The following is a 55,572-nucleotide window of genomic DNA, read 5'->3' on the forward strand; positions in this document are numbered from 1 at the left end:
AATCATGTTCGGCAGGCTGAAGGACTGGCGGCGCGTCGCCACGCGCTATGATCGCTGCCCGACCGTCTTCCTCTCCGCCATAGCCCTCGCCGCAACCATCCTGTTCTGGCTATGAGTCCTGACCCTAAGCCGCCATCGGCGTAATCGACTCCAGCACATCGCCCATCTTACGACGCTGCTCCATCAAGTCGTAACTGATCTGAAGCCGCAGAAAGAACCCCTGGCTCAGCCCCCAGTAGCGGGTCAGGCGCAGGTCGGTGTCGGCGGTGATGGCGCGCTTGCCCAGGACGATCTCGTTAATCCGGCGCGGCGGCACGCCGATGGCCTTGGCCTGGGCCGTCTGGCTCATCCCGATAGGCTTCAGGAAATCCTCAAGCAGAATGTCGCCCGGCGTCGGGTTGCGGACCTGATGACCGCCTACTCTGGATTTCGACATGGTCTCCGCCTTCTCCACCGTGCACCCCGGCGAAGGCCGGGGTCCAGATGCGCACTCTGGTCTTCGCCACGCTCATATAACATTGATTGCTATTCTGAGTGCAATCGGGTGTTCTGGACCCCGGCCTTCGCCGGGGTGCTCGGGGAATGGGGCCAGGCCCGGCAAGGCAGGGGCAGGCGCGGGGTGTCAGGCAAATGGCGCGACAGGTCTATGCGGGCATGCGCCGGGATGGAGGGCCGGTCGGGTTCTGGGTCTACATCATGGCCAGTCGGCGCAACGGCACGATCTACGTCGGCCAGACGGACGACCTGGGCGCCCGGGTTCGTCAACATCGTGAGCGGGCGCGACCCGGCTTCACCCATGACTATGGATGCACTCTCCTTGTCTGGGCGGAATGGCATGAGACCCGCGCCGGCGCCTTCCAGCGTGAACGCCGGATCAAGGAATGGAAACGGGCCTGGAAACTGCGCCTGATCGAGGAGACAAATCCAACTTGGTCGGACAGGCTGGATCACTATCTGCGCGCTGAGACGCCTATCCGTACCGCAACCGGCCCAGCAGGTCGGTGAAGCGGCGCAGGGGGGCCTCGAAGTCCTTGCCGGCCTTCCACTTCTCGAACGACATGACGTTGTCGATGCGGCGGGCGACGAAGGCCTCGGCCGCGTCGCGGCCGTCGAACAGGCGCATCGTCAGGGCCGGGATCAGGATGCCCGACAGGATCGTGCGCTTGGAATAGTGGTTCCAGTCGGTCGCCGTATCGCCCGACCAGCGCCACAGCAGGTCCGCCGTCTCCCACGCCAGCGACAGGCCCAGGTCGGCGTTGGTCGGCAGGGCCAGGAAGCCCGCGCACCGTTTCGACGCCTCCTGGTCGCCCGCCGCCGCCTCCAGCCGGGCGGAAACCGACCGGGCGATGCGTTCGCGGATCTTGAGCGACGCCGCATCGACCTCGGCGAGGGCGTCCATCGCCTTCTGGTCATGCCGTCGCGACAGCAGCGCCGCCAGGTCCCGCGCGCCGTTGGGCAGCAGCAGCTCGACATCGCCCCGCGACAGGCCCGCCGCCGCCCCGGCGTCGCGGGCCAGGCCGTCGCTCCAGCCGATTCGCGGCGCCAGGCGGATCGCGTGATCCAGCACGGCCTGTTCGGTCTCGGTCGCCCAGTCTGTGGGGTGTGCGGTTTGGGTCATGTCGCCAGAATACGCCCGTATGGCGGGCGTTTCGAGCTTTCACATCTGTCTGTGACGATCTGGACAGCCGGGGGGTGTTCGTGTATCAGCCCGCCTTCATCCGAAGGCTCCGCCTCCCGGACGCCTGATTTCATTTGTCTGCCCGTCTCCCTCACAGGACGCGGCGGGCAGCCAAAGGAGAGTTTCACCTGGTTCAGATTTTCGTCCGCGACAACAACGTCGACCAAGCCCTGAAGGCGCTGAAGAAGAAGATGCAGCGCGAAGGCAGCTTCCGTGAGATGAAGCGCCACGTGCACTACGAAAAGCCGTCGGAAAAGCGCGCTCGCCAGAAGGCCGAAGCCGTTCGCCGCGCCCGCAAGCTGGCCCGCAAGCGCGCCCAGCGCGAAGGCCTGCTGCCCGCGCCGAAGCCCCGGGTTCCCGGCGGTCGGTAAGACCGGGCCGCAAGGCTGAAAGATCAAAGGCCGCCCCTCGGGGCGGCCTTTTTGTTTTGCGGTTTGCCGGTGCGGGTCGGCGCACACATCACCGTGCATCCCGGCGAAGGCCGAGGTCCGGATGGCGAGCCCGTCATTCGGCCGTGTCGGTCAGGCCGGAAGCCGAACCGACGAATTCAACCGCCCTTGCCCTTGATCTGCATCCCGGCCTTCGCCGGGATGCACGGAGGTGGGGCGACGGCAGCGGAGACGGGAGTTACCGCCCGCCGCCCCGGATGGCGGCGGCGAAGCTCTTCCAGCTCAGCTTCACATCCGACAGGGCCCCGGCGCGGAAGGCGCGGCCCGCCACCCAGACCATCAGGCCGGCGAAGACGAACATGGCGATCAGGGCGCCGATCGATTCGATCAGCGGCGGATCGCTGGGCATGCGCGCCATCATCAGGAAGGGCGTGAACAGCGGGATCCAGGACAGGATCTTCACCACCGGCGCGTCCGGCGTCTGAAGCGCCATCGACAGGGTCAGCATCGGCACGATCAGGATCATCATGATCGGCCCCATCAGGGTCTGGGCGTCACGCGGCGTCTCGCAGAAGGCGCCGATGGCCGCGAACAGCACGGCGTACATCAGATAGCCGCCGACCATGAAGGCCAGGAACCAGGCCAGCAGGCCGCCCGACCACAGGACGTTCAGGATGTCGGCCGCCTGATCCGGCGCGAACCGCGCCAGACCGCCGAAGCCCAGCACGCCCCAGACCGCCAGGACTGACAGGGTCAGCAGCGCCACGCCCAGCACCTTGCCGGTCAGGATCTCGGACGCCGAGGCCGAGGACAGCAGCACCTCGAGGATCTTGTTCGACTTCTCCTCCATCACGCTGTTCAGCAGGATCGAGGCGCCGGTCAGGATCAGCGACCACAGCATGAAGCCCGCGCCCAGGCCGATCAGGGACGGCAGACGGTCGCGGAACGACACCTCGCCGCCGTCGCGGGACCGGGGCGAGAACACGCTGACGTCCGGGCGGAAGGCCTCGGTGCGATCCACGATCGCCCGGTCGATGCCCGCCGCCGACAGGGTCTCGGTGCGGTTGATCGACTTCAGGGTGTCGCGAATGAAGTCCTCGACCGTGTCGTCGGTCGCCCGCGCGGTCCAGACGCGCGCCGCCGGCGCGTCGCCCTCGCGGGTCAGGAACACGACCGCGTCCAGCCGCTGGTCCGCCTCCTTCTCCAGATGGGCGCGCACCACGGCGGCCTGCGCCTCGCCCGGCGCCGCTGCGGCGATGTCGGCGGGGGTGTCGACGAACTTCAGCCGGGGATTGCCCAGGTTGGCCAGGGCCTGCTGGGCCGCCCCCGGGGGCGCGCCGGAGGCCTTCATCGCCTTCTCGACCTCGGCCTGCTGCCGGGCCGTGCGCCGGTCGGCGTCGTCCTGCATCACCTGGCGGACGGCGGCGGCCAGGCCCTGGGCCCTCACCCCCTCCTCGATCAGGGCGACCTCGCGCACAGGCTCGGACGAGCGGATCAGAACGGGAATGGCGCCGCCCAGCACCGCAAACAGCGGAAAGGCCAGCAACGACAGCCAGAAGCCGACGGTCTTGGCGTAGGCGGCGTATTCGCGCCGCGCGATCAGCAGAATCCGGCTCATTGGGCGATCTCCGATCCGGCCGCGCGCACGGACTGATCCTCGTCGGGTCGGTCGCCCGTCAGATGGATGAAGGCGTCATGCAGGGTGGGTTCGCGCATCTCGAAGCGACGCACGTCCAGTCCGCCGATGAAGGCCGCCTTCAGCGCCGCCTGACCGCCCTGCCCTTTCTGCAAGGCGGCGCGCAGCACCCGCGCCTCGCCGTCGTCGGACAGGATCTCGACCTTTTCGACGCCGGGCAGGGCCGACACGGCCTCCGGCGCGATGGCGCCCTCCAGCTCCAGGAACTGGGATGTCGTCGCCTTGGCCTCGTCCACCGTGCCCTCGAAGGCCTTGCGCCCCCGCGCCAGCAGCACGACCTTGTCGCACAGGCGTTCGGCGTGCTGCATCACATGGGTGGAGAACAGGACCGTCGACCCCTCGGCCGCCAGACCCCGGATCATGGCCTCCAGCCCCTGTTGATTGACGGGATCCAGGCCGCTGAACGGCTCGTCCAGGATCACGAACTCCGGCCGATGCACGACCGAGGCGATCAACTGGACCTTCTGGGCCATCCCCTTGGACAGCTCCTTCATCTTCTTGTTGCGCGACGCGCCCAGGCCCTGCTGCTCCAGCATGTCGCGGGCGCGCTTCTTGCCCTCGGACTGCGGCAAACCCTTCAGGGCGCCGAAGAAGGCGATGGCGTCCACCGGCGTCATCTTCTTGTAGAGGCCGCGCTCCTCGGGAAGGAAGCCGATCCGGTCGCGCACCTTGCGCCCGTCGTCGGCGCCCAGGATGTCGATCGCGCCGCTGGTCGCCGGCTGCAGGCCGAGGATCATCCGCAAGGTCGAGGTCTTGCCCGCGCCGTTCGGGCCCAGGAAGCCGCAGATCGCCCCCTTCTCGACCTGAAAGCTGAGGTCCTTGACCGCCTGGAACGATCCGTAGCGTTTGTTCACGCTCTCCAGCGTCAAGGCCGCCATCGTCACTCTCCGTCCTGCCATCGGCGACGAGAGTCGTAGCAGGGGATTCGCCTCGATGGCCAGCGAAGCGGGCTATTCGAGCGGCGCCGTCGCCTTGACCTGGAAGCTGCGCCCGATGACGCGCTGGGGGTTCAATTGCACGCCGTTGCGCCGGATCTCGAAATGCAGGTGCGGGCCCGTGGAATAGCCGGTCGACCCGACGAGACCGACGCGGAACCCCGCCGGAACCACATCCCCGCTGGCCACGTCGATGCGGCTGAGGTGGGCATAGAAGCTGGTCATGCCGTTGGGGTGGCCCAATTCGACGAAGTTGCCGTAGCCGGCTGGATCGCGACCGATCCTCACCACCCGCGCCTCTGCAGACGCGACCACCGGCGTGCCGGTCGGCGCGGCGATGTCCACGCCCTTGTGCATCCGCGCGCCCGGTTCGCCGCCCAGCCGCCGCATCCCGAACAGGGAGTTGATGGCCCGGCCGGGCACCGGCTCGGCGAAGGTCATGGCGCGCATGATGGGCCCCGCCGGCTCGGCCTCGGCCAGCACCGGCGGCGCCGCCGGCGCCACGGCGGCGGGAACATCCTCGGGGGCGGGCCGTTCTTTCGGAGCAGCGGCCAGGGTCACAGCGCCCAAGGCTGCGATCACGAGCGCGCCGGTGCGACCGGAGCCTAAAATGAGTGTCTGCACGGCAGGCGGCAGTCGGCGCATGGCGTCGTCGGCTCCGTCGTCGCTTTGAAAGCGGAAAAATCGAATGCGGCCGTGCAAAAGCGAACGGCCGCCGTTGCGGGCGGCCGTCCTTGTGACTCGCCGGGAAGGCGAGAACGGGGGCGGTTCGGGGCGCCAATGCGGCGCCCCGTGCGGCAGGCGGTCGCGCCTACTGGATCGGCAGCGTCAGGGTGATGCCGCCCATATGGCTGTCCGCATGGTCGCCGAAGCGACCGCGATAGCCGATCTCGACCTTCAGCGGACCATAGTCGCCCGAGAGGCCCGCGGAGGCCAGGATCTGGCCGCCGAACGGCTCTTCGACATGACGACCCAGACCCTTCGCCGTGTTGGCGACGATCGAGGTCACCACCGCGTCGGAACTGTCGTCCAGGGCGTCACGATAACCGCCCTCGGCGAACAGGGCGAAGCCGCCCATATTGGCCTCGGCCCGCAGGGTCGCCTCGGCCGACAGCACGGTGACGTCGCGATCGGCGTAGCGATACTGGGCCGCGGGGCCCTGTTCTTCGAAACCCTCGACGCCGCTGTTGACCCAGGTCAGGGCGACGCGCGGCGAAATGGCCAGCCCTTCGCCGCCGAACCACATGCCGCCCTGAACCCGCGCGCCGAAGCTGGCGGCCGTGGTCGATCCGGTCATGACGATCGGGTCGAGGGCCGACATCCGGCTGACGTCGATGTTGTCATGGCTGGCGCCGGCGGCGGCGTTCATGAACAGGCCGCCCGACCGCCACCCGGCGTAGACGTCCAGAGACAGGGTCTCCACATCCGCGATGACACGGCCCGAGGTCACATCGGTGGTGCGATAGCCGCCGGCCAGTCCGACCTTCCACGTATCGGCCCATCCATGCTCGATGCCCATGCGCGCGCCTCGCGTCTCGGACTCGAACGCGCCGATGACGCCGCGAGCGTCTGTGTCGGTGGTGTCATAGGTCACGCCGCCGAAGATGGCCGTCCCCTCGCCCCAGGCCTCGTGCGACGACAGTCGTTCTGAGCCGAAGTCGAGATCGGTCTCGCGATGACGGAAGGCGGTCTCGCCCAGGACCGCCGTCTCCGAGCCTCGATCGCCGTAGTAGAGATAGTCGTTGGCCAGCTTGGCGATCAGGCGATGTCCCAGGGCGGTCGGATGCACCCCGTCCAGATAGAAATAGCCGCTGGAGTCGCTGCACAGGGTCACGCCGTTGAAGCAGGCCTGGGTGACGTTGGTGATGCCGAAGCGATCCGGGCTGCCGGCGATCACGTCGCCGATCTTGAACAGATCCATATAGATGATGTTGGTGTTCGGCTGAGCCGCCGCCGTGGCCGTCAGGCCGTTGAACAGGGCGGTGTTGAAGGTCGTCACGGCGAAGTCCGCCAGCGGCGCCGCCGCCGTTCCCCGGAACTGGGGCGTCAGGCTGAGCTTGGGCAGGTTGGTGACCAGCACGGTCCCGGCCCCCGCCGAGGCCACGCTGTTGACCAGGAAGTTGACATCGGTCGCCGCGCCCGTGGCCACCGGGGTGATCGCGCCCGTCGGATTGGCGCTGGCGCCGGCCGCCGGCAGGCCCTGGAAGATGTTGTTGGCGCCGCCCAGAATGCTGACCAGATCGCCCGAACCGAACCGCCCGCCCGCGCCGAGGTAGGCCGCGAGCTGAAGCCGCATGCCGGGAGGCGAAGCCGCGCTGTCCGTGCGCGCGCCGCCGAAGGCGTAGTTGATGCTGCCGTTCACGGGCGCCCCGGCGGCGTAGCGGCCGAGGTTGAAGCCCAGCAATTCCACGAAGGTCGGCCCGGTCGAGAACCGACCCTGCCAGTAGACCGGCGCCGGCGGCTGGGTTCCGCCTGTGACGGCGAACAGATTGCCGTTGTCGCTCAGGCTGTCGCCGAACACGACCAGGCGGTTGTAGGTCTGGGCCGAGGCCGCTCCGGCGCAGGCGACGGCGGCGACGGTCAGCGCGGCCAGCGCCGCGCCCCGATGAAATCTAGACATGGATCCTCCCATCGGCCGTCATGATGCGGCCGTTGGGGGCACTGTGCGCCGCTCCGCGCCGAGTTCAAGTCGCCGTTAGGGAAGGTTCGGACGAAATTTCACGCGCCGATCCAAACGCGCATCAGTGCAGAAGGCGGAACTTCAGCGTGCCCGAGACCCCGCGCAGCGCCGTCAGCGCCTCGGGATCATAGTCGCGATCCACGTCGGTGATGACGTAGCCGATGTCCTCGTCGGTCTTCAGATACTGGCCGAGGATGTTCAGACCGGCGGACGCCAGTTCGCGATTAAGCTCGAACATGACGCCGAGCTGGTTCTTGTGGATGTGCAGGATGCGGTGACCGCCCGAGACCTCCGGAAGCTGCACGTTCGGCAGGTTGACGCAGAAGGTGGTGTCGCCGCGGTTCATGAAGTTCAGCAGACGCTCGGCCGCGAACTCGGCGATGGCCTCCTGCGCCTCTTCGGTCGATCCGCCGATGTGGGGCGTCAGGATCACATTCTTCAGGCCACGCAATGGACTGTCGAAGGGATCGGCGTTGGTGCGCGGCTCCTCCGGAAAGACATCCAGCGCCGCCCCCGCCACCCGGCCGGACCCCAGGGCCTGGGCCAGGGCGCCGATGTCCACCACATGGCCGCGGGACAGGTTCAGGAACAGGGCGCCCGGCTTCATCCGCGAGAACTGGGACGCGCCGATCAGGGCCGTGTTCTCCCGACGCCCGTCGACGTGCAGGGTCACCACGTCCGCCTCGGCCAGCAGCTCGTCGAGCTGACGCACACGGCGCGCGTTGCCCAGGGCCAGCCGTTCCGACAGGTCGTGGAAAATCACCCGCATGCCCAGGGCCTCGGCGATCACCGACAACTGCGATCCGATGGCGCCGTAGCCCACAATTCCCAGGGTCTTGCCGCGCAACTCCTTCGAGCCGTCCGCCGACTTGTTCCACTGGCCCTGGTGCATGGCGGCGGACTTGTCGGCCACGTCACGCATCAGGGCGATGGTCAGCCCGACGGCCAGCTCGACCACTGAACGCGTGTTCGAATAGGGCGCGTTGAACACCGCGACGCCGTGATCGGCGGCCGCCTTCAGGTCGATCTGATTGGTGCCGATGCAGAAGGCGCCGATGGCCAGCAGGCGGTCCGCAGCCGCCAGCACGCGGGGCGTGACCATCGTCTTGGACCGGATGCCCAGAACATGCACCCCCTTGATCCGCTCGATCAGGTCGTCCTCATCCAGGGCCCCCTTCATCGTCTCGACCGAATATCCCTCGTCGGTCAGTCGCTCGACCGCCGCCGGATGGATGTTCTCGAGCAGAAGCATCCGGATCCGCGAGCGCGGGTAGGACCAGCGCCCCATGAACCCCTCGGCGAACAGCAGCTCGTCCATCGAGGCCGCCTCCGCATCGGCGGCGGCCACGACCGGTTCGCGGCGGGCGATCTCGGTGAAGGCGTAGAAGCGGTCGGCGGCCCCGGCCAGCTTGACCTCGGCGTCGTTCCAACCGTCTCCCACCATCACCACAGGACCTTTGAGGCCCAGGGCCTTGATGACCTTCGGCTTGCCGTCGGCGTGGGACAGTGGATTCGCGTCGTCCACACCGACCACCCGGCCGTCTGCATCATAGACCAGGTCGTTGCAGAGCACCCTTTCCGGCGACACCTGCAATCGCTCGGCGATCGGGGCGATGATCTCGCGAAAGCCGCCGGACAGAATGTAGATGGTCTCCGCATTCTCGTTGAAGAAACGAAGATTGCGCCGAACGGACGGCGTACCCTCGTCGAGAACGCGCGCCGCCAGGGCCTGCACATGCTCCCGGCGCAGCGGCAGCAGCGCCAGTCGCCGCCTCAGGGCGTCACCGAACCCGATTTCTCCGTTCATGGCCTGATCGGTCAGGGCCGCGATCCGGCCGCGCACCTCGGCGGCGTCGGGACGTCCGTCCAGACAGACGTCAGCCAGGGCCTCGAGCGTTTCAACCCGCACAAGGGTCGAATCGAAGTCGAAAATCAGCGTCGGCTTGATCTGAGTCGAGGGGGAGGCGCTCATGCGCGGCTGTTTCGCCGAAACGGCCTCCCCGCGCAACGATTATGCGCGCGATCCTCAGAATTTGGCGATGCGGCGCACGCGGCTGTCCGGACGACGGCTTTCGAGCGCAGCCGCGCCGATCGCGGCGGCGATGGTCGCGACAGCCAGAAGGGCACCGCCCTCCTTCGCATGATCACGCGCATAGCGACCCGCGCCGTCGGCGTACATCCGGGCCTTCTCACCCGCGTCATGGGCGTAGCCGCGCGCCGCCTGGGCGTAGCGCCGACGCTTGGCGGGCGACATGGCCTTCCTGCCGCGCTTCAGCCATTTGCGGGCGCCGTGACGCGCGTCGTCTCCGGCCTCTTCGGCGCGTTCACCCAGGGTTTCGACCCCTTCGGCCACGCCGCGCGAAATGTCGTCGAAACGACGACGCAGGGCCTCGGCGTCGATCCAGCCTCGCGGATCCAGACGTTCCAGCAGTTCTTCATATCGACGCGGCCCGGTGCGCTGGCTCAGCAGCAGGGTTCCGATGGCCACGCCGGCCACGACCGCCAGGGCGCCGGCGACGATCCCGGGATGGCGCCGGACCTCTTCGGCGATGTCAAAATCCTCGAGCATGATCGTCCTCACGAGCCAGGGTTGAGTTAGCTTGGGTTGAGCTAGACCATAACAGCGAACCGGGCGCGGATCGGTTCCCCCGGCGCGCCCGGGATATGCGCCCCTTACCATATGGTCGCCGCCTTCCTATCTTACCGCGCTTCCGTTCCCTGAGCCGCCTTCGGACCTGCCCGTGACCCAAGCCGCCCCCTCCCCGACCGACGACCTCGCCGCCGCCTTCCAGATCGAGGGCTGGCCTGTGCGCGGCCGGCTGGTGCGGCTGGGCGCGGCGATCGACTCCATCCTGTCGGCCCACGCCTATCCGGAGCCCGTGGCCGCCCTGCTGGGCGAGGCCTGCGCCCTGGCGGCGCTGATCGGGTCCAGCCTGAAGTTCGAGGGTCGTCTGATCGTTCAGGCCCAGGGCGACGGGCCGGTGCGCTATGTCGTGGCCGACTACGACACGGCAGGCACGCTGCGGGGGTACTGCCGCTTCGACGAGGCCGAGGTGGCCGCGGCGTCGACCGGCTTCGCCCGGCCGGGCGCCAGATCGCTTCTGGGCCAGGGCGTCTTCGTCATGACCCTGGATCAGGGACCGGACTTCGATCGTCACCAGGGCATCACCCCGATCGAGGGCGAGAGCCTGTCCCTGTGCGCCGAACACTATTTCGCCCAGTCGGAACAGGTGCCGACCAAGGTGCGGCTGGCGGTCGGCCGGGTGACGGGCGCGGACGGGGTCGAAACCTGGCGGTCGGGCGGCGCCATGATCCAGATGGTCGCCGGCGACGCGTCGCGCGGCGACACCGAAGAGGTCTGGGACCGCAGTCGCGCCCTGTTCGCCACCCTCGGCGATGACGAACTGATCGACCCGACCATCACGCCGGACGTGCTGTTGTTCCGTCTGTTCCACGAGGACGGCGTGCGACTGGAGGACGCGCGCGCGCTGTCGGCCGTGTGCCGCTGCTCGCGCGACCGCATCGCGTCCGTGCTCGGCTCCTTCTCACCGGCGGAGCGCGACGGCATGATCGAGGATGACGGCAAGATCCGGGTCACCTGCGAATACTGCGCCTCGGTCTACGAGCTCGATCCGGAGGAGGCGACGGCGAGCTGAGGCAGGTCGAACTTCCGCCCTCGACCTGTCGGCGATGTCAGTTGAACCGTCGTCGCCCGACGATCATTGAAGCCGAATGATCACCGCCTTCGTCGCCGCCCTGGCGCTCACGTCCGCGCCACCGCCATGCCGCTTCGAGGGTGAGCCCCGCACCTGGACCCGTCAGGCCCTGACGGCCTGGGACCGGCTGGACGCCCAGCGCCTGCATATCGCCCGACCGACGACGCCGACGATCACCCTGTTCGATCAGACCTGCGTCTATCGGCTGGTCCCTGACCGGCGAGGCGGTTTCCAGGTCGGGGGGCGGCGGTATCGCCCAGAAGCCTCGCCTCACGCCGGCCAGATCGCCCTGCCCGACGGATCGACCGTGCCCGCGCGCCGGCTGGCCTTTGCCTCGCCGATGACATCGACGACAGGCGAGGACGGCATGTTCTTCATCATGGCCCTGCCGTCGCTGTGGCGCGCCGACCCGGCCGAGGCCCGGGATCCCGCGCGACTGGCCATGGTCGTCTTCATGCATGAGTTCGCCCACAGCCAGCAGGCCGAGGGCCTGGGCGAGCGCGTCGACGACATGCTGAGCGGCGGCCTGCCCGAGGACGCTGACGATGACATCGTCCAGGACCGGTTCGCCGCCCTGCCCGGCTACGCCGCCGCCTATGCCCGCGAACGCGATCTCTTCTATCAGGCCGCTTCGGCGCCGGATTCAGTGACGGCCCGTCTGCGCCTCGTCGAGGCGGCCCGCGCCATGAAGGCCCGCCGCGACCGCTGGTTCCGGGACGACGACGCGCTCTACGCCCAGGCGGACGATGTCTTTCTGACCCTCGAGGGCACGGGCAATTGGGCCGCTTTCGCCTGGCTGACCGACGCGCGCGGCGGCGGCATGAACCGGGCCGACGCCCTGAGCTTCATTCGGGGCGCGGGGACGCACTGGAGCCAGGATCAGGGTCTGGCGGTCATCCTGGCGGTGGATCGGCTGATCCCCGACTGGCCCCGCCTGGCCTTCGGTCCGGACGGCGTCACCGCCGACATGCTGATCGCCTGGGCGACGCTCGACAGATCGGCGCCGGACGGGAACTGACCGTCCGTCAGTGCTCCAGGTCGAGCGAATAGCCGGCCGAGCGCACGGTGCGGATCGGGTTGGCGCTGCCGCCGACGTCCAGCGCCTTGCGCAGGCGACCGACATGGACGTCCACCGTCCGCGCCTCGACATAGACGTCCGAACCCCAGACCGCGTCCAGAAGCTGCTCGCGGCTGAACACCCGGCCCGGATGACGCATGAAGTGATCCAGCAGGCGGAACTCGGTCGGCCCCAGATGAACCTCGGTGCCCGCCCGCCGGACCCGATGGGCGACGCGGTCGATGACGATGTCGCCGTGGCCGACCCGATCGTCAGCCAGGCCCGGCCGAATGCGGCGCAGAACCGCGCGGATGCGCGCCACCAGCTCGACCATCGAGAACGGCTTGGTCAGATAGTCGTCCGCGCCGGTGTCCAGACCGCGGACCCGGTCCGACTCCTCGCCCCGCGCCGTCAGCATGATGATCGGCAGGTTGCGGGTTTCCGGACGGCCGCGCAGGCGGCGGCAGACCTCGATCCCGGACACCTTCGGAAGCATCCAGTCCAGCAGGATGATGTCCGGCATGCGCTCATCGACCTGCATCAGGCCTTCCTCGCCGTCGGCGGCGACGGCGACGTCATAGCCTTCCTTCTCCAGATTGTACTGAAGCAGGGTGGAAAGCGCGTCCTCGTCTTCCATCACCAGGATGTAGGGCTGCACGATCGTCGTCTCCGGTCGGTCGAACTTCAGGCTTCGGGGAGGGTGTGGGTCTGGCCGACGCCGCTGTCGGCCTGGTTGGGCGTCCAGCGCGGCCGCTCGCCGGCCATCTCGTCGCCGGTGATCTCATAGTGGATGGTCTCGGCGATATTGGTCGCGTGGTCGCCGATCCGTTCCAGGTTCTTGGCCATGAACAACAGATGGGTGCAGGCCGTGATCGTGCGCGGATCGCCCATCATGTAGGTCAGCAGTTCGCGGAACAGCGCATTGTAGTGCTCGTCCACCTCGTCGTCGGTGTTCCACACCGCCAGGGCGCCGTCGATTTCACCCGAGGTATAGGCGTCCAGCACGTCGCGCAGGCGCACCGACACCAGCCGCCCCATGCGCTCGATCGAACGGGTCAGGGGCTGCATCGGCGCGGTCTCGGCCACGGCCAGGGCGCGCTTGGCGATGTTCTTGGCCAGGTCGCCGGTGCGTTCCAGATCCGAGGCCAGCTTCATCGCCGACAGGGTCTTGCGCAGGTCGGACGCCACCGGCTGGCGCAAGGCGATCAGGCGGATGGCCTTGCGCTCGATGTCGCGCTGCATGACGTCCAGCTTGACGTCGCGTTCCACGACCGCCCGCGCCAGGGCGATGTCGCGCCGGGCCACGCTATCGACGGAATCGGCGACCTGGGCCTCGGCCAGGCCGCCCATTCGGGCGACCTCGGCCGTCAGCTGGTTCAGCTCGTCGCCGTAAGCCTTGACGGTGTGCTGGTTCATCCGAACCGTCCGGTGATGTAGTCGAGCGTGCGCCGCTCGCGCGGGTTGGTGAAGATTTCCTCGGTGTCGCCCGTCTCGACCAGACGGCCCATGTGGAAGAAGGCCGTGCGCTGCGAGACGCGCGCCGCCTGCGCCATCGAGTGGGTGACGATGACGATGCAGTAGCGTTCGCGCAGCTCGTCGATCAGCTCCTCGATCTTGGCCGTCGCAATGGGGTCCAGGGCCGAGCAGGGCTCATCCATCAGGATGACTTCGGGCTCGACCGCGATCGCGCGGGCGATGACCAGACGCTGCTGCTGTCCGCCCGACAGGCCCGAGCCCGACGAGTGCAGCCGGTCAGCAACCTCATCCCACAGTCCGGCGCGCTTCAGCGACGCCTCGACCACGCCGTCCAGCTCCGACTTCGACGACGTCAGGCCGTGGATGCGCGGACCATAGGCCACGTTCTCGTAGATCGACTTGGGGAAGGGGTTCGGCTTCTGGAACACCATCCCGACCTGGGCGCGCAGCAGCACCGGGTCGATCTTGCGGTCGTTGATGTCGCCGTCGTCCATGCGGATGCTGCCGGTGACGCGGCAGCCCGGAATGGTGTCGTTCATGCGGTTCATCGTCCGCAGGAAGGTCGACTTGCCGCAGCCCGACGGGCCGATGAAGGCGGTGACGGTCTTGTCCGGAATGTCGAGGCTGACGTCGAAGAGCGCCTGCTTTTCGCCATAGAAGACTGAGACGTCGCGCGCCGCGATCTTGACCGGATGTTCCGCCCCTGCTGACGCCGCCACGGCCGGCGCGCGCACGCCGCCGGGTCCCGGCGCGACGTCCGACAGATCGGTCGGCGCTGTCGCGGCGGTCGGCACAGGCGTCGGCGTCGGCTCGGCGGCGGCCGAAGCCCCGCCGTTGCGATCGTCAGGCGCGCGGAAGAAGGAGGACTTCATAGACATCACCAGCGGCGTTCGAAGCGCCGACGCAGCACGATGGCGGCGGCGTTCATAAGGATCATGAAGGCGAGCAGGACCATGATGGCGGCGGCCGTCCGCTCATGGAACGCGCGCTCGGACGCGTTTTCCCAGATATAGACCAGCGACGGCAGGGCGCCCGCAGCGGCGTCGATCATGTGCGGCACGCCGGGCACGAAGCTGACCATGCCGATCAGCAGCAGCGGGGCGGTCTCGCCCAGGGCGTGGGCCATCGAGATGATCGAACCGGTCATCACGCCCGGCATGGCCAGGGGCAACACATGCTGGAACACGGTCTGGGTGCGGCTGGCCCCCATGGCCAGGGCGGCCTCACGGATCGACGGCGGCACCGCCTTCAGCGACGACCGGGTGGCGATGATGATGGTCGGCAGGGCCATCAGGGCCAGCACCAGCCCGCCCACCAGCGGCGACGAACGCGGCAGATGCATCCAGTTGATGAACAGGGCCACGCCCAGCAGGCCGTAGACGATCGACGGCACGGCCGCGAGGTTGTTGATGTTGACCTCGATCAGGTCGGTCAGCCGGTTCCGGGGCGCGAATTCCTCCAGATAGACCGCCGCGCCGATGCCGATCGGAATGGCCAGAAGCGCCGTCACCAGCAGCATCAGCGCCGATCCGACCAGACCGCCCAAAACCCCGGCCAGTTCCGGCTCGGTGGAGTCGCCGTTGGTGAACAGCGCCGTATTGAAGTGGGCGCGCACCGCCCCCTTCGCCTTCAGCTGATCCAGCCAGCCGATCTGCTCATCGGTCAGCCGGCGCTGGTCGGCCGGGGTGTCGCGCGAAATCTCGCCCTTGTAGTAGAGGTCGGCGTCATCCGACGTCGGCGCCGGAACAGCCACGGTCTGGCCGATCAGGTTGGGGTTCTCGCGGACCATGTCGCCGGCGCGGAATTTCAGCTCCGACGAAAACAACGAACGCATGGCCAGGGCCTTCGACCCGCGCTCGTCGTCGGTCACGCCCAGGCGGCGCAGTTCCTGCTCGGCCGCCATCAGCTGGTAGTTGGCGCCCTGCGGATAGGCCCGGTCGATGCGCGCCGGATCCATATAGATCGGCACCGTGATCTCGTGGGCGTAGAAGGCGGTGTACCCCTGCCCCACCACCCGCGCGAGCAGCAGCAGCAGGAAGCCGATCGCCAGGGCGATGGCCAGAACGCCGTACAGCCGGAAACGGCGTTCACGGGCATAGCGGACCTTCACGCCGGCTTGGAGCTTTTCCAGACGCGCGCGCGAACGGGCGTCGCCGGCGTCCGCCAGGATCGTGGGCGTCGCGGTGTCGGGGGTCGCGTCAGTCATACTGTTCCCGATAGGTCTGGACGATCCGCTGGGCGACGATGTTCAGCGCCAGGGTCACCAGGAAGAGGGTCAGACCCAGGCCGAACGCCGCCAGGGTCTTGGCGCTGTCGAACTCCTGGTCGCCGGTCAGCAGGGTGACGATCTGCACCGTGACGGTCGTCACCGTGTCGAGCGGATTGAGGGTCAGGTTTGCGGCCAGGCCCGCCGCCATGGTCACGATCATGGTCTCGCCGATCGCCCGCGACACGGCCAGCAGCAGGGCGCCGGCCACGCCCGGCAGGGCGGCGGGCATCAGCACCTTCTTGACCGTCTCGGACTTGGTGGCGCCCATGGCGTAGGAGCCGTCGCGCAGGCTCTGTGGCACTGCGTTCAGGATGTCGTCCGACAGCGACGACACGAAGGGGATCAGCATGATGCCCATCACGGCGCCTGCCACCAGGGCCATCTGGTTCTGGACCAGCAGCAGATACTGGCCGACGCCGTCCAGCGGCCCGCCCGCCAGCCAGCCGCCGATGGTGTTGAAGAACACCCGGAACGCCGGCCCCACCGTCAGGGCGGCGAAGAAACCGTAGACCACCGTCGGGATCCCCGCGAGAATCTCCAGCACCGGCTTGACCACGGCGCGCGTCGTGCGGCTGGCGTATTCCGACAGATAGATGGCCGAGAACAGGCCCACCGGCGCCGCCACGGCCATGGCGATCAGCATGATCAGGAAGGTGCCGGCGAACAGCGGCACCGCCCCGAACGCCCCGGTCGATCCGACCTGGTCCGCACGAATGGCGATCTGGGGCGACCATTTGGTCCCGAACAGGAACTCAGTGACCGGCACCTGCTCAAAGAACCGGAGCGCGTCCCACAGCAGGGACGCGACGATGCCCAGGGTCGTCAACACCGCGACAGCGGAACAGGCGAAGAGAACGACGGCGATCCAGGCCTCGACGGCGTTGCGTGCGCGCAGCTCGGGCCGGATCCGCAGGAACACCCACAGCCCGCCCAGGATCGCCAGGATCACGGCGCCCACGCCGGCGCCCAGCGCCAGAATGCGGTCGATCTGGACAGCCCGGCGCGCCTCGCGGGGCAGTTGTTCAGACAGCGGGGCTTCCCAGATCTGCAGCGGCGCGGCGCCGCGTCCGATCCGGCGGGCGTCGTCGAAGAAGGCGCCCCTCTGCATGGGCTCCAGCGCATTGACCTCGGCGGGAGCGCCCGAGGCCAGCAGGCCGTCGGAGATCGGGCCGGACAGCACGCCGCCCAGGATCAGCACCAGCAGCGCCGGCGCCAGGATCCAGACCAGGGCGTAGTAGCCGTGCTGGTTCGGGCGCGAATGTCCACGTCCACCGGCGGCGGCCACCCGACGTCGCGCCAGGGCGCGCGCGCCGACGAACCCCAGCGCCGAAAGCGCGATCAGGATCAGCAGGAAAATCCAGAACATCGGGTCTTGGCGTCGCCGAATCTGAAGCGTGGGAGAGCCCGGCTTCTTGCGCGGCGGAAACTGCCTTCAGTTGGCGAGCGGATTAAGACGGCCCGATGACAGTTCTGTTACGGCGTCGGTCCGGCGGTATCCGTGCTGGACTCCGGCCGAGCCGCCAGGGGGAAATAGGCGCAGAAACTTGCACCGTCCCCCAACGCGCTTTCCACCGCCAGTCCGCCACGGTGGCGGTTGACGATGTGTTTGACGATGGCCAGCCCCAGGCCCGTGCCCGGCCGGTCGCCGCCGCTCTTCTGGCCTTCGACGCGATAGAACCGCTCGGTGAGGCGCGGCAGGTGCTCCCGGGCCATGCCCGGCCCATGATCGCGCACGCGAACGGCGGCGTACCGGACCCCCGCCTCGCGATCCGGCGTCACGAGCGAGAGACGCGTGGCCCCCTCGCGGCGTGGCCCCTGGGCCGTGTCCAGCGCGAGATCGGTCTCGATCACGATCTCCACGGTCTGGCCTGGGCCGGAGTATTTGATCGCATTGTCGGTCAGGTTCTGGATCACCTGAACGATCTCGTCCCGATCGCCGTCCACGGTGGCGCGTTCGGCCGGCGCTTCCAGCCTGACGGTCACGCCCTTTTCGCGGGACAGGACGCTGACGGCGTCGACCACGTCCGCGGCGGCGCGCCCCAGATCCACGCGGCCGGACGGCGGAATATGTTCATTCAGTTCGATGCGGCTGAGCGACAGCAGGTCCGCCACCAGCCGGCTCATCCGGTCCGCCTGGGCCGACATGATGTCGAGGAAGCGATCGCGCGCGACCGGATCCTCCTTGGCGTGTCCCTTCAGAGTCTCGATGAAGCCGGACAGGGAGGCGAGCGGCGTCCGCAGCTCGTGGCTGGCGTTGGCCAGAAAATCGACCCGCATCAGCTCCATCCGACGCACGTCGGTCTCGTCCCGCAACCCCAGGATGGCCAGAGGTCGCGCCGGATCCAGTTTCAGCGGCTGGACCCAGGCGCGCCAGTGCCGCTCGCGCGCGCCGCTGGCGGAATAGTCGGTCGCCGAGGCGACGCCGCCGAACAGGGCTTCGTCAACAGCCTCCAGCACGCCCGGATCGCGGACAAAGCTGACCAGCAGACCGCCCTCGCGCGGCACCTTCAACAGATCACGCGCCGCCGCATTGGCCAGGACGATGCGACGCCCGGCCAGATCGTCGGCCTCGCCTCCCGCCACGATCAGGATCGGATCGTTCAGCGCCTCGAACACGCTGTCCAGCAGGGCGGCGTCCAGACTGCGAGGCGGTGACCCGACGGGCGCCGCTTCGCCAGCCAGGTTTGACGACGCGAACGCCGGATTCACGGACCCGGTTTTGTGCTGCATCCCGGCCCAGGCGGCCGCACCGACCACCGCCGCCCCCCCCAGCAACCACAGCGCCATATCGGGCCGCACCGCCGCGAGGATCAGCATGATGACGACAGCCAGAATCGCCGCCGCCCCGCTGGTCCACAGGGGAGAGGACTCCGTCGGCGCCACCGGCGAAGGGGAATGGTCCAGCGGCATGGGCGGGCGCGGATCCTCCATCACGACGCAGGAGGCGCCGATTCGGTCCGTCTAGCACCGCCTCCGACACGGGATCATGACGACGGTCCTCATTCGTAGCCGTGGGCCGCTTCATTGATGACCTGGGACGGCATGGTCGAGAAGTCGACGGCGATCGGGCGCGGCGCCTTGGCCTGCAAGGTCTTGATCACATGTTCCAGCCGACGACGAACCTCACCCTCGGCCTCGCCGCCGGGCGTCAGGTTCAGGGGGGCCAGGCAGAAATCGATGATCGCCTGCGGTCGGGTCAGGGGCTCCATGGCCGGTCTCCTTGCAATCGTCCCGCCGACACGGCGAGGACACGCCGAGGAAAACACGCCACAGTCACATTTTGTACTGCTTATCGAGCGCAATTGAAGTCATTTTGTCACTGTATGACTTTCCGATGAAGTCATTTCATGACATCCTGCGATCATGGACGCCTCACAGGATCGCAAGCTCTTCCTCGGCGGTCGGCTGAAGCGGCTGCGTCGCGACCTGGGCCTGACCCAGACGGCGATGGCCGCCGATCTGGGCGTCTCGCCCAGCTATCTGAACCATATCGAGCGTAACCAGCGGCCCGTCTCGGCCCAGCTTCTGCTGCGTCTGGCAGAGACCTACGACGTCGATCTGCGCGCCCTGGCCCGCACCGCCGGACCTGATCCCAAACAGCTGGGCGAACTGTTCGCCGATCCGGTGTTCGCCGGATTGGCCGTGCCGCGTCACGAGGCGCAGCATCTCGCCGAGGAGGCGCCCGCCGCGGCCGAGGCCCTGGTCCGCCTCTATCGCGCCTTCGCTGACCGGCGCGACCGGGCGCGCGCCGAGGCGGATCGCGCCGGCGCCGCTCTGGAGGCCACGCCCGCCGATCATGTGCGAGACTACATCCAGTCCCACGACAACCATTTCCCCGAGCTTGACGCTCTCGGCGAGGCGCTGAACGCCGAACTGAACGCCGCGGCGCCGGGCCTGTCGGGCGAGGCCCTGGACGTCCGCATCCGCGCCCGCCTGCTGGCGCGGCACGGCCTGTCGGTCCGGATCATGCCGATCGAGGTCATGGTGGAATGGACGCGGCGCTATGACCCGCATCGTGGACGCCTGTTGCTGTCCGAGGCGCTGGGCCCCTCCTCCCGCGCCTTCGCCTGCGCCTATCAGCTGGTCCTGATCGAACACGGCGCCCGGCTCGACGCCCTGGCCGACGCCGCCGCCATGCCCGATGCGGCGGCGCGCGACCTGCTGAAGGTCTCCCTGACCAACTATCTGGCCGCCGCCCTGCTGATGCCCTACGCCGCCTTCCAGCGCGCGGCGGAAGAGACCGGCTATGACCTGAGCCGCCTCATGGCCCGGTTCGGAGTGGGCTTCGAACAGGCGGCCCATCGCCTGACCACCCTGTCGCGTCCGACCGCGCGGGGCGTGCCCTTCTTCCTGATGCGGACGGATCAGGCCGGGAACGTGTCCAAGCGCCACGCCGCCGGTGACTTTCCGTTCGCCCGCTTCGGCGGCGCCTGCCCGCGCTGGAAGTTGTATGCGGCCTTTCGCACGCCAGGGCGGGTCGTGACCCAGATCATCGAGACCCCGGACGGCGGCCGTTGGTTCACCCTGGCGCGGACCGTCACGCGTCACGGCGGCCAGGCCTGGAGCGGCGAACCCTCGACCGAAGGTCACGATCTGGCCATCGGCCTGGGCTGCGAACTGCGGCACGCGCACCGGCTGATCTATGCGCGCGGCCTGGACCTGACCTCGCCGTCCGTGACGCCCATCGGACCGGCCTGCCGCCTGTGCCATCGCCACCCCTGCGCCGAGCGCGCCGCACCGCCGGTCGATCGCCCGCTGACCGTCGACGACTGGTCCAAGTCGGTCAGCGCCCACCCCTTCGCCGGGGCCTGAGCCGACCGCCGCGGTTGACGGGGCGACGGCTTCATGCGCCAAGGCCGCCGATGAAGACGGCCGATTTCGATTTCCATCTGCCCGAGGACCGCATCGCCCTGCGCCCGGCCCAGCCCCGCGACGCCGCGCGCCTGCTGGTCGTGCACGACGGCGGTGTCGAAGATCGCATCATCCGCGACCTGCCCGACCTGCTTCAGCCGGGCGACGCCCTGGTGTTCAACGACACCCGCGTCATCCCGGCGCGGATGTCCGGTCTGCGTCATCGTCAGGGCCCCGACGGCCAGACCCTGACGGTCGAGGTCGAGGCCACCCTGCACCACCGCGACGCGCCTGATGTCTGGTCGGCCTTCATGAAGCCGGGCAAGCGGATCAAGGTCGGCGACCGGATCACATTTACGTCCCTTCTCCCCTCGGGGGAGAAGGTGGCTCGCGAAGCGAGACGGTTGAGGGGGCTCCCGGAAACGGACGAGACCCTCACCGACGGCGTCGCGGACACGCCCCCCTCATCCGAGCCCTCCGGGCCCACCTTCTCCCCCGAGGGGAGAAGGACATTGTCAGCGACAGTTTTCGCCAAATCCGACGACGGTTTGGTCACTCTGCGTTTCGACCTGGCGGGTCCGGCGCTGGACGACGCCGTCCGCGATGTCGGCGTCATGCCCCTGCCGCCCTATATCGCCGCGAAGCGCCCCGAGGACGATCAGGATCGGGCTGACTATCAGACCGTCTTCGCCGAACACGACGGTTCCGTGGCGGCCCCCACCGCGGGCCTGCACTTCACCCCCGGCCTGCTGGACGCCCTGGCCGCTCGCGGCGTCTCGACCCACGCCGTCACCCTGCACGTCGGCGCCGGGACCTTCCTGCCGGTCAAGGCGGAGGACCTGGCCGAACACCGGATGCACAGCGAATGGGGCGAGGTCTCCGCCGCCTCGGCCGATGCGCTGAACGCCGTGCGCGCCGCCGGCGGCCGGATCGTCTGCATCGGCACCACCTCCCTGCGCCTGCTCGAATCGGCGACCGGCGAGGACGGCGTGGTCCGGCCCTTCCACGGCGACACCGCCATCTTCATCACGCCCGGCTACCGGTTTCGGGCCGCCGACGTGCTGATGACCAACTTCCACCTCCCGAAATCGACCCTGTTCATGCTGGTGTCCGCCTTCGCCGGGCTTGAGGTCATGAAGGCGGCCTACACCCACGCCATCGACAGCGGTTACCGCTTCTATTCCTACGGCGACGGCTCCCTCCTGTTCCGGGCCTGACTCGCCGGCCGGGCGCCGCGACGCATCGCCGCCGCCTGGCCGGTGAAGCTCAAACCGACGCAAAAACATGGACTTAAGTCCACTGTAACACACCTTGACCTGTGAAGGCCCCGCCTATAGGTTCCGCGCCGAATTCAGACCCCGTTCCGGCCCGCCGGGACGCTGAGCGAACACAACCCATGTCCACTCCAACGGAATCGCGCGAAGAGGCGATCAAACGCCTCAACGAACGCGCATCTGACCTGGAGGCGGCGACGGCTCCGAAGACGTCCGAGCACCTGGCGGCTCAGGCGGTGACGAGCCAGGCCTACAAGATCATTGCCGAGCTGATCGGCGGGGTGCTTGTCGGACTGGGACTGGGCTTCATCGTGGACCGGTTCGCCGGAACCACGCCGTGGGGCATTATCGGCGGAACCCTGCTGGGTTTCGCCCTGTCGATTTACATGGCGCGCCGCACGGCCAACCGGCTGATGGCGCAGGCGAAGGCGAGCGGGGTCGAACCGAAATCGATCCCCTTCGACGACGAGGAAGACGAGGAGCGATAGGCCTTGGCTGGTCCGATCGAACAATTTGAAATCCACAAGGTCGTCGATCTTCCCGACGTCGTGCTGCCCGTTTTCGGCCAGACCGACCTGGCGATCACGAACTCGCACATCGCCATGACCATCGCCTTCGGCCTGGTGGTTCTGTTCCTCACGCTGGTGACGTCGAACGCCAAGGTCGTTCCAGGCCGGCTCCAGGCCGCCGGCGAGACGCTGTTCGGCATGATCGACGGGGTGACGGATTCGATCATCGGTCACGACGGCCGGAAGTATTTCCCGTTCGTCTTCACCCTGTTCCTGCTGGTGCTCGGCATGAACCTGCTCGGCATGTTCCTGACCTTCACCGCCACGTCGCAGCTGGCGGTCACGGGCACACTGGCGCTTCTCACCATCCTGCTCGTTATCGGCGTCGGCTTCGCCAAGAACGGCCTGGGCTTCTTCCTGCTGTTCTGGCCGACCAGCGCGCCGCTGCTGATCCGTCCGGTCGTCGGGCTGATCGAATTCCTGTCCTTCCTGCTTCGCCCGATCACCCTCGCGCTTCGTCTGTTCGGCAACATGCTGGGCGGCCATATCGCGCTCAAGATTTTCGCCGGTTTCGTGGTGTCGATGGGCGCCCTGGCTGCGGGCGGCGGGCTGGGCCTGCTGGGTCTGCCGGTGGCCGCCCTGTCGATGGGCATGGTGGTCGGCCTGACCGCCCTCGAATTCCTCGTCGCCTTCCTGCAGGCGTTCGTCTTCGCCGTTCTGGCCAGCATCTATCTCAACGATGTGGTCAACCTGGGTCACGGCCACTAAGGCTGCGAAACAGTTCGAACTCCCCACCTTCCAACCCTGACTGAATAGGAAACTCAACATGGAAGCCGAATCCTTCAAGTACTTCGGTATCGGCCTGGCCACCCTGGGCATGCTCGGCGCCGGCATCGGCGTGGGCAACATCTTCGGCAACTTCCTGGCGGGCGCCCTGCGCAACCCGTCGGCCGCCGCTTCGCAAGTCGGCAACCTGTTCGTCGGCGCCGCCCTGGTCGAGGCCCTGGGCATCCTGGCCTTCGTGCTGGGCATCCTGGCCTGGCTGGGCTGATACCGAACTGACTTCCGGCAGGCGGCGGCGCGTGTTCGATCGCGCCGCCGCCGCCTCAATTTTCAAAGACAGGCTGACGGATCATGGCTGATCCCCACATGCAGACGGACGGCGCCCACGCCGCGACCACCGAGGCCGAGGGCCATGGCGGTGGACTGCCCCAATTCGAGGCCCAGCACTGGGCCGGGCAGATGGGCTATCTGCTGGTCCTGTTCTTCCTGCTCTATATTCTGATCGCCAAGGTCTTCGCGCCGCGCCTGCGTCGTGTGATGGACGAGCGTCGCGACACCATCTCCGGCGCTGTCGAAACGGCTCGCAAGGTCCAGGCCGAGGCCGCCGAACAGGCCGCCGCCGCTAAGGCCGAGGTGGAACAGGCGCGCGCGGAGTCCCGCCGGGTCGCCGCCGAGGCCAAGGCCCGAGTGACCGCCGAAGCCGCCGAACGCGCCGCCGTCCAGGAAGCTGAAGTGAACGCCCGCATCGAGACCGCCGAGGCCGCCATCGCCAAGACCCGCGATGCAGCGATGGCCAACGTCGCAACGATTGCTTCCGATACCGCCGCCGCCATCGTCGAACGCCTGACCGGCAAGGCCGCGACGGCCGCCGAGCTGAAGGGATCCGTCTGATGCCGCATTTCCTCGACCCCCACATGTACAGCCTCGACAATCCCGAGCTGTGGGTCGGCATCGGCCTGCTGATCTTTTTCGGCATCCTGATCTTCGCCGGCGTGCCCAAGCTGGTGGGCGGCCAACTGGACGCCAAGGCCGCCAAGATTCAGGCTGACCTGGACGAGGCCGCCCGTCTGCGCGCCGAGGCCGAGGCCCTGTTGGCCCAGATCCGCGCCGAAAAGGCCGAGGCCGAGGCCCAGGCCGCCGATATGCTGAAGGCCGCCGAGGCTGACGCCCGGACGCTGGAAGCCGAGGCCAAGGCCAAACTGGAAGAAACCCTCGCCCGTCGTCAGGCCCTGGCTGAGCGCCGCATCGCCCAGGCCGAAGCCCAAGCCGCCGCCGAGGTGAAGGCCTCCGCCGCCGACCTGGCCGTGCAACAGGCCGAAGCCATCCTGACCGCCCGTGCGGCGACCCAGAAGGCCGACCCTCTGCTCGACGCCGCCATCAGCCAGATCGGCCAGCGTCTGAACTGACGACCGGCGACCTGAACTGACGACCGGCGACGATCGCGACATCATGCGAGGCCCCGCGGTTCCGCCGCGGGGCCTTTTCGTTGGTCAGTGGGCGGGAATGCCGCCGGCCGCCATCTCGCGGGCCAGCCGCTTCTCGCGCTGGACCAGCCGGCCGTAGACCATGCCCATGACGATGCCGAACACCACATTGGTGATCAGCAGCCACGCCACGACGCCGAATCCGCCGTCACCGGCGAAGGTGGCCCGATCGCCCAGCAGGAAGATCCCCGTCATCATCACCACGAAGGCGCCGACCGCGAAGACGATCCCCTTTGTGGCGAAGGTGTCGGTGGGCAGCCGTGGGCACAGATAGCCGAACAGCGAGCCGAGGATCACCACGCCGGTGATGATGTGGGCGACCCAGCCGACAATGGGCTGGCCGTCCATGCCGATCATGTGGGCGACGAGGTTTGGAAAGGGGGTGAACCAGGGTCCGCCCAGGGTGTTGACCAACTCCAGCACCACGACCACAGCCGTGGCGGCCGCGCCGGCCATCATGCCCATTTTTACGCGTGACATCATAACGAGAGCGCCTCCCAACGCTTCTGTTCGTTCCGATAACGCAGGGGGAGGTTACGCCTGTCTGGTCGAGGCGGTTAGGAACAGGATTTCACAAAACCGTGCTTCGCGAATGCGAAGTCGCAGCGCGAAAGGCTTAGCCGAAGGCGCGGCGCCACATGCGGCGCATCTTTTTCCTGAGCCGGATCAGGCGTCTGTAGCGGCGACGCAGCACCACCTTCTCGACCATCTTTTCGGCCCGCAGCGCCTGTTGCCAGAAGACCGGCCCGAACTCCGGGTTGCGGCGCAGCAGACGACGGAAGGGATAGACCCAGCGCGGCCGGGCGTGCTGGGCGCGGATGAAGTAGCGTTTGGCCCGGTACGAGCTGCGCAGAATCAGGATCAGCCCCAGGGCGATGACCGGCACGCCGCCGGGACCGGGCAGCGGGGCGATCAATATGCCCAGAAGCACGACAACCAGACCCAGCATCAGCATCGAGCTGCGCTTCAGCCAGCGGAAGACGCCGCCGGAAGGGCGTGGGCGAAGTCCAGGCAGGGCGGGCGCGGCGAAGGTCACGATGACCACCAGTTGGGAGTTGCAGGTCCTTGAGACAACGTCCCCGGTCCTCACCGGGTCCACGCAGCGGACGAAAAGCCCCCTACGTGGCGACACTGCCACAATAGGATTTACAATCCGCTTCGGTGTCTGAACCGAGGCTGAACGGTGAAGGTTTGGTCATGATCCGAAGGCCGCCCAAGGCCGTGGCCGAAATGGCGCAGTGAAAAGGGCCGCCCCTTCGGACGGCCCCTTCCCTCTCGGATGCTGCGACAGGCGTCAGGCCGCCTGATTGGACCCCTCAGGCGCGACCCAGCGCAGGCGCGGGGAACGGGCCGCGCGCGTTTCATCCAGCCGCTTCATCGGCGCATGGAAGGGCGCGCCCTTGAACCGGTCCGTATCGCCCGCCTTGGCCGCCTCGGCCAGAAGGCGCATAGCGTGGATGAAGCGGTCCAACTCGGCCTTGGATTCCGTTTCAGTCGGCTCGATCAGCATGGCCCCGTGGACGACCAGCGGGAAATACATGGTCATCGGGTGGAAGCCCTCGTCGATCATCGCCTTGGCGAAGTCGAGCGTGGTGATGTCCGTGCCCTTCAGCCATTCGTCGTCGAACAGGGCCTCGTGCATGCAGGGCCCGTCGGGGAAGGCCGGAGACATCAGGTCCTGCAGGCGGGCCTTGATGTAGTTGGCGTTCAGGACGGCGTCCTCGGCGACCTGACGCAGGCCGTCGGAGCCGTGGCTCATCATGTAAGACAGGGCGCGGACATACATGCCCATCTGACCCTGGAAGGCGCACAGGCGGCCGAAGGCTTGCGCCGCCTCGTCTTCCTCACGCTCGACCAGCTTGAAGCCGTCGCCGGCATTCACGACCCAGGGGGCCGGGGCGAAAGCCGCCAGGGCTTCCGACAGCACCACCGGACCCGCGCCCGGACCACCGCCGCCGTGGGGCGTGGAGAAGGTCTTGTGCAGGTTGATGTGCATGGCGTCGACGCCCAGGTCGCCCGGGCGCACCCGACCGACGATGGCGTTGAAGTTGGCCCCGTCGCAGTAGAAATAGGCCCCCGCCTCGTGCGTCAGGCGGCTGATCTCGAGGATGTCGCGCTCGAACAGGCCGCAGGTGTTGGGGTTGGTCACCATGATGGCGGCGACGTCCGGGCCAAGCTTGGCGGCCAGATCAGCCACGTCCACGCGGCCGTCGTCGGTCTGGGCCACCTCGACCACCGAATAACCGACGAAGGCGGCGGTGGCGGGGTTGGTGCCGTGAGCCGAGGTCGGGACCAGCACCTTGCGGCGCTGCTCATGCTCGCCCTTGGCTTCGTGGGCGGCGCGGATGGCCATCAGGCCGCACAGTTCGCCGTGGGCGCCGGCCTTGGGCGACAGGGCCACGGCGGGCATGCCGGTCAGGGTCGTCAGCCAGTGGGCCAGGGTGTCCATCAGCTCCAGCGCACCCTGGACCGTCGACTGCGGCTGCAACGGGTGGATGTCCGAGAAGCCCGGCAGGCGCGCCATCTTCTCGTTCAGGCGCGGGTTGTGCTTCATCGTGCACGAGCCCAGCGGATAGATGGCCAGGTCGATGGCGTGGTTCTTCTGGCTCAGGCGCACATAGTGGCGCATCGCCTCGGGCTCGCTCAGGCCCGGCAGGCCGATCGGGTCCTTGCGGACCAGATCGCCGAGGTCGGCGCCGGTCGTGGCGGGCTCCGGCAGGTCGACGCCGGTCTTGCCCCAGCCCTCGCCCTCGAAGATCAGGGCCTCGTCCTGCAACAGGCCCCGCGCCCCGGTCAGGGTGGCGGGTTTGGATTCCACGGCGTTGGGGGTGGTCGGACGGCCGACGGTGTTCATGGTGCTCATGGTCAGGCTCCCAGGACCTTGGTCAGCGATTTGGCGAGGATCTGGATGTCCGCATCCAGCGTCGTCTCGGTCGCGGCGACCAGCAGGACGTCATCCATGCCCGCGCCAGGGTTCAGGCGGCTGTAGGGCACGCCGGCCAGAACATGGTGATCTGCCAGGGTCTGGACCACCTCGGCAGCGCTCTTCGGCAGGCGCACCGCGAACTCGTTGAAGAAGCGCGGGGTCAGGACTTCCACGCCCGGAATGGCCGCCAGCGCATCACGGGTCGCCACCGCCTTCTCGTGGTTCAGCAGGGCCATTTTCCGCAGTCCCGTCTCGCCCAGCAGGCTCATGTGGATGGTGAAGGCCAGGGTGCAGAGGCCCGAGTTCGTACAGATATTCGACGTCGCCTTGTCACGACGGATGTGCTGTTCGCGCGTCGACAGGGTCAAGACGAAGCCGCGACGGCCATCCGCATCCACCGTCTCGCCGCAGTAGCGGCCGGGCGTCTGGCGCAGCAGCTTCTCGCGCGTGGCGAACAGGCCGACATAAGGTCCGCCGAAGTTCAGGGCGTTACCGATCGACTGGCCCTCGGCCGCGACGATGTCGGCGCCCATCTCGCCGGGCGATTTCAGCAGGCCCATGGAGACGGCCTCGGTGACCACGACGATCAGCAGGGCGCCGGCGGCGTGGGCGGCCTCGGCGATCTTGGTCACATCGGTGGCCGTGCCGAAGACGTTCGGGGTCTGGACGACGACGCAGGCCGTGTCGTTGTCGATGGCGGCGATGACGGCGTCCTCGGCGTCCACGGCGGCGGCCAGGGCCTCGGTCTCCACGCCCACCGCGTGAACCACGGTCTCGGTCGCCCGGACATAGTGGGGGTGCACTCCGCCAGAGATGACGGCCTTGTTCCGGCGCGTCACCCGCGTCGCCATCAGCACACCCTCGGCCATCGCGGTCGAGCCGTCGTAGAGGGAGGCGTTGGCCACATCCATGCCGGTCAGGTTCGCAACCTGGGTCTGGAACTCATACAGATACTGCAGCGTCCCTTGGGCGATCTCCGGCTGGTAGGGGGTGTAGGAGGTCAGGAACTCCGACCGCTGGATGATGTGATCCACCGTCGCCGGCACATGGTGACGATAGGCCCCCGCCCCGCAGAAGAACGGGACCGATCCCGCCGCCGCATTCCTGGCCGCCATGCGCGACAGGGTCCGCTCCACCTCCAGCTCACCCGCCACGCGCGGCAGGTCGACGAAGCCGTCGCGCCGGGCGGCCTCGGGCACGTCCACGAACAGGTCATCGACGGATTTCGCCCCGATGGCGGCGAGCATCGCCGTGCGGTCGTCGGGCGTCAGGGGGAGATAACGCATGTTCGGTTCACATTCCGCTTGTCATCCCGGCCGAAGCGAAGCGGAGAGCCGGGACAGGAGGGGCCTTTGATATTTCCGTCCCGGTCGGCCCGCAGGGCTGAACCGGGACAAGGGAAGGATGATCGATGCGTGCCCCGGATGAGCTTCGCTCTCCGGGACCGCGAAGGCGGGAGCCTCGTGCGTCCCGGCTCTGCGCTTCGCTTCGGCCGGGATGACAAGCGCTCCCTGAGAAATCAGAGGGTCGCGAGGAAGGCGTCGTAGGCGGCATGATCCATCAGGGCGTCCAGCTCCGAGGCGTCCGACACCTTGATCTTCGCGAACCAGCCGTCGCCCTGCGGCGCGCCGTTGACGGTTTCCGGGGCGGTCGACAGGGCGTCATTGGCCTCGACCACCTCGCCGGAGACGGGGGCGTAGACGTCCGACGCCGCCTTGACGCTCTCGACCACGGCGAAGCTGTCGCCCTTGGAAACCGTCTTGCCGACTTCCGGCACCTCGACAAACACCACGTCGCCCAGGGCGTCGGCGGCGTGCTGCGAGATGCCGACGGTCGCGATGTCGCCGTCCAGGCTGACCCACTCGTGATCCTTGGTGAACTTCATGGCTGTGTCCTCAGACGGTCTTGGGTTTGCGATAGTAGCGTTGCGGCACGAACGGCGTGTCGATCACCTCGGCGGCGGCGGGCTTGCCGCGCACGATGACCTTCAGCTCCGTGCCCAGGGCCGCGAAGGCCGGCGGGACATAACCCATGGCGATGTTCTTGCCGAGCGACGGCGACGGTCCGCCGGAGGTCACCTTGCCGATCAGGTTTCCATCCGCATCCGCGATCTCGGCGCCTTCGCGGGCCGGGGCGCCCTCCTTGACGACCAGGCCGACCCGCACGCGCGACGGCGCGTCAGCCAGGCCTTTCAGGATGCGGTCGGCGCCGGGGAAGTCCGCGCGCTCCTTGCGCGACTTGGACAGGGCGAAGGTCAGGGCCGCCTCGACCGGGTCGGTCGTCGGGTCGATGTCGTGGCCATGCAGCGGCAGGCCGGCCTCCAGACGCAAACTGTCGCGTGCGCCCAGGCCGATCGGCTTCACACGCGCGTCGCTCAGCAGCAGGGTCCAGATGCGCTCGGAGTCGCTGTTCGGCACGGAGATCTCATAGCCGTCCTCGCCCGTGTAGCCAGAACGCGAGATATAGGCGTCGACCCCGAACAAGGTCATCCGCGCCGAATCCATGAAGCCCATTTCGGCCAGGGCCGGCTCGTGGGCGGCCATGACGGCGGCCGCTTCCGGCCCCTGAATGGCGATCAGGGCGCGATCGGCCAGGATCTCCAGCTTAGCATCGCCCGACAGGTTGGCGTTCCAGAACGCGAAGTCCTCATCCTTGTTGCCCGCGTTGACGACGACGAACAGGCCGTCTTCGTCGGGTTTGCCCGCCATCAGGTCGTCGATGATCCCGCCTTCGGCGTTCAGCAGCAGTGAATATTTCTGCTTGCCCGGCTTCAGGATCGCATAGTCGCCGGGGACGAAGCGCTCGAACTGGGCGATGGCGTCGGCGCCGGTGATGCGGCACTGGCCCATGTGCGACACGTCGAACAGGCCCGCATGCTCGCGGGTCCAGCGATGCTCGGCCAGCACGCCTTCATACTGGACCGGCATGTCATAGCCGCCGAAGCCGACCATGCGCGCGCCCAACGCCCGGTGCGCGGCGTTCAGGGCCGTGGTCTTGAGGGGGGTGTCGCTCATGTCAGGCTCCGGAGTCGCGTCGTGAAGCGGTTTCCCGCCGTCCTCGCGCCCCCGCTGTCCTGAAGCCTGAGAGATTCCGCTCCGGACCTGATCCGGGGCTTGCTCCGTCGGCGCGCCCTATTCCGGCGGACCGGGGGCGACTTTCCAGCGTCTAACGTGCTTCGCGGTCCGTTTGCCTGAGCGTTTCCGGGGCGGTTGCGCCTTCGGCGTCAAAGCCCGGCGCACCGGACCTGATCTCTCCCGCGAGAGCGAACGACCTAAGGCCCCGACTCCGTCTCCAAGTCAAGCGCCGCCGGACCGCAATCAAGGCCTTGTCACGCCTCCGGGGCGCGGCCAGAAGGAGCGATCGCCGGATCTCCGCAAGGAAGCGACATGACCGACCGCCCCAGCTTCGACGCCCACCTCGCCGCCGTTCAGGCGCCGGACGGCCTGAAGACCGTGCTGGAGGTCCTGGCGCAGACCTGCGCCGAGATCAGCGATCTGGTCGCCGGCGGTGCGCTGTCGGGCGTTCTGGGCGCTTCTGGCGCGGTCAATGTGCAGGACGAGGAGCAGAAGAAGCTCGACGTCATCGCCAACGACATCCTGACCGACGCCCTCCTGGCCAGTCCCGTCGTCGCCGGCGTCGGCTCTGAGGAAATGGACGTCACCCAGCCCGCCGCCCACGCCACGGGCGAGTATCTGGTGATGTTCGATCCGCTGGACGGATCGTCGAACATCGACATCAACGCCCCGGTCGGGACGATCTTCTCGGTGCTGAAGGGCTTCTCCCCCACCCCCACTGAGGCCGACTTCCTGCAACCCGGCCGCCGCCAGGTCGCGGCCGGCTACGCCCTCTACGGCGCCCAGACCATGCTGGTGCTGACGACGGGCGCGGGTGTGACGGGTTTCACCCTGGCGGCCGACGGAAGCTGGGTTCTCACTCATCCCGACATCCGCATCCCGGCCGACACGAAAGAGTTCGCCATCAACATGTCCAACCAGCGCCACTGGGCCGGGGGCGTGCAACGCTACATCGCCGCCTGCCTGGAAGGCGCCGACGGCCCGCGCGGGAAGAATTTCAACATGCGCTGGGTCGCCGCCATGGTGGCCGACGTGCACCGCATCCTGATGCGCGGCGGCGTCTTTCTCTATCCGTGGGACCGGCGCGAACCTGAAAAGGCCGGCAAGCTGCGTCTGATGTACGAGGGCAACCCCATGGCCTTCCTGGTCGAACAGGCAGGCGGCAAGGCGACCCTGGACGGCGTGGCGTCGATCCTGGACGTCGTGCCCGAACGCCTGCACCAGCGCATTCCGGTGGCCCTCGGTTCGGCCAATGAGGTCGATCAGATCGCGGCGGCGTAGCAACTTTCTCTGGTGTTGGCGGTCTGCAATCTCCGCCTCCGTGCATCCCGGCGAAGGCCGGGATCCAGACCGCGGACCGCGACGGCCGGCCTTTCGGACCATGGCGGCGGCCCAGGCGACTGCATCTTCCATCTGGACCCCGGCCTTCGCCGGGGTGCGCGGAGGAGAAGAGCCGCCGCCACTCGACCCGACTAAGGCCCAGGTTGGTTTCCAGGCCTTACGCCGTCATCCCTCCAAGGGGCGAAGGCCCGAAACCTCGACTATTGGGCCGCGTAGGCCCTGACCTCGGCGATCCGGGCGGCCTTGTCGGCGTCCGACAGGAAGCTGCCCTCGAAGCTGTTGATGGCCATCTGCGTCAGCTGATCACGCGTCAGCCCCGTCGCCTTGGCCAGTTCAGCGTAGTTGGCGTTCACATAGCCGCCGAAATAGGCCGGATCGTCCGAGTTCAGCGTCACATGCAGGCCGCGCCGCAGCATCTCGGGCACGGGATGGTCCTTCAGGTCGTGGACCACGCAGAGCTTCAGGTTCGACAGCGGACAGACGGTCAGGGTCATCTGCTCGGCCGCCAGTCGCTCGATCAGGCCCTCATCCTCCATCGAGCGGTTGCCGTGGTCCATGCGGTCGATGTGCAGCAGGTCCAGCGCCTCATGCACATAGGCGGGCGGCCCCTCCTCCCCGGCATGGGCGACGAGTTTCAGACCCAGTTCGCGGGCGCGCGCGAACACCCGTTCAAACTTCGACGGCGGATGACCCACCTCTGACGAATCGAGACCCACCCCCTCGATCCGGTCCAGCCATGGCGCCGCCGCCGTCAGGGTCACGAACGCCGCCTCCTCGTCCAGATGACGCAGGAAACAGAGGATCAGCTTCGAGGTCACGCCGAGTTCTGCCTCGGCACGCTCCATGCCTCGCAGCAACCCCTCCATGACCGCCGCCATGGACACGCCCCGGTCCGTGTGGGTCTGGGGATCGAAGAAGATTTCGGCGTGGCGAACATTGTCCGCCGCCGCCCGCTGGAAATAGGCGAAGGCCAGGTCCTCGAAGTCCCGCTCGGTCAGCAGGACATTGGCCCCGGCGTAATAGATGTCGAGGAAGTCCTGCAGGTTCGAGAAATCATAGGCGGCGCGCACGGCCTCGACGCTGTCGAACGGGATCGACACCCCGTTCCTTTGCGCCAGCTCGAACATCAGTTCGGGCTCGAGGCTGCCCTCGATGTGCAGATGCAGTTCCGCCTTGGGCAGGCCGGCGATGAAGGCGTCGAGGTCGGTCATAGTCCGATTTCCTTCGCGAATTCAGGGAGACTCAGCATCTCCACATTCACAGCTTTCGACTGTCTGACCTTGTTGATCAGCTTGCTGTCGGCCGTCAGCATGAGAGCCTGCAGATCTTCCGCATGGGCCAGATAGAAGCAGGCATAGGCCGAATGATCCAGCGCGCGCGATAGGCCGGACGCGCGACGAATGAGCCGCCGAGAAGGCTCCGTATACATGTTCAGCGCCTCGATCAGCTGGACAGCTTCATCGGCCTGATGCGCGTCGATCTCGCCCAGCCGATGCCGCTTCCAGATGATGTTCGCGCACTCGGGAAAGATCAGATCCGGCGCCGACCAGGTGCGAGCGCGTAGCGCGGCCATTGCGATGGCGCTGCCCGGCTCGTCCAGGACGACCTGCACCGCCACGCTCGCATCTACGACAATCATCGACTGTCGCGGTCCTCGCGGATCAGGATTTCGGACGGGATGGTCAGCCGCCCCTTGGTCGCTTCGCGCAGAGCCGCCGCGCGCCGCTCCCATTCCGAGTCGATCCGAGGCGCCAGGGCGCGCCGAAGGATTTCGCGATGCTCGGCCTCTGCCGACTGACCATTGGCTTGCGCGCGCTTCTTCAACGCCAGGGCGATATCATCATCGACATTTCGAACATGCAGATTCACGGGCATCGCCACACTCCTCTGCTAGCAGATATAGCACACCGAAGATCTGCCGCCTACATCCGCTCCGGCGTCTCGATGCCCAGCAGGTTCAGGGCGATGACCAGTTGGTCCAGCGCCGCCTTCGACAGGGCCAGGCGCGAGGCCTTGATCGCCTCGTCCGGCGCGATGAGCACCGGGCAGGCCGCATAGAATTTCGAGAACGACTGGGCCAGCCGATAGGCGTGTTCCGCGATCAGGTGCGGCATCCGCTTGTCATAGGCGTCCGAGACCGCCTGATCGAAGGCGTCCAGCGTCAGGGCCAGGTCGCGCTCGGCCGGTTCGGCGATGACGATCGCGCCCGGCGTCAGGCCCTGGTCGGCCGCCTTGCGCAGCAAGGATTTGATCCGCACCGACTGGTACAGAAGGTAGGGCCCGGTCTTGCCCTCGAAGCTCATGAAGCGGTCGAGGTCGAAGACGTAACTTGTCGTCCGGGCGTTCGAAAGGTCGGCGAACTTCAGCGCCGCGATGGCCACCTTGTGGGCCGTGGCCTCGAACTCCTCCGGCGACAGGTCCTCGCCCAGATGGGCCTCGTTGAGCCGCTCGCGCGCCTTGTCGGTGGCCTGGGTGATCAGGTCGTGCAGTTTCAGCACCCCGCCCGCGCGGGTCTTGAAGGGCTTTCCGTCCGTGCCGTTCATGGTGCCGAAGCCGAGATGCTCCAGCGCGCCTTCGCCCGCGTATCCGGCCAGGCGGGCGGCGCGGAACACCTGCTCGAAATGCTCGGCCTGACGCTCGTCGACGACATAAAGGATCAGATCGGGGTCGATCGACTTGCGGCGGTCCAGAATGGTCGCCAGGTCGGTCGTGCCATACATGGCCGAACCTTCGGACGAGATGACCAGCAACGGCGGCGGGCTGGGCGCCTCGATCACCGAGCCGTCGGCCAGCTTCTTCTTGCGCGTCTCTCCCGGCCCGGCGACATGGACGACGCGCGCCCCGCCATCCTCGACCAGCAGGCCGGTCGCCTCCAGATGAGCGATCATCTCGGGCATCAGCGGATCAGCGTCGGATTCGCCGTTCCACAGGTCGAAGGTGACCGACAGGGCAGAAAACTCGCGCTCCAGCGCCGTGCGGCTGACGGCGACGAAATGCTTCCACAGGGCGCGATAGCCGGGCCGCCCGGCCTGCAGTTCCGCCGTCGCCTTGCGGGCGCGGTCGCGATAGTCGGCGTCTTCCTTGGCGCGGCCGGCGGCCAGAGGATACAGCCGCTCCAGATCTTCCAGCGACACCGGGCTTTCGGCCGGGAACGGTCCGTCGCCCTCGACCAGGAAGGCGTCCGCCCTCCCCTCGTCGCCCGTGGCGACGATCAGCAGCCCCATCTGGAAACCCCAGTCGCCGAAATGGGCGTCGCCCCAGACCGTGTCGCCCCGGAAGCGGAACAGCCGCTTCAGGCTCTCGCCGATGATGGACGAGCGCAGGTGGCCGACGTGCATCGGCTTGGCCACGTTTGGCCCGGCGTAGTCGATCACGACCTTGCGCGGCGCAGCGACCAGAGAGGCGCCTGCATGGTCGGCGTCGGCGGCGACATCCGCCGCGCGCTTCGCCAGGGCTGCGTCCGCCAGCTTGAAGTTGATGAAGCCCGGTCCCGCCACCTCGACAGAGGTCAGGCGCGGATCGCCGGACAGACGCTCGGCCACACGTCCCGCCAGATCGCGCGGATTGGCCTTCAGCGCCTTGGCGGCGGCCAGGGCGCCGTTGGACTGGAAGTCGGCCAGATCCGGCCGGTCCGACGTGGTCACGCGCGCGACGGCCGCGTCCACGCCTTCGGCGGCGAAGGCGGCCGCGACCGCTTCGCCCAGCTCCGTCTTGAGGTCGGTCATTGTCCGGCGGGCGCCGCGCTGCCGGCGGTGACGCGGAAACGGCTGCCGCTGCGGTTGAACTCCGCCATCTCCGGCGTCACGTCAAAGCCGATCAGCACCTCGAAATTGCCCCCGCTCACCGTGGTCGAGGCGCGAGGAATGACGACGGTGCGTTCGATCTCGGCGCTGGCGGTCTGGCCGCCTTTGAAGTCGACGGGGATGTCGAAATATTCCTTGGCCAGGACGGCGGTGTTCCGCTCGGTCACCGCCACCCAGTAACGATAGGTGCGCTGATCCCCGGTCGCCTGGGCGCCGCGCCCGAAATAGGCCAGAGCGTTGATCTCGACGGTGATCGGTTCATCGCCGCGATAGCTGCAACCGGACCGCACGCCCTGAAGCTCGCCGGTGTAGCCGATGTTGGCCAGGGCGGGCTGGTTGTTGGCGATCTCCACATAGCGGGCGGCGTCGTAGAGGATTTTGACATACGGGCACGGACCGGCGTTGGCGCGCTGGCGCAGCACGCCCAGCCGGGCGGGGCGCCGCTCCTGTTCTTCCTCCTGGGCGCCCTGTCCGCCCTGCGGACGCTGGCGCTGGCCGGTCTGGGCTTCGGCGGAGGTCAGGGCGCCGAATGACAGAGCCGAAACGGCGGTCATGAGCGCGAGGGAGGAGGCGAGGACGCGACGCATCAGGGACGGTATCCGACAGGCGAATGGAAGACGCGGCCGTGGCCCGATCCGCGAGCCCGCCACGCTGGGTGCTGATAGCGGCTAAACCGAGGCGCGGCAAACGGCGGGGCGGTCTGGCGCGCGGTTTCCATGGCGGCGACCGGCCCGAACGACTAGATTGGCGGCATGGACGCCCCTGCCTTCCTCAACCCTTCGCCGACCAAACCCCCGCTGAACGTACGCCTCGCCACGCCACGCGGCTTCTGCGCCGGGGTGGATCGCGCCATCCAGATCGTCGAGCGCGCCATCGAGCGGTTCGGCGCGCCGGTCTATGTCCGCCACGAGATCGTGCACAACAAACATGTGGTGGAACGGCTGAAGGCGCTGGGCGCCGTCTTCGTGCGTGAACTGGACGAGTGTCCGGATGATCGTCCCGTCGTGTTCTCCGCCCACGGCGTGCCCAAGGCCGTGCCTGCCGCGGCGCGCAAGCGGGAGATGCTGTTTCTCGACGCCACCTGCCCCCTGGTGTCCAAGGTCCACGTCGAGGCGGAGCGTCACCATGCGGCCGGCCGTCGCATCCTGCTGATCGGCCACGCCGGCCATCCCGAGGTCATCGGCACGATGGGCCAGTTGCCGGACGGCGCCATCACCCTGATCGAGACCGTCGAGGACGCGCTGGCCTTCGCGCCCGACGACGACCGGCCCCTGGCCTATGTCACCCAGACCACCCTGTCGCTGGACGACACGGCCGAGATCGTGCGGGTTCTGAAGCAGCGGTTCCCCGACCTGCCCGACCCGCACAAGGAAGACATCTGCTACGCCACCACCAATCGTCAGGAGGCGGTGAAGCAGTTGGCCGACGGCTCGGACCTCGTCTTGGTGGTGGGATCGCCCAACAGCTCCAACTCGGTCCGGTTGGTCGAGGTGGCGCGTCGCGCCGGCGCCACCCAGGCCAAGCTGGTCGACGACGCCTCCCAGGTCGACTGGCGGTGGTTCGACGGCGTCCGCACCGTCGGCATCACCGCCGGCGCCTCGGCGCCCGAGCCCCTGATCCAGGCCCTGATCGCCGCCATCCAGGAACGGTTCGACGTCACCCTGTCCGACGACCCCGGTCAGCGGGAAACCGTCACCTTCAAACTGCCGCGGGCGCTGACGGCTTAGCCGCCCACGAAATCCTGGGCGAACTCGGGCGCATCGCCGTCCTCGATCGGGTCTTCGTCATCGCCGCCCAGCGCCCGCGACGGATCCGGCGTCTCGAAACCGGCGGGCAGCGACAGGTCCAGCAGACCGGCCGCCTTCATCTCCGCCACCCCGGGCAGATCATCCAGCCGCGCCAGGCCGAAATGCTCGAGGAACCGGTCCGCCGTCGCATAGGTGACAGGCCGCCCCGGAGTGCGTCGACGCCCTCGCAGGCGCACGAATCCCATCTCCAGCAACAGGTCCAGGGTCCCCTTGGAGATGGAGACGCCCCGCACGCTCTCGATCTCCGCCCGGGTGACCGGCTGGTGATAGGCGATGATGGCCAGGGTCTCGAGCGCGGCCTTGGACAGACGGCGCGGCTCCTCGCGCTCCTCGGTCATCAGGAAACCCAGATCCTCGGCCGTCTGGAACCGCCACCGTTCAGCCACCTCGACCAGTTCGACACCCCGGCCGAGGTAACGGGTTCGCAGCGCAGCCAGGGCGCCGCCGACATCAGCCCCTTCGGGCAGGCGACGCGCGATTTCTGCGACCGACAGCGGACCGGCGGCGGCGAACAGCAGCGCCTCCACGCGCCGTTCGATCTCGGCCAGGTCCGGAGTGAAATCGAGGGTCATGGCGTCAGTTCCAGGGGCAGACCCTGCCCCCGACGTTTCAGCCAGACGTCCCCGAACGCCGCCTCCTGGCGCACGTCCATCGCCCCCTCCTTCACCAGTTCCAGACTGGCCGACAGGGTCGAGGCGACATAGCTGGCCTGACTGGGCCCTTCACCGCCGTCCCGTTCCGGCGCGATGGCCGACAGGGTGGTCCAGGCCTCCAGCCGGGGCATGACCTCGCGCAGCCAGTCGCGCGCCGCCTCCAGCGGAAAGGCCTCGACGCGACGACCGGGGTTGTACTGGCGCGCCTGCTCCCGGCGCCGCTGGGCCACATAGGCGGCCATCAGCTCATACAGACTGGCGTCGACACGGTCGGACGGCACGATCACCGTCGCCTGCGGGTCGCCGCGCGTGAACACGTCGCGCTTGAGTTGCGGCCGCTCCAGCAGGGCGTCCGACGCCTTGCGCATGGCCTCCAGCTTCTGAAGCCGGAAGGCCAGCTGCGCGGCCATCTGCTCGGCCGGCGGCTCATCGCCCTTGGCCTTCTCCGTGCGCGGCAGCAGCAGCCGCGACTTGAGGTAGGCCAGCCAGGACGCCATCACCAGATAGTCGGCCGCCAGAGCGAAGTTGCGCCGCCGCGCCTCGTGCACGAACGCCAGATATTGCTCGGCCAGTTTCGTGATCGACAGCTTCAGCAGATCGACCTTCTGCGTCCGCGCCAACGCCAGCAGGACGTGGAGCGGCCCCTCATACCCGTCCAGATCCACCACGAAGGCCTCGCGGTCTTCGGCCGCCTCCACGGCGGTGAAATCCAGATTGGGCTGGAAGGCCTCGGTCATGAGGGCGCCTGCGCCTCCCCGACATCGGGCCCCTTGGCGGCGTTCAGACGTCCCGCCAGCATGGCGTCGAAGCGCGCCCGCGCCTCCCGCTCGTCCAGCGGTTCGGGATCGCGAACGATCCGCGCCAGGGCCGCCTCCGCCCGCCGCGCCGCGCCGCCCTTCAGCTTGCCGACCCCTTCGGCCACCTGACGCATCTGGTCCAGATCGCCGTTCCAGTGGATCACCAGATCGCAGCCGGCCTTCAGCGACTTTTCCGCCCGCTCGGTCAGCGAGCCGCTCAGCGCGTTCATCACCAGGTCGTCAGACAGCAGCAGACCGCCGAACCCCAGCTCTTCCCGGATCAGCCGGATCGCCCGTTTCGACTGGGTGGCGGGGCGCTTCCTGTCGATGGCGGTGAACACGATGTGCGCCGTCATTCCGATCGGCATGTCCGACAGCGCCCGGAACGGGACGAAGTCCCAGGCGGACAGGTGCTCCAGGTCGGCGTGAACCGTCGGCAGTTCCTTGTGGGTGTCGGCGAAGGCGCGGCCGTGGCCGGGCATGTGCTTGATCACCGGCAGCACGCCGCCCGCCATCAACCCCTCGGCCACGGCGCGGCCGATCTGGATCACGCTCGCCGGGTCGGGGCCGTAGGCCCGGTCGCCGATGATGTCGTGGGCGCCCGCTACCGGCACGTCCAGCACGGGGGCGCAATCGATGTTGATCCCGACCGCCCGCAGGTCGTGCGCCATCAGCCGTCCGCCCAGCCGCGCCAGTTCGCGTGCCGTCAGCGGATCATTGGTCGCCTTCAGAAGGGCTTCGCCCGGCGGGTATTTCGGCCAGTGCGGCGGGCCCAGCCGCTGCACCCGACCGCCCTCCTGATCGACCAGGATCGGCGCGTCCCGGCCGACGCTGTCGCGCAGGGAGTCCGTCAGGCGACGCACCTGGTCCGGGCTTTCCACATTGCGGCGGAACAGGATGAAGCCCCACGGCTTCTGCTCGGCGAAGAACGCCCGCTCCTCGTCGCCGAGAACCGTCCCGTGACAGCCGTAGATGGCGGCCGTGGTCACCGGGTCAGCGCACCAGGCAATCGCCGCCGCCGGCCTTGATGGCGGCGCAGAAGGCCTGGGCCCGCTCGCGGCTGAGGCCGTAGAAGGTGGTGCGATAGACCGTCGATCCGTTGGCCGCCGTCACCTCCTGCACGCGCTTCTGCGCGCCGCGCGCGAACTGCGGGAAACGCCCCGCGACGGACGCATACTCGCGGTCAGCGATCGCGGTCGATGAAAACGCGCCGATCTGCACCGCCGAGGTTCCGGTCGCCGCGGCGGGCGGCGTCGGCGCGGAGGTGGTCGGCCGTTCGACGCGCGCCGGGCCGGCCGTATCCTGTTTCTCGACGGCCTTGGGCGCGGGCGGCAGCTGGGTTTCGACCGGCGGAAGGGCCTTGGGCGCCGGGCGCGGCTGGACCTCTTCGGGCGGCGGCGCGAACTGGGGCGTCTCCGTGGCCGGGTCGGCGCTGCCGCGATAGACCTGAACATCGGCGTTCGGATCGACCGGCTGAGCCTCCTCGGGGGCCTGGACCTTCAGTTCACCGACCGGGGTCCCCACGGCCGGCGGCACGTCCTGCGACGCCCGCAGCCCGGACCGATAGAACAGCACCACCGCGATGATCAGCACCAGCAGCACGGCCGCGCTGACGATCAAGGTCACCGGCGGCGCCTTGGACGGCGGCGTGCGGCGCGCGTCGAACCCGCCGCGGTTGAACGGGAGATCATCGGTCGGCGGCGTATAGGCGCCCCGATCCCGGTCGTCCTGCGGTCTGTGGTCGTCGTGGGACATGGCGGCGGCTCCGGCGGTCGTCGATCCGCGCGAATCGATGCGCGGCCTCGCAGTCTAGCGCGCACGACGACCCGGGCGAATCACAGAACGCCCGATTTCACAGGTCCAGCGCGGAATCCAGGTTGAACAGCCGGCGATGCTCCTCGATCGCGAACCGGTCGGTCATCCCGGCGATATAGTCGCAGACGGCCCGGGCGCGGCGCACCGGATCGTCCGTCATCGCTCGCGCCGACCATTCCGGCGGCAGGATCTCCGGCTCGGCCACGAACAGATCGAACATCTCCGCCAGGATGCGGCGCGCCTGGCTGCGGATGCGATTGACGCGATAGTGGCGATACATGCGCTCATACAGGAATCGACGCAGGCCGCCGAGTTCCGCCAGCATGCCGGCGGAAAAGGCCACCATCGTCCGGCGGGCGCCCCGCACATCGTCCAGGCTGGTCACGCCGTCTTCGGCCAGCCGCCGCTCCGTCTCGGCCAGAACGTCCTCGACCATGACCCCGATCATGCGCCGCACGGCCTCCAGCCGCGCCATGCGCGCATCCAGCCCCGGCCAGTCGCGCCACACGCCCGCCAGCACGGGCCCGATCAAGGGAACCGCGGCCAGTTCGTCCAGGCTCAGCAGCCCGGACTGAACCCCGTCGTCCACATCATGATTGTTGTAGGCGATGTCGTCGGCGATGGCGGCGACCTGGGCCTCCAGCGAGGCGAAGCCACCCAGATCCAGATCCAGCTCCGGCCGCCCGGAGGCATAGTCGGCGATGGCCCGCCACGCCGGTTCGTCCAGACGCTGCGACACCGGCCCGTTGTGCTTGACCACCCCCTCCAGCGTCTCCCACGTCAGATTCAGCCCGTCGAAGGCCGGATAGCGGGCCTCCAGCCGCGTGACGACGCGAAAGGTCTGGACGTTGTGGTCGAACCCGCCCCAGCCGGCCATGCGCGCCTGAAGCTCGTCCTCGCCGGCATGGCCGAACGGCGGGTGGCCCAGGTCGTGGGCCAAGGCGATGGCCTCGGCCAGATCCTGATCCAGCCCCAGGGCATGGGCCAGGGACCGGGCGATCTGGGCCACCTCCAGGCTGTGGGTCAGGCGGGTGCGGTAATGGTCGCCTTCATGGGCGACGAAGACCTGGGTCTTGCCCTTCAGGCGGCGAAAGGCGGTGCAGTGGATGATGCGGTCGCGATCGCGGGCGAAGACGCTGCGGGTGCGGCTGGCGGGTTCGGGGCTGAACCGCCCGCGCGTGGCTTCCGGCCGCGCCGCGAACGGCGCCCGTGATCCCGACGGAAACGCGATCTGATCCAAATGTCGACGTCCAAGACCCGGCGGCCTTTGCGAACCGCCCTTCCCGCCTCATATAGGCAGGCGTGAGCACCGTCCAATCGCCCCCCCTGTTCGAACTGTCCCTCGGCCGCGCCGCGCCCGAAGGCATCGTGCTGGCCGCCAGCGCGGCGAAGCGGCTGGCGCACCTGTCGGCGGCCGAGGGCAAGGCCCTGATGCTGCGCGTCGCTGTCGAGGGCGGCGGCTGCTCCGGCTTCCAGTATCAGCTCGACCTGGTCGAAGCCGCCGAGGACGACGACCTGCGTATCCGGGCCGATGGTCAGACCGCCCTGATCGACCCGGTGTCCGTCCCTTTCCTCAAGGGATCCGAGATCGCCTTCGTCGACGAACTGGCCGGCGCCCAGTTCGTGATCCGCAACCCCAACGCCGCCACCAGCTGCGGCTGCGGGGTCAGCTTCTCGATCTGACGGGCTATCTCCGAGGCGGGCGTCCCAAGAGAAAAACTGCAATCGCCCGCAGATATAATCCGGCTGGGTTTGCGGGATATCACCCTAGGTTCTCGCGCAGTTCGCCACAGCAACCGCGAGACACTCGATGTCCAGTCAGCCTACCCTTTCGGCCTCCGCTCTCCCGACCCCGCCCGCTCATCGAAAGGTGGTGACCGAGGTCACGGGCGTCTTCTCCCTGCCCTGGCAGATCGCCCGTGACGAAGGCCTGTTCGCGGCCGAAGGCGTCGAGGTCGAATTCCGCCAGGCGCCTTCGTCGATCGAGACGCGCTTTCCGGCTACGGATCTCGACTACATCGAGGACCATCGTCTGGTTCCCGCCCTCGCCGGCCATACGGAACTCGAAGCCAAGAAGGTCGATGTCTATCGCGCCTGCGAGTGGGGCCAGGTGCGGCGGTCGCAGGACAGCGGCCACGGGCGGATCATCTCGAAACGCTCGGCCGTCGTCTCCCAGGCCATCTTCTCGGCGCCGGGCTCGCGCTTCACCCACCCCCAGACCCTGGCCAATGAACGGGTGGCGGTGCGTTTCCATCACGGTTCCCACTACGCCGCGCTGCAGTCCCTCGAAGGCTTCCTGAAACCCGAAGAGATCCGCCTGGTCCACCTCAGCCATGTGGACGGCTACGAGGCCGTCCGACGGGGCGACATCGCCGCCGTGACCCTGATGGAGCCCTGGATCACCCTGGCCGAGAAGGAGGGCTTCCAGCGCATCATCGAGACCCACTATCAAGGCTCCGAGATCGCTTCTCCGGACGTCGATCCCGAAACCTGGGCGGCGGTTCATCGGGCGGTGAAAGTCGCCACCGATCGCCTGAAGGCCGACAAGAAGAAATATCTTCACTACCTCATCGCGGCCCTGCCCGAGCAATATCGCGACCTCATCAGCGAAGACGATTTCCACCTGCCGCGTCTGCTCTTCGTCGACCCCGCGCCGTATGACGAGAAAGAGTTCCAGCAGACCTACGACTGGCTTGTCGGCTGGGGTCTGATCGCGCCGGATTCCGACTTCACCGATCTGGTGGACAACCGCGTCCGCGCCGCCGCCTGAGCCGACCGGGCCGGCCGCCTGCTCCGCATAGCGAGGCGGCCGGGACCCGGTTCGTCGGAAAGACCATCATGAAAAGCGTGCTGCGGATCATCCGCCTGCTGCCCGGATACCGCCTTCGCCTGATCTCGGTCCTTTCGGTCAGCGCCGGCGTCGCCGCCATTGGCGCGGCGACGCCGTTCCTGTTCCGGCACGTGGTCGAAGTGCTCGCGGCTCGCCCGGACCCGAAGCCGCTGGCCACAAGCCTGATCGCGACTTTTGCCGTTTTCGTCGTGTTTCGGCTGTCGCTGATCGGGCTCGGCTTCCTGCAGCACCGACAATCCGCCGCCCTCTGGCTGGACAACGTGGGAAGCCTGAGGAAGCGGATCTTCGACGACCTGTCCGCCCTGTCGATGGGCTACTATGAGACATCGCGCACCGGTGACGTGATGGATCGCTTCGCCGCCATCGTGCCGGTCACCCACTGGTTGCGCGAACTTGTGGAGGGCGCCCTGGCGACGGCGCTTCTGCTGGTGTTCTCGGTCGCCGCCCTGCTAATGATCTCGCCCTGGGCCGGCCTGGTGATGGCTGCGGCCGCGCCGCTGAATCTCTATGGCGCCTGGCGCGGTCTGACCGCGACGCGGTCCCACCGCCGGACCTGGCAGAAGCTCGGCGGGCGAATGAGCGCCATCCTTAACGAGACGCTCAGCCAGATCGCCACCATTCGCGCCTTCGGCGGCGAGGCACGGCAGGCCCGACTTTTCGGACAGGCCCACGGCGACTGGGGTCGAACCCGGATCGAGGAATGGCGTATCGACCGCCGCTGGCATACGGCGCTTTTGACCTTGAACGGTCTCGCGCTGACCCTGGTCACGGGCCTGATCCTGACGGACGCCTGGCGCGGACGGGCCAGCGGGGGCGACGTCCTTCTGGTCTTGACCCTGGCCCTGGGCGCCGTGGCGGCGTTGCAGCCGATCAGCCGAATGATCAACGCCGCAGGCGACGTCGAAGGCTCGGCCGAACGGCTTGTCGAACTGCTCGACGCCGGTCGCGCCGCGCCGGAACGACCGGATGCAGCGAACATCATCGGCATCGGCGAAATCCGCTTCGACCGCGTCAGCTTCACCTACCCCGGCCAGGACCGGCCGGCGCTGGACGCCGTCAGCTTCACCCTGACGACCGGCCGGACGACGGCGCTCGTCGGCCCCAGTGGCTCGGGAAAGACCACTCTGGTGAAGCTCCTTTTGCGTCTTTACGAACCCGACACCGGGCGCATCCTCGTCGATGGCGTGGACGTCCGGGACATCAGCCGCGCATCCCTGCGTGCGCGCATGGGGATGGTGTTGCAGGACGTGGCCCTGTTCGACGACACCATCGCCGGCAACATCGCCTTCAGCCAGGCCGACGCCACGCGCGAACAAGTCGAACAAGCCGCTCGCCTTGCCCAGGCCGACGGTTTCATTCGCCGCCTGCCCGACGGCTATGACACGCCAGTGGGCGAACGCGGCGTGCGGCTGTCGGGCGGCGAACGCCAGAGGCTGGCGGTCGCTCGCGCCCTGTTGCGGGATCCCGATATCGTCATCCTCGACGAAGCGACCAGCGCCCTCGACGCTGAATCCGAACGCCTGGTCCAGGCCGGACTGGACCGCCTCAGGAGAAACCGCACGGCCCTGGTAGTGGCGCATCGGCTGTCCACCATCGCCGCCGCCGACCTGATCCTGGTCATGCAGGATGGGCGGATCGTCGAGTACGGCCCGCACGCAGCGCTTCTCGGGCAGGGTGGCCTCTACACGCGCCTGCACAGCATCCAGTTTGATCGCTCAAAGGCGGCGAGCTGAGCTCGACGGAGCCGTCGCCTCCGAAGAAACCCTGCGTTAGCCGGCCTGTCTCCGCTCGCCTCCCGCGCGCCATGGCAACACCAGACGCTCGACCCACAGAAACAGGAAGTTCAGCGCATATCCCAGCAGCGCCAGGGTGAAAACGCCGATGAACAGCTGCACCACGCTGAGGTTCTGCTGGGCGCGGATGACGAAATATCCCATGCCGTCGCTGCCCGCGATCATCTCCGCGACGAGGGCGATGACCAGGCTGACCGACAGGGCGTAGCGCAGGCCCACGAAAATGATAGGAGCGGCGGCCGGAAGGATGATCCGCAGCGTCGCCTCTGCTTCTCCGACGCCGAAGGTTCGCCCGGTGTCCCGAAGAGTGCGCGACACCGACGTCACCCCGGCGAAGGTGTTGATGAATACCGGAAAGAAGGCGCCCAGGGCGACGACCGTGATCTTGAGCGGATCGTCGATGCCGAGGAACAGGATCATCAGCGGAACAAGCGCCGATGTCGGCACAGGCCGCGCCATCTCGATCAGGGGCTCCAGCAGTCGCCACAGCAGGCGCGACCGCCCCATGGCCACGCCGACGATCACGCCCAGCGTCGCGCCGATTACATAGCCGCCGGCCATATGCTTCAGCGTCACCAGCAGGCTGACGCCCAATGCGCCGTTGAGGAGTTCATCGCTCCACCCTTCCAGGATGTCGGAAACGGCAGGCACGATGCTGGACCGGATCCAGCCCAGTTGGGAGGCGACCTCCCACAGGAGAAAGGCGGCCAGAACCAGCAGCCAGCCCAGCAGACGGGTCTCCCGAACGGCGCGGTCGATCCTGCGCGGCAAGATCGTGAGGCTTCGGATCCATCCGGGACGAGCGCTGTCCCGGGCATTGGCGATATCGGTCATTCCAGCACCAGTCTGTGGAGTTCGCGTCGCAGGGCGGAGAAGCGGGGCGCTTCGCGAGTGGCCAGTTGAGCGCGCGGTCGGGCCAGATCGATGGGAACCTCGGCCCGCACCCCCTGCCCGGCCGGATCGAGCACCACAACCCGGTCGGCGAGATAGGCGGCCTCGTCGATGTCGTGCGTCACCAGAACGACCGTCAGACCCAACGCCTCCCAGATTTCGAGCAGCATATCCTGAAGCCGGCCCCGGCTCAGCGCATCGACGGCGCCGAAGGGCTCGTCCATCAACAGGATGTCAGGTCTGGAGGCCAGGGCGCGGGCGATGGCCAACCGCTGCTGCATCCCGCCCGACATTTCCCACGGATATCGCGCCGCCGCGTCCGACAGACCCACCAGTTCCAGATAGCGGGCGGCGACCTCCCGGGTCGGCCCTTCCGGCGCCGCAGCGGCGCGCACGCCGAACGCGACATTGTCCAGGGCGTTGGCCCAGGGAAACAGCGACTCGCCGAAATCCTGAAACACATAGCGCGCCGCCGGCGGCGGACCGACAACCGCGGCTGCCTCAACCAGAACCCGGCCGTTGGTAGGCTTCACAAGACCGGCGATCAGCCGCAGCAGGGTCGACTTGCCCGATCCGGACCGCCCGATCAGGACCACGAACTCGCCCCGAGCAACGGATAGGGAGACGTTGGCCAGGGCCGCATTGGCGCGCCCGCCGCCTTCGTAAATCTTGCCGAGGCCATCGACCTTCACAGCCGTCGGTCGGGACCTGGCGGCGGGCGCCTCCGTCGCATCGCGCCGGAAGGCGACGACCCTCTTCTGATCCAGCGCCAGCGTCATGTCGCCGCCAGGGCCCGGGCGTCGACGAATTCCGCAATCCGCTGCGGTCGCGGCAGGGCGCGTTCGCGAACGGCTATGTCGACCCAGGACTGGTTGGCCGCGACATCGAAGCCGCCCAGTTGCACCGGGGGATAGCGAAAGCTCTCGATGAGACCCGGCATCTGTGCCTGCATCTTCGCCACCCCAAGACCGACATAGGGCTCCATCAGCCGCGCCCGATCGACCGGAGCGGCTTGAAGGAACAATTGACCGCCCTCGCGGAGCGCCTGCACAACGCGGGTCACGGTCTCCGGCCGCGCCTTCAGGAAATCGGCATTGACATAGTAGCAGGCCCGACCGGCGCCGGCGGGCATGACCTCAGCCGACGGATCGCCGGCGAGGATCGTCGCGCCGTACTGCGCGATGGCCTGATAGGCGTTGGGATCGGCCACCAGGATGGCGTCAACGTCGCCTCGGCCCAGCACATGTTCCGGCCCCTGCTCGATCACCACCAGTTGCACTTGCGCGGGATCGACGCCGTTCCTGCGCAGCCAGAGCCGCACCGAAAGACTGAACACCGGCGCCGCCGCCACGCCCACCTTTCGGCCGACCAGATCTGCGGGAGTGACGACGCCCGAGCCTTTCCGCGCGAGGATCACCTGATTGCCGGTCGCGTTGGCCGGCGCGATCAGCCGCGAGTTGACGAATCCGTTCGACAGGGCGGCGACCCATCCCAGAAAGTCGCCGAACGTGAAATCCAGCGCGCCGGCCACCGTTGCGGCGACCGCCGACGGACCGTTCTTCAACGGCAGGACGTCGACCTGAAGACCCAGCCGCTCAAACACGCCGGCTTCTCGCGCCGCCACCGCCGCCACGGCCGAAGCTCCGCCGCCGAACCGGATGGGAGTCGCGGCCGAACGTCCTCCGGCGCGGGGCCCGCAGCCGACAGCCGCCACGGCCAGACTTGCGCTGGCCGCCTGCAACAGACGCCGCCGAGGCAATTCGTGCGATACGGGGGGGATCATCTCGATGACGCGCTCCAGGCGTTTCAGGTTCTATCAGCCGACCAAATCGCCGACGCCGCCCGGTCACGACCCTAGTCGCCCCGACGCGAAGGCGAGACGCAGGATTCCTCTCCGGCCTCGCAGATTTTCTCCTTGCCCACGACCGCCGTGATCGCGCCATCCGGACGACGATCCATCAACGCCGACGGCTCGACCGGCCCTGCCTCAGAAAGTCCGACGGACACTGAAGGTGACCAGTCGGGGCGCTATGTATTTGGCGGATTCCACGCCCAGGCTGGCGGTCAGGGTGCGATAGCCGAAGATGGTCGTCTCATCGAAAAGGTTCTTGGCCAGGGCCTGGAAGGTCCAGGCGTGATCGGCCGACCGATATGTCAGGCCCAGGTTGACGTAGAACTGGTCCGGGTTCTTCACGGCCTCGCGGTTGGCGTTGTCCGAATAGAAGGCGCTTCGGAAATCGCCGCTGAGCCGGGCGCTGAGTTCTCCCGGCAGACCGACCGGGAAGACATAATCCAGCGAACTGGCCACGATCCATTCGGAAGCGAAAGGCAGGACCTTTCCGGCATAGTTCGACGCCGCGTTGCCAGTAGGGTTGGCGAAGGAGTCGAAGGTCGCATCCAGCCAGGACGCCGCGAAGCGCCACTCAAGGCCTTGCAGCGGCCGCACAGTGGTTTCCAGCTCGACGCCATAGGTCGTGGCCTGGGCCGCGTTGGCCACGACGTTCCCGACAATCAACTGCCCATCGATGACCGGATTGGTGATTGTCGCCTGGAAATCCTGAAAGTCGTTGTAAAACAGCGCCAAAGATCCCTGCACGCGATTGTCGAGCGCCCTTCCCTTCACCCCGACTTCGTAGGCCGTCACCGTCTCGGGTCTGACCGGGATCTCGGCGATCTGGGCGTTCGACGCCGACCGGTTGAAGCCTCCTGCCTTCGAGCCACGGCTCCAGCTGGCGTAACTCAGCCAGTCGTCGTTGATCTGGAAATCTGCGCCCAGTCGGGACGAGATGTCATCGTCGTCATAGGTCAGCCCCTCTACACTGTAGACCAGGGCCGTCTGGTTGAACGCCGCGTCCGTCCGATAGAAGGCGTTGTCGAACTCGTTCGTCTGGCTGCCGAACCTCAGGCCTGCGGTCAGGCGCAACCGGGCGGTCAGGTTGTAGTTCGCCTGACCGAACACCGCCGTGTCCACCACGGTCTGGTCGCTGATGATTTGGGAGTACGAACGGTTCTGCCAGGCGTTGCGGTCCATGGCGAACGTCTCGCGACGCCAGACGGCGCCGGCGACAAAATTCAGCCGCCCATAGTCGCCCAGAAGCTGAAGCTCCTGCGACCATTGTCGATTTTCCAGGAACTGGATGAAGCCGCTTCGATCATCCGGCAGACCCGAAGCATCATTGGGGTTGAGATTATCGAGGGCGCGCCAGGCGCTGATTGATTTCACCGTCAGATGGGGCGTGAGCTCGCCCGTCACCCGCAGAGACCAGGACTCGACGTCCCGCGACGGATTGAACCGGCGTGGCGAATAGGTGACGCGGGGACCGGCCGCGCCATAGTTCAGCGGGACCACCGCCTGGGTGTCGGACGCGTCCGTCAGGGTGCTGTAGGCCAACACCGCCTCGATGCGGTCGTTCGGGGTGTACCGCAGCTTCAGCCGCGCCTGCTGCGTGTCGACGTCGTCAGCCCAGTAGTCGAGCGTCTGGTTGTAGGTGTAGCCGTCCCGCTTTCGCCCGGTGTAGGCGACGCTGGCGCTGAGCACGCCCGGCCGGATCGGCCCCGCCAGATACACCTGGGTCCGAAAGGCGGAGTAGTTTCCGGTCTCGAGCAGGATGCTGCCTTCATAGGCGTCACCCGGATCACGTGAGGTGATCTTGATCGCCCCGCCCGTGGTGTTCTGGCCATACAGGGTGCCTTGCGGCCCTCGCAGCACCTCCACCCCCTGGACGTCCGGCAGGTCGAACAGATTGTTGCCGAAGGCGCGTGGATTGTAGACGTCGTCGATGTAGACGCCGACCGAGGGCGGCGACCCCGGATCAGACGTGCCGATGCCGCGGATGTAGAGCGATGTCTGCGGCGCGCCGCCGGTGGAGCTAAGACCGGGCACGCTGACGGACAGATCGTTCAACCCCTCGATCTTTCGAGTCCGCAGGTCTTCGCCGCTCACCGGCGTGATCGACCCGGGGGTGCGCAGCAGAGAGGTCGCGCGCCGCTCGGCCGTCACCACCACGTCGGCGATGGACTGCGCCTGATCGCCGCCGTCGTCAGGGGCGGGTTCATCGCCGGCGAGGCTCACACCCGGAGACAACAGAAAAACTGATCCGGTGACGACGATCGACAGGGCGAGACGGCTCGCTCCGTCGCGATGACGGGTGAAGAGTTTCATGGAAAGATCGCTGAAGACTTTCGGGGAGATCAGCGCGTGCGCCGACGCCCTCCGCTACTTCATTCCGACGAAGGCCGCAGACCCGAAATTCTGCCGGAAACAATAGCTCAGCTATCAGCCGCTACGAGCCGATCGCCGCCGTCGCGCCCGAATGGACGCGCCTAGGTCCTCGCATCACCCGGTTCGCCGAGATCGGCCGGGCTGCTTGATGGGCGACCCGATATCCAGGTCGAGGCCACGACCAGATCGTCGTTCAGAAGCGCCAGGTCGGCGATCTGGCCGGGGGCGATCCGGCCTCTCTCACCCGCCAGTCCCAGGAAGGCCGCCGGCGCCGCGCTGGCCATGGTCGATGCGGCCGCCAGATCGACGTCCAGCAGGGCTATCGTATTGCGGAAGGCCGTCGCCATATCGAGGTCGGACCCGGCCAGAACCCCCTGATCGTCGGTGCAGACGCCGTCTCTCACATTGATGCGGCGGCCCTGCAGGTGGAAGTGGTCGGTCTTCAGGCCCACGCTGGGCATGGCGTCGGTCACGAGCATGAAGCGATCCAGCGGCCGACACCGAAGGCCCAGCTTCAGCACGACCGGATCGACGTGATGGCCGTCAACGATCAGGCCACACCAGGCCTGTTGATCCTCAAGCGCCGCTCCGACCACGCCGGGCGCCCGGTTCTGCAGGGCCGGCATGGCGTTGAACAGATGAGTGACGCCGGTCACGCCGGCCGCGAAGGCCGACCGCATGGTCGAATGGTCGGCGTCCGTATGACCGGCGGAGACCCGCGCGCCCGCCGTGACGAGGCGCCGGATCAGATCCGGGGACGTCATCTCCGGCGCCAGGGTGATCAGGGTTCGGCCCTTCCGTAATCGCGTCAACCTCTCGATCATATCCTGTTCCAGCACGCGGAACTTCGATGCGTCGTGAATGCCCTTGCGGCGGAGGTTCAGGAACGGCCCCTCGATGTGGATGCCTAGAACGCCCGGCACGCCCTGGTGAATTGCCGCCTCCACAGCCTCGATCCCGCGGTCGACGACCTCGAGATCGTCGCTCAGCAGGGTCGGCAAAAAGCCGGTCGTGCCGAACCTGCGATGCGTCTCGCCGATCGTGGCGATGGTTTCGACGCTGGGATCGGCGTTGAACAGCGCGCCCCCGCCGCCGTTCACCTGGGTGTCGATGAAGCCCGGGACCAGCAGGCCTCCGTCCAGGTCGCAGGTCTCGGCGTCCAGGGACGGATCGGAGGGGCCCACCGATAGGATGCGGTCGCCGTCGATAATCACCACGATGTCGTCACGCAATCCATCCGGCGTCAGGATGCGGCCGTTGATCAACTGGGTTCGCATCAGACCGTCTCGGTCACCTTGTTGAGGTAGCGTGGGCGATCAGGATCCTGTCCGCGCGCCACAGACAGCCGCGCGGCCAGCCCATAGAAACTCTGGATCAGCAGAATCGGCTCCAGCACCGGATGGGCGGCGATCGACGGCAGAGAGACGACGTCCGGGTTGTCGCTCCGCCCGGACAGAAAGACCGGCGCGCCGCGCGCGGCGAACTCATCGGCCAGAACCTCGGCTTCGTGTCTGGTGGCGTCGGCCTGGGACAGGATGACGACCGGAAATCCGGCCTCCACGAGCGCCATCGGACCATGGCGCACTTCGGCCGCGCTGAAGGCCTCGGCTTGCAGGCCGCAGGTCTCCTTCAGCTTCAACGCGGCTTCCCGCGCGATCCCGAAGCCCGGCCCCCGGCCGACGATGTACAGCCCCTTTGCGGACGTCAGCACCGGCAGGGCGGCGGACCAGTCCTGTCGCCAGGCGGCCGCCAACTGGTGGGGCAGCGCGGCGAGGGCCGCGCGCAGGTCGTCGTCCTCGCTCCATTCGGCGACCAGCTGCGCCACGGCGGTCAGACTGGCGATGAAGGACTTGGTGGCGGCGACCGACAACTCGGGGCCGGCGCGCAGGGGGATCGTCAGGTCAGCCGCGGCCGCAAGAGGTGAGTCGTCCGCATTGACCATCGCGATCACGAAGGCGCCGCCCTCCCGCGCCGCCGACGCGGCGGCGATCAGGTCGGGGCTCCGGCCTGATTGCGAGATGGCCAGACACACCCCCCCCGGCACGCGAGGCGCGCCCCCATAGACCGACCGAACGGCCAGCGACGCCGGGCTGGTCACCACGCCCGTCGAGGTCTCGATCAGATAGCGGGCGAACACCCCCGCATTGTCCGAACTGCCGCGCCCGCAAATCAGGGCCACGGACGGCGGTCGCTGACGCAGGCGCTCTGCGGCGCCGGCGATGATCGCCGCATTGTCCCGCAACTGCGCCGCCACAACGGCCGGGGCCTCGGCGGCCTCGGCGAACATCCGGGTCTCGCGAAACTTGGAAAGAGCGTCCTCACGCATCAGGCCGGACCGTCGTTCAACTCGGCCACGAAGTCATAGGCGTCACCGCGATAGTAGGAGGCGGTGACTTCCACCGCCTGGCCGTTGTGAAACGCGCGCCGCTCGATCAGCAGACCCGCCGCGCCGGGCGCCGTGCCCAGGAGCTCGGCCTGTTCGCCGGTGAACAGGACCGCGCGGAGCCGCTGCAGGGCCCGGTTCGGTCGATGACCGTTCTGATCCAGCGCCTTGTAGAGAGACGCCTCGACCGCCTCGAGGCCGGGCAGGCAGGCGGCGGGCACCGTCGAATACTCCAGGGCCATCGGCAGACCGTCGGCGTAGCGTATCCGGTTGAAGCGATAGACCGCCGTCCCCGGGCTAAGACCCAGGGTCAGGGCCTCCTCCGGCGTGACCGCCCCCTCGCTGCGGTTCAGCCATGAACTGGACGCCTTGCGTCCGCGCGCGGCCATGTCTTCAGAGAAGGAGGTGAGCTTCGAGAAGCTTTTCTCGACCCGCGCGGCCACGAAGGTTCCGGCCCCCTGACGACGCGTCAGAAGCCCCTCGGCCACCAGTCCGTCGAACGCCTTGCGGATGGTGATGCGCGACACCGCGAGGTCCTGCGCCAGATCACGCTCAGGCGGGAGAGCCTCGTCCGGCTTCAGCGCCTGCCGGTCGATGGCCTCGCGCACCGCGTGCTGCAGCTGCTGGTACAGCGGCGCCGGACGCTGGGCGTCCAACGGCCCGATCGCTTCGACGAACGACATAGGCTTCCCCCTTTCGAACTCACACTGCCCACCGACAGGCCGCCTCATCAACGACCAATGTTGATACCATTAGAGAGCCAATTAAAGAAAGGCTAGGCCCAATTTACTTTTTGGTCTTGCATATCGCTACAGTTTGATGAAACCCTCAGGTCAATCGCTCTGCTGGTGAGAACTCGTCAGGGCGGCACAGAATAGATTGGTATTCAATTGGACTTTAACGTCTGCGGGGGCAGACGCCATGAGGGGACAGATCACCATGTATCTTCGCCACGCCCTGCTGGCCGGAACCGTCAGCGCCCTGGCTCTGGCCGCCGGATCGGCCGCCGCCCAGAACACGGATGACCCTGTCGCCACCGTTGACGACGTCGTCGTCACCGGCATCCGCGCCTCCCTGCAACAGTCGCTGCAGACCAAGCGCAACGCCAACGCCATCATCGACGTCATCACCGCCGAAGACGTCGGCAAGTTCCCGAGCTCGAACGTCGCCGAGGCGATGGTCACCATTCCCGGCGTGTCCATCGACCGCGCCTTTGGCCAGGGCGAGAAGGTCTCGATCCTGGGCACTGACCCGGCGCTCAACCGCACGCTGCTCAACGGCCAGACCGTCGCCTCGGCCGACTGGTTCATCACGGATCAGCCCGGACGGACCTTCAACTACTCGCTGCTGGCGCCTCAACTCGTCGGCAAGATCGAAGTCTTCAAGTCGCCCGAAGCCCATATCGACGAAGGCTCGATCGGCGGCACGGTCATCATCAGCACGCGCAAGCCGCTGGACATCGACGGCCTGACGGTCTCCGGCCAGGTCAGCTATCTGTACAATGACCGCATCGAGAGCGGCGACCCCCAGGCCTCGATCCTGTTCGGCTGGAAGAACCCGTCAGAGACCTTCGGCCTCATCTTCGCGGCCCAGACCTCGACCGAGAACATCCGCCGCGACGGCATCGAATCCTACGGCACCGTGACGGGCCGCGACTACGCCTACGGCCAGGGCGGAGGCGGCTCCATCTACAACACCCCGATCGACTGGTCTCTGCCGGCCGGTCCGGACGGCAACTGGCAGACCTTCCCCGGAACCTGCGCCGGCGCCTGCGAAACCACCCTGCTGGCCAATCTGAACGCCGTCGGCCCGAACTCGATCAGCGCCCACTATTTCGAACAGGAACGTCAGCGCGACACCCTGTCACTCGCGCTGCAGTATCGGCCGAACGACAAGCTGAACCTCGAATTCAACGCCCTGCATGTCGAAGCCGGCTACGACAACATCAGCCACTCGATGTTCGCCTTCAACGGCAACGCCTATAACGCCCTCGGCCGTATGACCGACCTGACGGTGGATGGCGGCGTCATCACCAAGGCCACCTTCCGGAACGCCCTGTCGGTCTACGACCTGATCAACCGCCAGGCGACGGTCGAAACCGAATCCTACGACCTGAAGGGACGCTGGGACGAGGACACCTGGTTCGCCTCCGCCCATATCGGAACGACCAAGGCCACCGGCGGCACCGGTCGCCAGGTGTTCGGCGAATTCCTGAACTGGGCCGACTACAGCTACGACATCAGCGGCACGCCCAAGCTGACCTATGCGGGCGCCAGCCCCTTCACCAACCCGGACGGCTTCCAGATCGACGGCGGCTACGCCAGCCCCTGGCACACGGATGCGCCGAACGCGACCAACTGGGCGGCCGGATGGGGCGGCAACATCGTCACCAAGCCGACCTGGGATGAAGAGACCTAC

At 67.7% G+C, this 55,572-nt stretch carries 55 protein-coding genes, 2 pseudogenes and 1 riboswitch (1 of these 58 only partly in view); of the genes and pseudogenes, 18 read left to right on the plus strand and 39 right to left on the minus strand.

The genetic code is table 11. The features are described from left to right. Positions 1-115, plus strand: a pseudogene (locus ACO2Q1_RS06975) (IS5/IS1182 family transposase); the annotation flags it as partial. Positions 116-124: 9 nt separating this feature from the next. Here the strand turns inward: ACO2Q1_RS06975 and ACO2Q1_RS06980 are convergent. Further along, entirely contained in the window at positions 125-436 is a 312-nt protein-coding gene (locus ACO2Q1_RS06980) for a HigA family addiction module antitoxin (protein WP_423328775.1), read from the minus strand. A gap of 194 nt (positions 437-630) precedes the next feature. Here ACO2Q1_RS06980 and ACO2Q1_RS06985 point away from each other — a divergent pair, with 194 nt between their 5' ends. Further along, positions 631-1,005: a GIY-YIG nuclease family protein gene (locus tag ACO2Q1_RS06985; protein ID WP_423328776.1), complete on the plus strand. Its 375-nt coding sequence runs from the start codon at positions 631-633 to the stop codon at positions 1,003-1,005. On the opposite strand, the gene ACO2Q1_RS06990 is transcribed toward ACO2Q1_RS06985, so the two are convergent. Further along, positions 971-1,618 (minus strand): COQ9 family protein, encoded by a 648-nt coding sequence (locus ACO2Q1_RS06990; protein WP_423328777.1) that lies wholly within the window; start codon positions 1,616-1,618, stop codon positions 971-973. The genes ACO2Q1_RS06985 and ACO2Q1_RS06990 overlap by 35 nt on opposite strands. 188 nt (positions 1,619-1,806) lie before the next feature. On the opposite strand from ACO2Q1_RS06990, the gene rpsU reads away from it, so the two are divergent. Further along, on the plus strand, positions 1,807-2,049 hold the full coding sequence (rpsU, locus tag ACO2Q1_RS06995; protein ID WP_087120183.1) for a 30S ribosomal protein S21: 243 nt from the start codon (positions 1,807-1,809) through the stop codon (positions 2,047-2,049). A 256-nt stretch (positions 2,050-2,305) separates the two neighbouring features. Here rpsU and ACO2Q1_RS07000 read toward each other — a convergent pair whose 3' ends face one another. The 7 genes and pseudogenes from ACO2Q1_RS07000 to ACO2Q1_RS07030 all read right to left on the minus strand — a co-directional run bounded on the left by ACO2Q1_RS07000 (position 2,306) and on the right by ACO2Q1_RS07030 (position 9,947). After that, entirely contained in the window at positions 2,306-3,685 is a 1,380-nt protein-coding gene (locus tag ACO2Q1_RS07000; RefSeq protein ID WP_423328778.1) for an ABC transporter permease, read from the minus strand. Further along, a complete protein-coding gene (locus tag ACO2Q1_RS07005) occupies positions 3,682-4,641 on the minus strand; it encodes an ABC transporter ATP-binding protein (protein ID WP_423328779.1) in 960 nt (319 codons plus the stop codon). The genes ACO2Q1_RS07000 and ACO2Q1_RS07005 overlap by 4 nt, the downstream gene beginning before the upstream one ends. Positions 4,642-4,713: 72 nt before the next feature. Continuing rightward, complete coding sequence (locus tag ACO2Q1_RS07010; protein WP_423329038.1) at positions 4,714-5,259, minus strand: M23 family metallopeptidase; 546 nt, start codon at positions 5,257-5,259, stop codon at positions 4,714-4,716. Between the two features lie 250 nt (positions 5,260-5,509). Next, positions 5,510-7,318, minus strand: coding sequence for an autotransporter domain-containing protein (locus ACO2Q1_RS07015; RefSeq protein ID WP_423328780.1), 1,809 nt, complete (start codon positions 7,316-7,318; stop codon positions 5,510-5,512). A gap of 121 nt (positions 7,319-7,439) precedes the next feature. After that, a complete protein-coding gene (gene serA / locus ACO2Q1_RS07020) occupies positions 7,440-8,666 on the minus strand; it encodes a phosphoglycerate dehydrogenase (protein WP_423329039.1) in 1,227 nt (408 codons plus the stop codon). Between the two features lie 138 nt (positions 8,667-8,804). Further along, a pseudogene (locus ACO2Q1_RS07025) lies at positions 8,805-9,350 on the minus strand (HAD-IB family phosphatase); the annotation flags it as partial. A gap of 54 nt (positions 9,351-9,404) precedes the next feature. Further along, positions 9,405-9,947: a hypothetical protein gene (locus ACO2Q1_RS07030; RefSeq protein ID WP_423328781.1), complete on the minus strand. Its 543-nt coding sequence runs from the start codon at positions 9,945-9,947 to the stop codon at positions 9,405-9,407. A 172-nt stretch (positions 9,948-10,119) separates the two neighbouring features. On the opposite strand from ACO2Q1_RS07030, the gene ACO2Q1_RS07035 reads away from it, so the two are divergent. Together ACO2Q1_RS07035 and ACO2Q1_RS07040 are read left to right on the plus strand one after the other, a co-directional pair. After that, complete coding sequence (locus ACO2Q1_RS07035; protein WP_423328782.1) at positions 10,120-11,034, plus strand: Hsp33 family molecular chaperone; 915 nt, start codon at positions 10,120-10,122, stop codon at positions 11,032-11,034. A gap of 76 nt (positions 11,035-11,110) precedes the next feature. Further along, positions 11,111-12,112, plus strand: coding sequence for a hypothetical protein (locus ACO2Q1_RS07040; RefSeq protein WP_423328783.1), 1,002 nt, complete (start codon positions 11,111-11,113; stop codon positions 12,110-12,112). A 7-nt stretch (positions 12,113-12,119) separates the two neighbouring features. Here ACO2Q1_RS07040 and phoB read toward each other — a convergent pair whose 3' ends face one another. The 7 genes from phoB to ACO2Q1_RS07075 form a co-directional block, all read right to left on the minus strand. Continuing rightward, a complete protein-coding gene (phoB, locus tag ACO2Q1_RS07045) occupies positions 12,120-12,809 on the minus strand; it encodes a phosphate regulon transcriptional regulator PhoB (RefSeq protein WP_423328784.1) in 690 nt (229 codons plus the stop codon). A gap of 26 nt (positions 12,810-12,835) precedes the next feature. Next, positions 12,836-13,567 carry a phosphate signaling complex protein PhoU gene (gene phoU / locus ACO2Q1_RS07050; RefSeq protein ID WP_423328785.1) on the minus strand — a complete coding sequence of 244 codons (732 nt, stop codon included), beginning with the start codon at positions 13,565-13,567 and terminating at the stop codon, positions 12,836-12,838. Beyond that, positions 13,564-14,499 carry a phosphate ABC transporter ATP-binding protein PstB gene (gene pstB / locus ACO2Q1_RS07055; protein WP_423328786.1) on the minus strand — a complete coding sequence of 312 codons (936 nt, stop codon included), beginning with the start codon at positions 14,497-14,499 and terminating at the stop codon, positions 13,564-13,566. Before pstB ends, phoU begins: the two co-directional genes overlap by 4 nt. A gap of 5 nt (positions 14,500-14,504) precedes the next feature. After that, positions 14,505-15,833, minus strand: coding sequence for a phosphate ABC transporter permease PstA (pstA, locus tag ACO2Q1_RS07060; RefSeq protein WP_423328787.1), 1,329 nt, complete (start codon positions 15,831-15,833; stop codon positions 14,505-14,507). Further along, complete coding sequence (gene pstC / locus ACO2Q1_RS07065; protein WP_423328788.1) at positions 15,826-17,262, minus strand: phosphate ABC transporter permease subunit PstC; 1,437 nt, start codon at positions 17,260-17,262, stop codon at positions 15,826-15,828. The genes pstA and pstC overlap by 8 nt, the downstream gene beginning before the upstream one ends. Positions 17,263-17,369: 107 nt before the next feature. Further along, positions 17,370-18,806, minus strand: coding sequence for a sensor histidine kinase (locus tag ACO2Q1_RS07070; protein WP_423328789.1), 1,437 nt, complete (start codon positions 18,804-18,806; stop codon positions 17,370-17,372). A gap of 89 nt (positions 18,807-18,895) precedes the next feature. Next, entirely contained in the window at positions 18,896-19,105 is a 210-nt protein-coding gene (locus tag ACO2Q1_RS07075) for a hypothetical protein (RefSeq protein WP_423328790.1), read from the minus strand. 154 nt (positions 19,106-19,259) lie between these two features. Between ACO2Q1_RS07075 and ACO2Q1_RS07080 the strand changes: the two genes are divergently transcribed. The 7 genes from ACO2Q1_RS07080 (at position 19,260) to ACO2Q1_RS07110 (ending at position 24,719) form a co-directional block, all read left to right on the plus strand. Next, on the plus strand, positions 19,260-20,708 hold the full coding sequence (locus tag ACO2Q1_RS07080; protein ID WP_423328791.1) for a helix-turn-helix domain-containing protein: 1,449 nt from the start codon (positions 19,260-19,262) through the stop codon (positions 20,706-20,708). Between the two features lie 50 nt (positions 20,709-20,758). Next, the gene (gene queA / locus ACO2Q1_RS07085; RefSeq protein ID WP_423328792.1) at positions 20,759-21,964 is read left to right on the plus strand and encodes a tRNA preQ1(34) S-adenosylmethionine ribosyltransferase-isomerase QueA; all 1,206 of its coding nucleotides are present in this window, start codon (positions 20,759-20,761) and stop codon (positions 21,962-21,964) included. Between the two features lie 179 nt (positions 21,965-22,143). Beyond that, entirely contained in the window at positions 22,144-22,509 is a 366-nt protein-coding gene (locus ACO2Q1_RS07090; RefSeq protein ID WP_423328793.1) for an AtpZ/AtpI family protein, read from the plus strand. A gap of 3 nt (positions 22,510-22,512) precedes the next feature. Next, positions 22,513-23,298, plus strand: coding sequence for a F0F1 ATP synthase subunit A (locus tag ACO2Q1_RS07095; RefSeq protein WP_423328794.1), 786 nt, complete (start codon positions 22,513-22,515; stop codon positions 23,296-23,298). A gap of 58 nt (positions 23,299-23,356) precedes the next feature. Further along, positions 23,357-23,581 (plus strand): F0F1 ATP synthase subunit C, encoded by a 225-nt coding sequence (locus ACO2Q1_RS07100; RefSeq protein ID WP_292170694.1) that lies wholly within the window; start codon positions 23,357-23,359, stop codon positions 23,579-23,581. A gap of 83 nt (positions 23,582-23,664) precedes the next feature. Then, positions 23,665-24,204: a hypothetical protein gene (locus tag ACO2Q1_RS07105; RefSeq protein WP_423328795.1), complete on the plus strand. Its 540-nt coding sequence runs from the start codon at positions 23,665-23,667 to the stop codon at positions 24,202-24,204. Continuing rightward, positions 24,204-24,719, plus strand: a complete 516-nt coding sequence (locus ACO2Q1_RS07110) for a F0F1 ATP synthase subunit B (protein ID WP_423328796.1) — start codon at positions 24,204-24,206, stop codon at positions 24,717-24,719. Before ACO2Q1_RS07105 ends, ACO2Q1_RS07110 begins: the two co-directional genes overlap by 1 nt. 84 nt (positions 24,720-24,803) lie before the next feature. Here the strand turns inward: ACO2Q1_RS07110 and ACO2Q1_RS07115 are convergent, their stop codons facing one another. The 6 genes from ACO2Q1_RS07115 to gcvT form a co-directional block, all read right to left on the minus strand. Continuing rightward, the gene (locus ACO2Q1_RS07115) at positions 24,804-25,277 is read right to left on the minus strand and encodes a DUF6789 family protein (protein WP_423328797.1); all 474 of its coding nucleotides are present in this window, start codon (positions 25,275-25,277) and stop codon (positions 24,804-24,806) included. A gap of 136 nt (positions 25,278-25,413) precedes the next feature. After that, entirely contained in the window at positions 25,414-25,833 is a 420-nt protein-coding gene (locus ACO2Q1_RS07120) for a PGPGW domain-containing protein (RefSeq protein ID WP_423328798.1), read from the minus strand. Positions 25,834-26,091: 258 nt separating this feature from the next. Beyond that, positions 26,092-27,660 carry an aminomethyl-transferring glycine dehydrogenase subunit GcvPB gene (gene gcvPB / locus ACO2Q1_RS07125; protein ID WP_423328799.1) on the minus strand — a complete coding sequence of 523 codons (1,569 nt, stop codon included), beginning with the start codon at positions 27,658-27,660 and terminating at the stop codon, positions 26,092-26,094. A 2-nt stretch (positions 27,661-27,662) separates the two neighbouring features. Then, positions 27,663-29,009 (minus strand): aminomethyl-transferring glycine dehydrogenase subunit GcvPA, encoded by a 1,347-nt coding sequence (gcvPA, locus tag ACO2Q1_RS07130; RefSeq protein WP_423328800.1) that lies wholly within the window; start codon positions 29,007-29,009, stop codon positions 27,663-27,665. Between the two features lie 233 nt (positions 29,010-29,242). Further along, positions 29,243-29,608 (minus strand): glycine cleavage system protein GcvH, encoded by a 366-nt coding sequence (gene gcvH / locus ACO2Q1_RS07135; RefSeq protein ID WP_423328801.1) that lies wholly within the window; start codon positions 29,606-29,608, stop codon positions 29,243-29,245. Positions 29,609-29,618: 10 nt separating this feature from the next. Further along, positions 29,619-30,737, minus strand: a complete 1,119-nt coding sequence (gene gcvT, locus ACO2Q1_RS07140) for a glycine cleavage system aminomethyltransferase GcvT (RefSeq protein WP_423328802.1) — start codon at positions 30,735-30,737, stop codon at positions 29,619-29,621. A gap of 154 nt (positions 30,738-30,891) precedes the next feature. Further along, a riboswitch (glycine riboswitch) is annotated at positions 30,892-30,990 on the minus strand. Between the two features lie 119 nt (positions 30,991-31,109). Here gcvT and ACO2Q1_RS07145 point away from each other — a divergent pair. Beyond that, a complete protein-coding gene (locus tag ACO2Q1_RS07145) occupies positions 31,110-32,078 on the plus strand; it encodes a class 1 fructose-bisphosphatase (RefSeq protein WP_423328803.1) in 969 nt (322 codons plus the stop codon). Between the two features lie 260 nt (positions 32,079-32,338). On the opposite strand, the gene ACO2Q1_RS07150 is transcribed toward ACO2Q1_RS07145, so the two are convergent. The 5 genes from ACO2Q1_RS07150 to ACO2Q1_RS07170 are packed head-to-tail and all read right to left on the minus strand — an operon-like array spanning position 32,339 to position 36,528. Then, entirely contained in the window at positions 32,339-33,349 is a 1,011-nt protein-coding gene (locus ACO2Q1_RS07150; protein ID WP_423328804.1) for an adenosine deaminase, read from the minus strand. Next, entirely contained in the window at positions 33,346-33,870 is a 525-nt protein-coding gene (locus tag ACO2Q1_RS07155; protein ID WP_423328805.1) for a type II toxin-antitoxin system VapC family toxin, read from the minus strand. Before ACO2Q1_RS07155 ends, ACO2Q1_RS07150 begins: the two co-directional genes overlap by 4 nt. After that, positions 33,774-34,013, minus strand: coding sequence for a FitA-like ribbon-helix-helix domain-containing protein (locus ACO2Q1_RS07160; RefSeq protein WP_423328806.1), 240 nt, complete (start codon positions 34,011-34,013; stop codon positions 33,774-33,776). The genes ACO2Q1_RS07155 and ACO2Q1_RS07160 overlap by 97 nt, the downstream gene beginning before the upstream one ends. A 47-nt stretch (positions 34,014-34,060) precedes the next feature. Continuing rightward, positions 34,061-35,863, minus strand: a complete 1,803-nt coding sequence (gene argS, locus ACO2Q1_RS07165; protein ID WP_423328807.1) for an arginine--tRNA ligase — start codon at positions 35,861-35,863, stop codon at positions 34,061-34,063. After that, positions 35,860-36,528, minus strand: coding sequence for a Tat pathway signal sequence domain protein (locus ACO2Q1_RS07170; RefSeq protein ID WP_423328808.1), 669 nt, complete (start codon positions 36,526-36,528; stop codon positions 35,860-35,862). Before ACO2Q1_RS07170 ends, argS begins: the two co-directional genes overlap by 4 nt. Before the next feature lie 165 nt (positions 36,529-36,693). Here ACO2Q1_RS07170 and ispH point away from each other — a divergent pair, with 165 nt between their 5' ends. Then, entirely contained in the window at positions 36,694-37,668 is a 975-nt protein-coding gene (gene ispH / locus ACO2Q1_RS07175) for a 4-hydroxy-3-methylbut-2-enyl diphosphate reductase (protein ID WP_423328809.1), read from the plus strand. Here ispH and scpB read toward each other — a convergent pair. The 5 genes from scpB to ACO2Q1_RS07200 form a co-directional block, all read right to left on the minus strand. Then, positions 37,665-38,321 carry an SMC-Scp complex subunit ScpB gene (scpB, locus tag ACO2Q1_RS07180; protein WP_423328810.1) on the minus strand — a complete coding sequence of 219 codons (657 nt, stop codon included), beginning with the start codon at positions 38,319-38,321 and terminating at the stop codon, positions 37,665-37,667. The genes ispH and scpB overlap by 4 nt on opposite strands. Next, positions 38,318-39,139 carry a segregation and condensation protein A gene (locus ACO2Q1_RS07185; protein ID WP_423328811.1) on the minus strand — a complete coding sequence of 274 codons (822 nt, stop codon included), beginning with the start codon at positions 39,137-39,139 and terminating at the stop codon, positions 38,318-38,320. Before ACO2Q1_RS07185 ends, scpB begins: the two co-directional genes overlap by 4 nt. Further along, positions 39,136-40,188, minus strand: a complete 1,053-nt coding sequence (gene nagZ, locus ACO2Q1_RS07190; RefSeq protein WP_423328812.1) for a beta-N-acetylhexosaminidase — start codon at positions 40,186-40,188, stop codon at positions 39,136-39,138. The genes ACO2Q1_RS07185 and nagZ overlap by 4 nt, the downstream gene beginning before the upstream one ends. 4 nt (positions 40,189-40,192) lie before the next feature. Then, the gene (locus ACO2Q1_RS07195) at positions 40,193-40,954 is read right to left on the minus strand and encodes an SPOR domain-containing protein (RefSeq protein ID WP_423328813.1); all 762 of its coding nucleotides are present in this window, start codon (positions 40,952-40,954) and stop codon (positions 40,193-40,195) included. Between the two features lie 97 nt (positions 40,955-41,051). Continuing rightward, positions 41,052-42,245 (minus strand): deoxyguanosinetriphosphate triphosphohydrolase, encoded by a 1,194-nt coding sequence (locus ACO2Q1_RS07200; RefSeq protein WP_423329040.1) that lies wholly within the window; start codon positions 42,243-42,245, stop codon positions 41,052-41,054. A 104-nt stretch (positions 42,246-42,349) separates the two neighbouring features. On the opposite strand from ACO2Q1_RS07200, the gene erpA reads away from it, so the two are divergent. The 3 genes from erpA to ACO2Q1_RS07215 all read left to right on the plus strand — a co-directional run bounded on the left by erpA (position 42,350) and on the right by ACO2Q1_RS07215 (position 45,598). Next, positions 42,350-42,697 carry an iron-sulfur cluster insertion protein ErpA gene (erpA, locus tag ACO2Q1_RS07205; RefSeq protein WP_423329041.1) on the plus strand — a complete coding sequence of 116 codons (348 nt, stop codon included), beginning with the start codon at positions 42,350-42,352 and terminating at the stop codon, positions 42,695-42,697. Between the two features lie 127 nt (positions 42,698-42,824). Further along, positions 42,825-43,784 carry an ABC transporter substrate-binding protein gene (locus ACO2Q1_RS07210; protein WP_423328814.1) on the plus strand — a complete coding sequence of 320 codons (960 nt, stop codon included), beginning with the start codon at positions 42,825-42,827 and terminating at the stop codon, positions 43,782-43,784. A 68-nt stretch (positions 43,785-43,852) separates the two neighbouring features. Continuing rightward, positions 43,853-45,598, plus strand: coding sequence for an ABC transporter ATP-binding protein (locus tag ACO2Q1_RS07215; RefSeq protein WP_423328815.1), 1,746 nt, complete (start codon positions 43,853-43,855; stop codon positions 45,596-45,598). A gap of 36 nt (positions 45,599-45,634) precedes the next feature. On the opposite strand, the gene ACO2Q1_RS07220 is transcribed toward ACO2Q1_RS07215, so the two are convergent. The 7 genes from ACO2Q1_RS07220 to ACO2Q1_RS07250 form a co-directional block, all read right to left on the minus strand. Beyond that, positions 45,635-46,429 (minus strand): ABC transporter permease, encoded by a 795-nt coding sequence (locus ACO2Q1_RS07220; protein ID WP_423328816.1) that lies wholly within the window; start codon positions 46,427-46,429, stop codon positions 45,635-45,637. Positions 46,430-46,488: 59 nt separating this feature from the next. Next, complete coding sequence (locus ACO2Q1_RS07225; RefSeq protein WP_423328817.1) at positions 46,489-47,328, minus strand: ABC transporter ATP-binding protein; 840 nt, start codon at positions 47,326-47,328, stop codon at positions 46,489-46,491. Continuing rightward, a complete protein-coding gene (locus ACO2Q1_RS07230; RefSeq protein ID WP_423328818.1) occupies positions 47,325-48,332 on the minus strand; it encodes an ABC transporter substrate-binding protein in 1,008 nt (335 codons plus the stop codon). The genes ACO2Q1_RS07225 and ACO2Q1_RS07230 overlap by 4 nt, the downstream gene beginning before the upstream one ends. Before the next feature lie 204 nt (positions 48,333-48,536). After that, entirely contained in the window at positions 48,537-50,711 is a 2,175-nt protein-coding gene (locus ACO2Q1_RS07235) for a TonB-dependent receptor (RefSeq protein WP_423328819.1), read from the minus strand. A gap of 161 nt (positions 50,712-50,872) precedes the next feature. Next, positions 50,873-52,048 carry an N-acetylglucosamine-6-phosphate deacetylase gene (nagA, locus tag ACO2Q1_RS07240; protein ID WP_423328820.1) on the minus strand — a complete coding sequence of 392 codons (1,176 nt, stop codon included), beginning with the start codon at positions 52,046-52,048 and terminating at the stop codon, positions 50,873-50,875. Further along, positions 52,048-53,097, minus strand: coding sequence for an SIS domain-containing protein (locus ACO2Q1_RS07245; RefSeq protein WP_423328821.1), 1,050 nt, complete (start codon positions 53,095-53,097; stop codon positions 52,048-52,050). The genes nagA and ACO2Q1_RS07245 overlap by 1 nt, the downstream gene beginning before the upstream one ends. After that, positions 53,097-53,837, minus strand: coding sequence for a GntR family transcriptional regulator (locus ACO2Q1_RS07250; RefSeq protein ID WP_423328822.1), 741 nt, complete (start codon positions 53,835-53,837; stop codon positions 53,097-53,099). Before ACO2Q1_RS07250 ends, ACO2Q1_RS07245 begins: the two co-directional genes overlap by 1 nt. 238 nt (positions 53,838-54,075) lie before the next feature. On the opposite strand from ACO2Q1_RS07250, the gene ACO2Q1_RS07255 reads away from it, so the two are divergent. Further along, on the plus strand, positions 54,076-55,572 hold the 5' portion of the coding sequence (locus ACO2Q1_RS07255) for a TonB-dependent receptor (protein ID WP_423328823.1). 1,317 nt of this gene lie beyond the right edge of the window; the window shows 1,497 of its 2,814 coding nt (coding positions 1-1,497); its start codon is at positions 54,076-54,078; its stop codon lies beyond the right edge, outside the window.

It is taken from the genome of Brevundimonas sp. VNH65 (genome assembly GCF_049445955.1).
Lineage (GTDB): Bacteria > Pseudomonadota > Alphaproteobacteria > Caulobacterales > Caulobacteraceae > Brevundimonas.

Excerpts from the sequence above, each read along its gene's own strand:
- ACO2Q1_RS06980 (WP_423328775.1), bottom strand. The coding sequence starts at position 436 with ATGTCGAAATCCAGAGTAGGCGGTCATCAGGTCCGCAACCCGACGCCG.
- ACO2Q1_RS06985 (WP_423328776.1), top strand. The coding sequence starts at position 631 with ATGGCGCGACAGGTCTATGCGGGCATGCGCCGGGATGGAGGGCCGGTC.
- ACO2Q1_RS06990 (WP_423328777.1), bottom strand. The coding sequence starts at position 1,618 with ATGACCCAAACCGCACACCCCACAGACTGGGCGACCGAGACCGAACAG.
- ACO2Q1_RS07000 (WP_423328778.1), bottom strand. The coding sequence starts at position 3,685 with ATGAGCCGGATTCTGCTGATCGCGCGGCGCGAATACGCCGCCTACGCC.
- ACO2Q1_RS07005 (WP_423328779.1), bottom strand. The coding sequence starts at position 4,641 with ATGGCGGCCTTGACGCTGGAGAGCGTGAACAAACGCTACGGATCGTTC.
- ACO2Q1_RS07015 (WP_423328780.1), bottom strand. The coding sequence starts at position 7,318 with ATGTCTAGATTTCATCGGGGCGCGGCGCTGGCCGCGCTGACCGTCGCC.
- serA (WP_423329039.1), bottom strand. The coding sequence starts at position 8,666 with ATGGGGCGCTGGTCCTACCCGCGCTCGCGGATCCGGATGCTTCTGCTC.
- ACO2Q1_RS07030 (WP_423328781.1), bottom strand. The coding sequence starts at position 9,947 with ATGCTCGAGGATTTTGACATCGCCGAAGAGGTCCGGCGCCATCCCGGG.
- ACO2Q1_RS07040 (WP_423328783.1), top strand. The coding sequence starts at position 11,111 with ATGATCACCGCCTTCGTCGCCGCCCTGGCGCTCACGTCCGCGCCACCG.
- phoU (WP_423328785.1), bottom strand. The coding sequence starts at position 13,567 with ATGAACCAGCACACCGTCAAGGCTTACGGCGACGAGCTGAACCAGCTG.
- pstB (WP_423328786.1), bottom strand. The coding sequence starts at position 14,499 with ATGAAGTCCTCCTTCTTCCGCGCGCCTGACGATCGCAACGGCGGGGCT.
- pstA (WP_423328787.1), bottom strand. The coding sequence starts at position 15,833 with ATGACTGACGCGACCCCCGACACCGCGACGCCCACGATCCTGGCGGAC.
- pstC (WP_423328788.1), bottom strand. The coding sequence starts at position 17,262 with ATGTTCTGGATTTTCCTGCTGATCCTGATCGCGCTTTCGGCGCTGGGG.
- ACO2Q1_RS07070 (WP_423328789.1), bottom strand. The coding sequence starts at position 18,806 with ATGCCGCTGGACCATTCCCCTTCGCCGGTGGCGCCGACGGAGTCCTCT.
- ACO2Q1_RS07075 (WP_423328790.1), bottom strand. The coding sequence starts at position 19,105 with ATGGAGCCCCTGACCCGACCGCAGGCGATCATCGATTTCTGCCTGGCC.
- ACO2Q1_RS07080 (WP_423328791.1), top strand. The coding sequence starts at position 19,260 with ATGGACGCCTCACAGGATCGCAAGCTCTTCCTCGGCGGTCGGCTGAAG.
- queA (WP_423328792.1), top strand. The coding sequence starts at position 20,759 with ATGAAGACGGCCGATTTCGATTTCCATCTGCCCGAGGACCGCATCGCC.
- ACO2Q1_RS07090 (WP_423328793.1), top strand. The coding sequence starts at position 22,144 with ATGTCCACTCCAACGGAATCGCGCGAAGAGGCGATCAAACGCCTCAAC.
- ACO2Q1_RS07100 (WP_292170694.1), top strand. The coding sequence starts at position 23,357 with ATGGAAGCCGAATCCTTCAAGTACTTCGGTATCGGCCTGGCCACCCTG.
- ACO2Q1_RS07105 (WP_423328795.1), top strand. The coding sequence starts at position 23,665 with ATGGCTGATCCCCACATGCAGACGGACGGCGCCCACGCCGCGACCACC.
- ACO2Q1_RS07110 (WP_423328796.1), top strand. The coding sequence starts at position 24,204 with ATGCCGCATTTCCTCGACCCCCACATGTACAGCCTCGACAATCCCGAG.
- ACO2Q1_RS07115 (WP_423328797.1), bottom strand. The coding sequence starts at position 25,277 with ATGTCACGCGTAAAAATGGGCATGATGGCCGGCGCGGCCGCCACGGCT.
- gcvPB (WP_423328799.1), bottom strand. The coding sequence starts at position 27,660 with ATGAGCACCATGAACACCGTCGGCCGTCCGACCACCCCCAACGCCGTG.
- gcvPA (WP_423328800.1), bottom strand. The coding sequence starts at position 29,009 with ATGCGTTATCTCCCCCTGACGCCCGACGACCGCACGGCGATGCTCGCC.
- gcvH (WP_423328801.1), bottom strand. The coding sequence starts at position 29,608 with ATGAAGTTCACCAAGGATCACGAGTGGGTCAGCCTGGACGGCGACATC.
- gcvT (WP_423328802.1), bottom strand. The coding sequence starts at position 30,737 with ATGAGCGACACCCCCCTCAAGACCACGGCCCTGAACGCCGCGCACCGG.
- ACO2Q1_RS07145 (WP_423328803.1), top strand. The coding sequence starts at position 31,110 with ATGACCGACCGCCCCAGCTTCGACGCCCACCTCGCCGCCGTTCAGGCG.
- ACO2Q1_RS07150 (WP_423328804.1), bottom strand. The coding sequence starts at position 33,349 with ATGACCGACCTCGACGCCTTCATCGCCGGCCTGCCCAAGGCGGAACTG.
- ACO2Q1_RS07155 (WP_423328805.1), bottom strand. The coding sequence starts at position 33,870 with ATGGGAGCGGCGCGCGGCGGCTCTGCGCGAAGCGACCAAGGGGCGGCT.
- ACO2Q1_RS07160 (WP_423328806.1), bottom strand. The coding sequence starts at position 34,013 with ATGCCCGTGAATCTGCATGTTCGAAATGTCGATGATGATATCGCCCTG.
- argS (WP_423328807.1), bottom strand. The coding sequence starts at position 35,863 with ATGACCGACCTCAAGACGGAGCTGGGCGAAGCGGTCGCGGCCGCCTTC.
- ACO2Q1_RS07170 (WP_423328808.1), bottom strand. The coding sequence starts at position 36,528 with ATGCGTCGCGTCCTCGCCTCCTCCCTCGCGCTCATGACCGCCGTTTCG.
- ispH (WP_423328809.1), top strand. The coding sequence starts at position 36,694 with ATGGACGCCCCTGCCTTCCTCAACCCTTCGCCGACCAAACCCCCGCTG.
- scpB (WP_423328810.1), bottom strand. The coding sequence starts at position 38,321 with ATGACCCTCGATTTCACTCCGGACCTGGCCGAGATCGAACGGCGCGTG.
- ACO2Q1_RS07185 (WP_423328811.1), bottom strand. The coding sequence starts at position 39,139 with ATGACCGAGGCCTTCCAGCCCAATCTGGATTTCACCGCCGTGGAGGCG.
- ACO2Q1_RS07195 (WP_423328813.1), bottom strand. The coding sequence starts at position 40,954 with ATGTCCCACGACGACCACAGACCGCAGGACGACCGGGATCGGGGCGCC.
- ACO2Q1_RS07210 (WP_423328814.1), top strand. The coding sequence starts at position 42,825 with ATGTCCAGTCAGCCTACCCTTTCGGCCTCCGCTCTCCCGACCCCGCCC.
- ACO2Q1_RS07215 (WP_423328815.1), top strand. The coding sequence starts at position 43,853 with ATGAAAAGCGTGCTGCGGATCATCCGCCTGCTGCCCGGATACCGCCTT.
- ACO2Q1_RS07225 (WP_423328817.1), bottom strand. The coding sequence starts at position 47,328 with ATGACGCTGGCGCTGGATCAGAAGAGGGTCGTCGCCTTCCGGCGCGAT.
- ACO2Q1_RS07230 (WP_423328818.1), bottom strand. The coding sequence starts at position 48,332 with ATGATCCCCCCCGTATCGCACGAATTGCCTCGGCGGCGTCTGTTGCAG.
- ACO2Q1_RS07235 (WP_423328819.1), bottom strand. The coding sequence starts at position 50,711 with ATGAAACTCTTCACCCGTCATCGCGACGGAGCGAGCCGTCTCGCCCTG.
- nagA (WP_423328820.1), bottom strand. The coding sequence starts at position 52,048 with ATGCGAACCCAGTTGATCAACGGCCGCATCCTGACGCCGGATGGATTG.
- ACO2Q1_RS07245 (WP_423328821.1), bottom strand. The coding sequence starts at position 53,097 with ATGCGTGAGGACGCTCTTTCCAAGTTTCGCGAGACCCGGATGTTCGCC.
- ACO2Q1_RS07250 (WP_423328822.1), bottom strand. The coding sequence starts at position 53,837 with ATGTCGTTCGTCGAAGCGATCGGGCCGTTGGACGCCCAGCGTCCGGCG.